The 57,671-nt window shown below is 39.5% G+C and carries 46 protein-coding genes (2 of these 46 running past the window's edge); 24 read left to right on the top strand and 22 right to left on the bottom strand.

Features of this window, described 5'->3' with window-relative positions; all coding sequences use genetic code 11:
• The 6 genes from QL995_RS16660 to QL995_RS16635 form a co-directional block, all read right to left on the bottom strand.
• On the bottom strand, window positions 1-495 hold the 5' portion of the coding sequence (locus QL995_RS16660; protein WP_007582127.1) for a TraB/GumN family protein. The gene continues 384 nt to the left of window position 1, outside the view; only the first 495 of its 879 coding nucleotides appear in the window; its start codon is at window positions 493-495; its stop codon lies off the left edge, out of view.
• 50 nt (window positions 496-545) lie between these two features.
• Entirely contained in the window at window positions 546-1,982 is a 1,437-nt protein-coding gene (locus tag QL995_RS16655; RefSeq protein WP_290294645.1) for a HAMP domain-containing sensor histidine kinase, read from the bottom strand.
• Window positions 1,963-2,637, bottom strand: a complete 675-nt coding sequence (locus QL995_RS16650) for a response regulator transcription factor (protein ID WP_197152126.1) — start codon at window positions 2,635-2,637, stop codon at window positions 1,963-1,965. The genes QL995_RS16655 and QL995_RS16650 overlap by 20 nt, the downstream gene beginning before the upstream one ends.
• A gap of 73 nt (window positions 2,638-2,710) precedes the next feature.
• Window positions 2,711-4,690, bottom strand: coding sequence for an LTA synthase family protein (locus tag QL995_RS16645; protein WP_290294644.1), 1,980 nt, complete (start codon window positions 4,688-4,690; stop codon window positions 2,711-2,713).
• On the bottom strand, window positions 4,681-5,052 hold the full coding sequence (locus QL995_RS16640) for a diacylglycerol kinase (RefSeq protein ID WP_008137717.1): 372 nt from the start codon (window positions 5,050-5,052) through the stop codon (window positions 4,681-4,683). The genes QL995_RS16645 and QL995_RS16640 overlap by 10 nt, the downstream gene beginning before the upstream one ends.
• Window positions 5,049-6,719 carry a phosphoethanolamine--lipid A transferase gene (locus QL995_RS16635; protein WP_290294643.1) on the bottom strand — a complete coding sequence of 557 codons (1,671 nt, stop codon included), beginning with the start codon at window positions 6,717-6,719 and terminating at the stop codon, window positions 5,049-5,051. The genes QL995_RS16640 and QL995_RS16635 overlap by 4 nt, the downstream gene beginning before the upstream one ends.
• 553 nt (window positions 6,720-7,272) lie before the next feature.
• Between QL995_RS16635 and ilvG the strand changes: the two genes are divergently transcribed.
• From ilvG to QL995_RS16595, 8 genes are all read left to right on the top strand, one after another.
• Window positions 7,273-8,922 (top strand): acetolactate synthase 2 catalytic subunit, encoded by a 1,650-nt coding sequence (gene ilvG / locus QL995_RS16630; RefSeq protein ID WP_007582116.1) that lies wholly within the window; start codon window positions 7,273-7,275, stop codon window positions 8,920-8,922.
• On the top strand, window positions 8,919-9,164 hold the full coding sequence (ilvM, locus tag QL995_RS16625) for an acetolactate synthase 2 small subunit (protein WP_010553831.1): 246 nt from the start codon (window positions 8,919-8,921) through the stop codon (window positions 9,162-9,164). The genes ilvG and ilvM overlap by 4 nt, the downstream gene beginning before the upstream one ends.
• Before the next feature lie 103 nt (window positions 9,165-9,267).
• Window positions 9,268-11,124: a dihydroxy-acid dehydratase gene (ilvD, locus tag QL995_RS16620; RefSeq protein ID WP_282114435.1), complete on the top strand. Its 1,857-nt coding sequence runs from the start codon at window positions 9,268-9,270 to the stop codon at window positions 11,122-11,124.
• Between the two features lie 2 nt (window positions 11,125-11,126).
• Window positions 11,127-12,680: a threonine ammonia-lyase, biosynthetic gene (gene ilvA / locus QL995_RS16615; RefSeq protein WP_007582109.1), complete on the top strand. Its 1,554-nt coding sequence runs from the start codon at window positions 11,127-11,129 to the stop codon at window positions 12,678-12,680.
• A 97-nt stretch (window positions 12,681-12,777) separates the two neighbouring features.
• Window positions 12,778-13,812 carry an ABC transporter substrate-binding protein gene (locus QL995_RS16610; protein ID WP_290294642.1) on the top strand — a complete coding sequence of 345 codons (1,035 nt, stop codon included), beginning with the start codon at window positions 12,778-12,780 and terminating at the stop codon, window positions 13,810-13,812.
• Window positions 13,813-13,873: 61 nt separating this feature from the next.
• Window positions 13,874-15,049 (top strand): methyltransferase, encoded by a 1,176-nt coding sequence (locus QL995_RS16605; RefSeq protein WP_290294641.1) that lies wholly within the window; start codon window positions 13,874-13,876, stop codon window positions 15,047-15,049.
• Window positions 15,050-15,079: 30 nt separating this feature from the next.
• Window positions 15,080-15,742: a carbonate dehydratase gene (can, locus tag QL995_RS16600; RefSeq protein WP_007582103.1), complete on the top strand. Its 663-nt coding sequence runs from the start codon at window positions 15,080-15,082 to the stop codon at window positions 15,740-15,742.
• A gap of 4 nt (window positions 15,743-15,746) precedes the next feature.
• Window positions 15,747-16,391: an NAD(P)H-binding protein gene (locus QL995_RS16595; protein ID WP_290294640.1), complete on the top strand. Its 645-nt coding sequence runs from the start codon at window positions 15,747-15,749 to the stop codon at window positions 16,389-16,391.
• A gap of 217 nt (window positions 16,392-16,608) precedes the next feature.
• Here the strand turns inward: QL995_RS16595 and QL995_RS16590 are convergent, their stop codons facing one another.
• Window positions 16,609-16,872 carry an accessory factor UbiK family protein gene (locus tag QL995_RS16590; protein ID WP_121954625.1) on the bottom strand — a complete coding sequence of 88 codons (264 nt, stop codon included), beginning with the start codon at window positions 16,870-16,872 and terminating at the stop codon, window positions 16,609-16,611.
• A 162-nt stretch (window positions 16,873-17,034) separates the two neighbouring features.
• On the opposite strand from QL995_RS16590, the gene rep reads away from it, so the two are divergent.
• Complete coding sequence (gene rep, locus QL995_RS16585; protein ID WP_024605304.1) at window positions 17,035-19,053, top strand: DNA helicase Rep; 2,019 nt, start codon at window positions 17,035-17,037, stop codon at window positions 19,051-19,053.
• Window positions 19,054-19,068: 15 nt separating this feature from the next.
• On the opposite strand, the gene QL995_RS16580 is transcribed toward rep, so the two are convergent.
• The 3 genes from QL995_RS16580 to elbB all read right to left on the bottom strand — a co-directional run bounded on the left by QL995_RS16580 (window position 19,069) and on the right by elbB (window position 23,068).
• Window positions 19,069-21,633, bottom strand: coding sequence for a diguanylate cyclase (locus QL995_RS16580; protein ID WP_007582095.1), 2,565 nt, complete (start codon window positions 21,631-21,633; stop codon window positions 19,069-19,071).
• Window positions 21,634-21,797: 164 nt separating this feature from the next.
• Window positions 21,798-22,193, bottom strand: a complete 396-nt coding sequence (locus tag QL995_RS16575) for a cytochrome c5 family protein (protein WP_007582093.1) — start codon at window positions 22,191-22,193, stop codon at window positions 21,798-21,800.
• 227 nt (window positions 22,194-22,420) lie between these two features.
• Window positions 22,421-23,068 (bottom strand): isoprenoid biosynthesis glyoxalase ElbB, encoded by a 648-nt coding sequence (gene elbB, locus QL995_RS16570; protein ID WP_290294639.1) that lies wholly within the window; start codon window positions 23,066-23,068, stop codon window positions 22,421-22,423.
• A gap of 524 nt (window positions 23,069-23,592) precedes the next feature.
• Between elbB and polA the strand changes: the two genes are divergently transcribed.
• The 3 genes from polA (at window position 23,593) to QL995_RS16555 (ending at window position 27,921) form a co-directional block, all read left to right on the top strand.
• Window positions 23,593-26,328 carry a DNA polymerase I gene (gene polA, locus QL995_RS16565; protein ID WP_290294638.1) on the top strand — a complete coding sequence of 912 codons (2,736 nt, stop codon included), beginning with the start codon at window positions 23,593-23,595 and terminating at the stop codon, window positions 26,326-26,328.
• 490 nt (window positions 26,329-26,818) lie between these two features.
• Window positions 26,819-27,406, top strand: coding sequence for a YceI family protein (locus tag QL995_RS16560; RefSeq protein ID WP_197116284.1), 588 nt, complete (start codon window positions 26,819-26,821; stop codon window positions 27,404-27,406).
• Complete coding sequence (locus tag QL995_RS16555) at window positions 27,403-27,921, top strand: DUF1285 domain-containing protein (protein WP_010553821.1); 519 nt, start codon at window positions 27,403-27,405, stop codon at window positions 27,919-27,921. Before QL995_RS16560 ends, QL995_RS16555 begins: the two co-directional genes overlap by 4 nt.
• A 9-nt stretch (window positions 27,922-27,930) precedes the next feature.
• Here QL995_RS16555 and yihA read toward each other — a convergent pair whose 3' ends face one another.
• Entirely contained in the window at window positions 27,931-28,599 is a 669-nt protein-coding gene (yihA, locus tag QL995_RS16550; RefSeq protein WP_007377272.1) for a ribosome biogenesis GTP-binding protein YihA/YsxC, read from the bottom strand.
• A 281-nt stretch (window positions 28,600-28,880) separates the two neighbouring features.
• Between yihA and QL995_RS16545 the strand changes: the two genes are divergently transcribed.
• The 3 genes from QL995_RS16545 (at window position 28,881) to QL995_RS16535 (ending at window position 31,390) form a co-directional block, all read left to right on the top strand.
• Window positions 28,881-29,513: a c-type cytochrome gene (locus tag QL995_RS16545; RefSeq protein ID WP_290294637.1), complete on the top strand. Its 633-nt coding sequence runs from the start codon at window positions 28,881-28,883 to the stop codon at window positions 29,511-29,513.
• 752 nt (window positions 29,514-30,265) lie between these two features.
• On the top strand, window positions 30,266-30,862 hold the full coding sequence (yihI, locus tag QL995_RS16540; RefSeq protein ID WP_007582074.1) for a Der GTPase-activating protein YihI: 597 nt from the start codon (window positions 30,266-30,268) through the stop codon (window positions 30,860-30,862).
• A 12-nt stretch (window positions 30,863-30,874) separates the two neighbouring features.
• Window positions 30,875-31,390, top strand: a complete 516-nt coding sequence (locus QL995_RS16535) for a DUF2489 domain-containing protein (RefSeq protein ID WP_010553820.1) — start codon at window positions 30,875-30,877, stop codon at window positions 31,388-31,390.
• Window positions 31,391-31,482: 92 nt separating this feature from the next.
• Here the strand turns inward: QL995_RS16535 and hemN are convergent, their stop codons facing one another.
• Together hemN and yjgA are read right to left on the bottom strand one after the other, a co-directional pair.
• Window positions 31,483-32,856: an oxygen-independent coproporphyrinogen III oxidase gene (hemN, locus tag QL995_RS16530; RefSeq protein ID WP_290294635.1), complete on the bottom strand. Its 1,374-nt coding sequence runs from the start codon at window positions 32,854-32,856 to the stop codon at window positions 31,483-31,485.
• Window positions 32,857-32,980: 124 nt separating this feature from the next.
• A complete protein-coding gene (gene yjgA / locus QL995_RS16525) occupies window positions 32,981-33,514 on the bottom strand; it encodes a ribosome biogenesis factor YjgA (protein WP_007582068.1) in 534 nt (177 codons plus the stop codon).
• A gap of 144 nt (window positions 33,515-33,658) precedes the next feature.
• Here yjgA and pmbA point away from each other — a divergent pair, with 144 nt between their 5' ends.
• The 3 genes from pmbA to QL995_RS16510 all read left to right on the top strand — a co-directional run bounded on the left by pmbA (window position 33,659) and on the right by QL995_RS16510 (window position 38,057).
• Window positions 33,659-35,008: a metalloprotease PmbA gene (gene pmbA, locus QL995_RS16520; RefSeq protein ID WP_290294634.1), complete on the top strand. Its 1,350-nt coding sequence runs from the start codon at window positions 33,659-33,661 to the stop codon at window positions 35,006-35,008.
• A gap of 72 nt (window positions 35,009-35,080) precedes the next feature.
• The gene (locus tag QL995_RS16515) at window positions 35,081-35,566 is read left to right on the top strand and encodes a DUF721 domain-containing protein (protein WP_024589904.1); all 486 of its coding nucleotides are present in this window, start codon (window positions 35,081-35,083) and stop codon (window positions 35,564-35,566) included.
• Window positions 35,567-35,981: 415 nt separating this feature from the next.
• Window positions 35,982-38,057 (top strand): M13 family metallopeptidase, encoded by a 2,076-nt coding sequence (locus tag QL995_RS16510; RefSeq protein ID WP_010553817.1) that lies wholly within the window; start codon window positions 35,982-35,984, stop codon window positions 38,055-38,057.
• A 287-nt stretch (window positions 38,058-38,344) separates the two neighbouring features.
• Here QL995_RS16510 and QL995_RS16505 read toward each other — a convergent pair whose 3' ends face one another.
• From QL995_RS16505 to QL995_RS16490, 4 genes are all read right to left on the bottom strand, one after another.
• Window positions 38,345-39,412 carry an aminoglycoside phosphotransferase family protein gene (locus QL995_RS16505; RefSeq protein ID WP_290294633.1) on the bottom strand — a complete coding sequence of 356 codons (1,068 nt, stop codon included), beginning with the start codon at window positions 39,410-39,412 and terminating at the stop codon, window positions 38,345-38,347.
• A gap of 23 nt (window positions 39,413-39,435) precedes the next feature.
• The gene (gene mutT / locus QL995_RS16500; RefSeq protein ID WP_010553815.1) at window positions 39,436-39,834 is read right to left on the bottom strand and encodes an 8-oxo-dGTP diphosphatase MutT; all 399 of its coding nucleotides are present in this window, start codon (window positions 39,832-39,834) and stop codon (window positions 39,436-39,438) included.
• A gap of 68 nt (window positions 39,835-39,902) precedes the next feature.
• Window positions 39,903-42,617, bottom strand: a complete 2,715-nt coding sequence (secA, locus tag QL995_RS16495) for a preprotein translocase subunit SecA (RefSeq protein ID WP_007582061.1) — start codon at window positions 42,615-42,617, stop codon at window positions 39,903-39,905.
• A gap of 371 nt (window positions 42,618-42,988) precedes the next feature.
• On the bottom strand, window positions 42,989-45,016 hold the full coding sequence (locus QL995_RS16490; RefSeq protein ID WP_033012730.1) for a methyl-accepting chemotaxis protein: 2,028 nt from the start codon (window positions 45,014-45,016) through the stop codon (window positions 42,989-42,991).
• Window positions 45,017-45,132: 116 nt separating this feature from the next.
• Between QL995_RS16490 and QL995_RS16485 the strand changes: the two genes are divergently transcribed.
• Window positions 45,133-45,903, top strand: a complete 771-nt coding sequence (locus QL995_RS16485; RefSeq protein ID WP_010553812.1) for an NADP-binding protein — start codon at window positions 45,133-45,135, stop codon at window positions 45,901-45,903.
• Here the strand turns inward: QL995_RS16485 and hutH are convergent.
• From hutH to hutC, 3 genes are all read right to left on the bottom strand, one after another.
• The gene (gene hutH / locus QL995_RS16480) at window positions 45,900-47,435 is read right to left on the bottom strand and encodes a histidine ammonia-lyase (RefSeq protein ID WP_121954127.1); all 1,536 of its coding nucleotides are present in this window, start codon (window positions 47,433-47,435) and stop codon (window positions 45,900-45,902) included. The two genes, QL995_RS16485 and hutH, sit on opposite strands and share 4 nt — an antisense overlap.
• A gap of 2 nt (window positions 47,436-47,437) precedes the next feature.
• A complete protein-coding gene (gene hutU, locus QL995_RS16475) occupies window positions 47,438-49,111 on the bottom strand; it encodes a urocanate hydratase (protein WP_007582046.1) in 1,674 nt (557 codons plus the stop codon).
• Between the two features lie 66 nt (window positions 49,112-49,177).
• Window positions 49,178-49,885 (bottom strand): histidine utilization repressor, encoded by a 708-nt coding sequence (hutC, locus tag QL995_RS16470; RefSeq protein WP_007582045.1) that lies wholly within the window; start codon window positions 49,883-49,885, stop codon window positions 49,178-49,180.
• Between the two features lie 119 nt (window positions 49,886-50,004).
• On the opposite strand from hutC, the gene hutI reads away from it, so the two are divergent.
• On the top strand, window positions 50,005-51,252 hold the full coding sequence (gene hutI, locus QL995_RS16465; protein ID WP_290294632.1) for an imidazolonepropionase: 1,248 nt from the start codon (window positions 50,005-50,007) through the stop codon (window positions 51,250-51,252).
• A gap of 120 nt (window positions 51,253-51,372) precedes the next feature.
• Entirely contained in the window at window positions 51,373-53,037 is a 1,665-nt protein-coding gene (locus QL995_RS16460) for a GGDEF domain-containing phosphodiesterase (RefSeq protein ID WP_010553808.1), read from the top strand.
• Here the strand turns inward: QL995_RS16460 and QL995_RS16455 are convergent.
• Both QL995_RS16455 and rraA read right to left on the bottom strand, forming a co-directional pair.
• The gene (locus tag QL995_RS16455) at window positions 53,034-54,083 is read right to left on the bottom strand and encodes a formimidoylglutamase (protein ID WP_290294631.1); all 1,050 of its coding nucleotides are present in this window, start codon (window positions 54,081-54,083) and stop codon (window positions 53,034-53,036) included. The genes QL995_RS16460 and QL995_RS16455 overlap by 4 nt on opposite strands.
• Window position 54,084: 1 nt before the next feature.
• Complete coding sequence (gene rraA / locus QL995_RS16450; RefSeq protein ID WP_002959955.1) at window positions 54,085-54,582, bottom strand: ribonuclease E activity regulator RraA; 498 nt, start codon at window positions 54,580-54,582, stop codon at window positions 54,085-54,087.
• Window positions 54,583-54,787: 205 nt separating this feature from the next.
• Between rraA and QL995_RS16445 the strand changes: the two genes are divergently transcribed.
• The 3 genes from QL995_RS16445 to QL995_RS16435 form a co-directional block, all read left to right on the top strand.
• Window positions 54,788-55,327, top strand: coding sequence for a phosphatase PAP2 family protein (locus QL995_RS16445; RefSeq protein WP_290294630.1), 540 nt, complete (start codon window positions 54,788-54,790; stop codon window positions 55,325-55,327).
• Entirely contained in the window at window positions 55,324-56,355 is a 1,032-nt protein-coding gene (locus QL995_RS16440) for an MJ1255/VC2487 family glycosyltransferase (RefSeq protein WP_165724881.1), read from the top strand. Before QL995_RS16445 ends, QL995_RS16440 begins: the two co-directional genes overlap by 4 nt.
• A gap of 109 nt (window positions 56,356-56,464) precedes the next feature.
• Window positions 56,465-57,671 carry the 5' portion of a methyl-accepting chemotaxis protein gene (locus QL995_RS16435; protein WP_007582034.1) on the top strand. It continues 674 nt past the right edge of the window, so only the first 1,207 of its 1,881 coding nucleotides appear in the window; the start codon lies at window positions 56,465-56,467; the stop codon falls past the right edge of the window.

Here is a 57,671-nt window from a genome sequence, read left to right as displayed (position 1 = left end):
TTTATGTTCTTTAGCGTAAGCAAGTACTTGCTTGTCTATGCCGGTTTTATCTGAATATCCTGCATTTTGAAATTCAATTTGCATCATAGTCACCATAACAGCCCAAGGCTTTAAGCCATTAAACATAGCAATATCAATCGACTTTTTAGCAAAGTAATTTTTTAGCTTGGTATAATTTTGCTTTGAAAGCTCAGTTTGTAATGTTTTACCGTCACTTAGCATCATAAATGGCATTGAGCGCTGTTGCATTTCAAGTGGTGTAAGTTTGCTTATATCAACTTCAACAATCACTTCTTTGCTTGCACTAATTGCATCGGTTACATTTTTAGGTAAGCCTTTCATGCTGGCATCACCAACGTGTACGGTGCCAAATAAGTAAGAGCTAACGCCATTTTTTTCTATCTTGTATATGGCAGGAGCTGCATAGCTATTAAGGCTAAATGTTATAAGTAATGCCACAATAAAAAAGTGGCTAACACGGGTAAGAGCATTCATGGTTTGTCCTTAAAATCTCGAAGGTTAGTAGTGTGAATACTAACCTAAATTTACTTCAGAGGTAACGTTAATATAAACGTTAACGTATTGTTTTCGGTATTACTAGCCGTGATAGTAAAGCCATTTAAGTTACATAAGCTCTGTACAATTGATAATCCTAAACCATGGCGCTGGTTATTAGTTCTAGATGAATCTAGCTGATAGAGCGGGTCAAAAATAGCAGTGAGCTGTTCACTACTTAGTGGTTTATTTACTTTGTTACTAACAGAGATGTTCATGTTTGTGCTGTTATTTACGGCAGTTAATTTAATTGGTGCCTCAGGGAGTCCATAAAATAGTGCGTTATCGATTAAGTTACATAAAATGGTATTTAAACTAAATTCGTCAGCATTAAGTGTAAACTCGTCAGTTATCTCATTATTTAAACGCGCTTTAATACTTGGGTGCTTAAAGGTCAGCTCATCAACAATTTGATTTACTAGGTTATTTAGAATGATATTTTGTGCATTTAATTGCATTGCACTGCTACTTGAGCGCTGCAACAGTAATAGGTTGCTAACAATTGTTTTCATGCGCTGTGAAATATTAAGTACATCACTGGTATAGGTGTCGCTAATACGTTTATCGTCAGGGTAGCGAATAGCCACTTCTGAAAGGCTTATTAGTTCAGCTATTGGGGTTTTAAGCTCATGTGCAATGTCGCTTGTTAGGCGTTTTTCATTACTATAGAGTTGCTGATTAACGGTAATAAACTTATTTAGCTCGTTACGTATAGGTTCTATTTCTTCTACTTTAAAGTCGCTTTCTATTGTTTGCGCAACACCGGTAATATCGAGTAACTTAATTTGATCGTTTAAATTGTGTAGAGGGTGCAGGCCTTTATTTACAATACGTGTCACTAAATAGCGCACACCAAACACACCAAGTACACAGGTTAAAATAAAGACCACATCAATAATAATCAGTACTTTATTAAGTTCGGAGGTGGGCGCTGCAATTGCAAGAGTCATGGTATTAAAAACAGCAGAATGAGTGGGATTTCTATCATCTTTTTGGGCTACAAAGTGACTTATAAGTGCGCGGCCATCACGCCCGTTAGGAAGCTCGTAATCTATAATTTTAGATTCGTTTATCGGCATTTCTAAAAAAGGTAGGTTAGCATTTTCATAAAGCGCTAATGAGTCCGAGCGTTCAAACACATCACGGCCATGCCATAATTGGTAAAACTCCGTGGCATCTGCAGCTTCATACTCCGACATAAACTCGCCAGCAAAATCAAATTCAACCACATTGTTGTCATCTTCAACTAAGGTTTTTAAGTAGTTAGCTTTATTAGTTAAAGACTGATTGAACTGATCTTCCACCCAAGTATCAACACTTAAATCAACGGTTAAAAATATGGTGAATAAAATAACCGAGATCACGGCGCTAATATTATTAACGAGTTTACGTCTTATTGAGTGACTTTTATTTTGTTGTTGCGACATAACCAAATCCACGTTTGTTTTTTATCGGGAGCTCGCCACTAAACTGTCTTACTTTTTTACGTATAGTTGAGATGTGTGCTTCAAGCGCATTTTTAGAGAGCATATCAAACTGACCTACCACGGCTTCACTTATAAGCTCGAGCCCTAATACTCGCTCTGGGGCGTTAAATAAGCATTCTATTATTTTGTATTCATTACGCGTGAGCTCAATGGCATGTTGCTTGTAGTGAAGAGTTTTAAGTGACAGATCTAATACGCAATCACCTACGGTAAGGGTATTTTGTTGGTTTTGCAGTGAACCGCGACGAAGTAATGCAAGGACACGAGCATGGAGTTCTTCAAACGAAAATGGCTTAGTTAAATAATCGTCAGCGCCTTTCATAAGGCCGCTAATTTTATCTTGAGGCTCACTTCGTGCAGATAAAATTAGCACACGGCTTTGGCTATTACTGCTGCGCAGTGCTTGTAAAATACTCATGCCATCAACGCTCGGTAGCATTAAATCAAGTACGAGGAGGTCGTAGTTTCCACTCAGTGCCATACTCAACCCTTCTGAGCCATCACCTGTTTCATCTACGGTAAAACCAAGGTTGCTAAGGCCAACTTGCAAGCTGCGTCTTAGTGCTTCAGAGTCTTCAATAACGAGGATTTTCATGTTTACTCGGTTTATAAAAATAGCCTTGTTACTTTAACAAGGCTTTATTATCAAGTCACTGCAAGAATAATAACTAATGGTACCAACCATTTGTATAAGCTAAATTACCAAAGTTCGCGTGAGCTAGGGCTTTTTTAACTAGTTGATCATCGTTTTCACATGGCACAAGCTGGTTATTGCTATACGTATAGGTGGTTGCTGGTTTTTGTGGTTGTAACACCACCACTTTATTATCGTGCATGTAGGCAAAGTTTTTGTCGTATTGCATCATTGCGCGTTGTTTGTTGTCGCTAATTGGCTTTGATAAATCATGACCTATCATAGGGTGCTTACCACTTGCGCCAATTAAAGACAGTAGAGTCACAGGAATATCGAGCTGACTGGCTAGTTGGCTATCTCGTTTATGGGTAATACCTTTACCAAAAATAACGGCCGGGATTTTAAAGTGATCAACCGGTACTAAACTCGAACCCGATACGCGTGAGTCGTGATCGGCAATAACTATAAATACAGTATCATCCCAGTAGCTCGATTTTTTAGCTTTTTCGATAAACGTGCCCAGCGCGTAATCGGCATACTTGGCAGCATTATTACGGGTTTGTTTTTGTTTGTCGTACAGCGTTATTTTATCGTCAGGAAAGTCATACGGACTATGATTAGAGCTTGAGAATATAAGGCTAAAAAAGGGTTTGTTTTGATTTTTAAGCTTAGTAAGTTCTATGTCGGCTTGGTCGTACAAGTCTTCGTCTGATGCGCCCCACGAGCCATTAAAATCTATTTTTTTAAAGTTATTTGTATCTACGATACTTTTAAAACCATTGCCTAAATAGAAGCTTCGCATGTTATCAAAATGGCTTTCGCCACCATAAATAAACTGCGTGTTGTAATTTTGCTTTGCTAAAAAATCAGCAATGGTAAAAAAGTCACGCTGTGATTTATCAAGCTTAACAACCGCACGCGAAGGCGTTGGTGTAAACCCTGTAATTACTGCCTCAATTCCACGCACTGAACGTGTACCCGTTGCGTATAAATTATCAAACCCCCAGCCTTGTTTATAAAGGGCGTCTATATTAGGTGTAAGCGGTAAACCGCCAAGCGTGCCTACATAACGAGCACCTAAACTTTCTTGTAAAATAATGACTAGGTTTTTTGGTTTACCTGTATTACTTGCGCCATGAAACGTTTTTGTAGGGGCGGTTACATCACTAAATGTGCCTTGCGTATTTTGCATGTTACTACGCACAATACTAAGTAATTCATCGGTGGGCATTTTACCGTAATAGTCTTGGCTCGATTGCTCATTAGAAAGTTGCTTAACTGCAAATGCGACGCTATAAAGTGAGTTAAGGGTTAAGTCGTTAAGTAAGTGATCGGTAGAAAACGAGACCATAGCGGGGTTAAGTGGTCTGTGCCCTAATGAATTTCGCGCGCCCAAAATAGTTAAGCATACTAAAACAAGCGCTAAAGTTGATTGGTTTAAGCCTGTTAGTGATGACTTGCTTTGCCATTGATGGCTAAATACTTTACTTGCAAATTTACAACTTAAAATAAGCGCTATAACAGCAATAAATACTTCTAACTTATAGCCTGAAAAAATCATTTTTGAGACTTCTTTAGGGTAAATTAAATATTCTATAAATAAGCGGTTAGGGCGCAAGTCGTACTCGTTTATAAACGTAGGCGTAATCACTTCAAAAAAAACGAGTAAAGCAGACATTCCCACTAAGTAAAATTTAATTAGGCCGCGTATTTTATTTTGCCAACCTATACTTTGCATCACTAAAGTCAGTAGTAATGCGGGCATAATAATGTAGCTTAGAGTGGCTATATCAACTCTTAAACCACCTATAAATATAGATAACCACGCATGCGATCCAAATACACGCTCCCCTTGCCATACACTTAAACCAAAGCGAGCAAGTGTTAACAAGCTAAGTGCCAAAACAGCAAATACAACAAAAATCCATACAGGGCCAAGTGCATTTTGTACCTTAGGTATTACTTTAAATATTAGCCTCGTTATTTTAGCTATAAAAGTTAGCTTTATGCCCATAACACAGCCCACCAAATAAGTGCGGCAATTAGCATAGCTATAAACACGCTTGCAGAGGCAATATCTTTAGCGAGCCCTGAAAGCTCATGGTATTCACTGCCAATTCTATCAACTACAACCTCAACTGCCGTATTTACCAGCTCAGCAAATAATACAAAAAGCAGGCTAGCGACAAGCAGTAATTTATCCCTTAGTGCAATTTCTTGTAGCCACACAAACACACCGAGTAACGAAAACAGTGCTAGCTCTTGTTGAAACGCCGCTTCAAATCGACTCATCCATTTTAAGCCGTTAAAAGAATGGCTTAAGGTAAAAATAAGGCGCATTAAGCCTTGGCGTTTTATAACGGTTTTATTACTCATATTTTTATTTCGCTTGGTGTTGTTTGGCAGCTAGCAAGTAAATCGAGCGATGCCTGATACGTTTTGCTTTTAATGCCAATTAAATTTAAAAGGGTGTGAAAAATATTGTTGTGTGAGCGTGCAGCAGTGGTGTCTAAATTAGCTAAACAGGTATTGGTAATGCGCTGATTATGCTCATCAGCCCACATATAAAGAGGAACGTGCGTTTGTGTGCTAGGTGCAAAGTTATACGGAAAACCATGCAGATAAGCACCGCCTTCGCCAAGTGATTCACCATGGTCAGAGACATATAAAAACTGCTTATCTATGTTGTTTGGCAGCGCTTTTAATTGCTCAATTACCTGGGCGTTGACAAAGTCGCTGTACGCAATTGTGTTGTCGTAGGTATTAACTAATTCATCGAGTGAGCAGTTTTGAATGTCGCTTCTGTCGCACGTGGGCGTAAATTGCTTAAATTTTTCTGGGTAGCGTTTAAAGTAGGTTGGTCCGTGTGAGCCCATCATGTGGAGGACGATAACGGTATTAGCTTGGTTTAAATTAGCGAGTTTGCGCTTAAGTGGATCAATAAGCACTTCATCAAAACAATATTTTCCATCGCAAAGCGCTGATGGGGTGGTTGGGATATCAATGTTAACAACACGGGTGCATACGTTTTTACAGCCGCTGTTGTTATCAACCCACAGTACGTCGCTGCCAGCTTGTTGTGCTAAATCAATCAGGTTTTGTTGGCTGTCGGCTGCTAATCGATCAAAGTTGTTTTGTGTTTGCAGTGAAAACATACACGGGACAGACACAGCTGTAGCGGTGCCACAAGACGCCACATTATTAAAATACGTCACATTGTACTTTTGTGTGTAAGAATTTGTGTTGCGCTTATAACCTTGATAAGCAAAGTTTTCTGCTCGTGCGGTTTCGCCAACAACCATAACTGTTACGCTGGTGGTGTTAGGCGCAATAAGAGTGGGTGTTGCATCTATATTCTTAAATTCCATATTGGTATACAGCAGCTGATCGCGCATATATTTATAACCGCTAGAGAGATATTGAAACGGAATAATTTCTTTTTTCAAAATGCGGTTGTTACGGCCAGTGGCTGCGTAATCGGCGTAAAAGTTAGCGACCACTAAAGCAATTAGCGTTAAGCAGGCAATAATAAGTTTTATGCGGCTAATCGCTTCTTGATGAGGGCGAGTAAAGTGTATTTTTACTTTGCTTAATATAAAAACAGGTAGCGCACAAAACAACAGTAAAAAGGCTATGAGCTGCGGGTTTAAATAGCTCAGCGCTTCGCTTGAATCTGTTTCGAACGTGTTTTGAATCATTGAATAGTCAAACACAACACCGTAATTTAATGAGCCGTAAAGCACGGCGCTAGAAATTATCAGTAAAAGATAGTTAACTGGTTTTAATAACCATCTAACCGACACTATCGAAAAGAAAATAATTAAAAGACATAACAAAAGTAGCGGGACTGAAAGTAAAAATAGCCATGAAAAAGATGCAAGAGAGGTTATGGCGCTAAACGAACCTTGAATAAAAGGAATGTTTATAACTAAACAGTAATAACAGGCAATCATCACTACAAAGGCATTTGCACTACAGTGAATGTAAAACCGTTTACTACGATTTGGCTTTTTTTGTGCTGGTGTTTGACTAATTACGTTCATATTTAGGCTCGTTTAAAATAACAACGCCATGCTATGCAACAACACTTAAGAGTCGCTTAAGAGAACCTACGCATTACCTGAAGGTGATAAATAATTTTATTTATAAAAATATTCTTAAAAATTAATCAAACCTTAAATAAGGGATATAAGAATAGTGAATTTCTGAGAATAAAATTAGAGCATAAAAAAACCACTACTAGCTTGTATAATGAATTTTAAAACCTGATAAATTGCCTTTTAGTCTTTTTGTTAGATTAACTTTGGTGTTGACTTAAAGGGCCTAGCGCGGTACTAATATAAAAAGAGAGCGAAGGAATAACCTTCGCGATAATTGAACAAAATTTGGTATTAATTACATGCTTACAAACGCACTTAACCTAGTCCTGATTATTATCGTGGTGATTATTCCCGCGAGGGCTTCGTAGTGCTTTAAAAACTTAAGCATTAAAAAAGCCCTCCGCACTTAACCGTTCGGAGGGCTTTTTAGTTTTAAGGGCAAAGTTTTTAGCGTAAAAATGTAATTGGGTTGTCACTGAGGAATGAGGGTTTATTAATGACAGGCGCAGAACTAACAATCGACTTATTGGCCAAACACGGCGTAAATGAAGTATTTGGCTACCCAGGCGGAGCTATTATGCCAATTTACGATGCGCTGTATGGCGCGCCAGTCAAACACTACCTTACTCGTCATGAGCAAGGTGCAGGGTTTGCAGCTGTTGGTTATGCTCGCAGCACGCGTAAATTAGGTGTGTGTTTTGCAACATCGGGCCCAGGTGCAACTAACTTAATAACTGCCCTTGCTGATGCGATGATGGACTCAGTGCCATTATTGGCGATCACAGGCCAAGTGCCTACTGCAGCTATTGGTTCAGATGCGTTTCAAGAAATAGATGTACTAGGTATGTCGCTTTCGTGTACTAAGCACAGCTACATGGTAGAACGAGCGGAAGACTTAGCAGAGATATTACAAGAAGCAATTCATTTAGCGCAAAGCGGCCGACCAGGTCCTGTACTTGTCGATATCCCAAAAGATATTCAAATGGCGCAAGTACCTTTTAAGCCTTGGCTAGCCGCTGATGAATACTTACCAGAGTTAGATTTAAAGCAAGTTGCTATTGCTAATCAATTGTTGAGTGAGGCTAAACAGCCTGTAGCGTACGTAGGCGGTGGTGTACAAGCCGCTGACGCGCAAGACGAGTTAATGCAGTTTTTAAATAAAACCCAGATGCCTGCTGTATCAACACTAAAAGCATTAGGCAGTGTGTTACCTGACTACGAGCATTACTTAGGCATGCTAGGTATGCATGGTGGTCAAGCCGCTAATATTGCCGTGCAAGAATGTGATGTACTTGTGTGTATAGGTGCGCGCTTTGATGACCGCGTAACGGGTAACTTAGCTAAATTTGCAGCTAAAGCTAAAGTAATTCATTTAGATATTGATGCCGCTGAAGTCGGTAAGCGAAAACCTGCTAAAGCTTCATTAATTGCTGATTTAAAAACGTCGTTACCTGCACTTGAGTGCTTTGTAACACCTAAAGCGTGGTGTGACACAAATAAAGAAATGAATATCAAGCACGCGTGGCGTTACGACTACCCAGGTGAGAAGGTTTACGCACCGTACTTATTAAACCAACTGAGCCAACGCATGCCAAAAACTGGCGTTGTGTGTTGCGATGTAGGTCAGCATCAAATGTGGGTAGCACAACACATGAAGTTTACTCACCCGAGTAATCATTTAAGTAGTGGTGGCGCAGGCACAATGGGCTTTGGTTTACCGGCTGCTATTGGCGCACAAGTAGCACGCCCTGATGACTTTGTTATCACTGTATCGGGCGATGGCTCAATAATGATGAATATTCAAGAGTTGGCCACGATTCGCCGTAATAATTTACCTGTAAAAATATTAATTTTAGATAACCAGCGCTTGGGTATGGTTCGCCAATGGCAGGAACTGTTTTTTGAAGGACGTTACTCTGAAACTAACCTTTCGGATAACCCAGACTTTGTGCAACTAGCTGCTGTATTTGGTATTCCAGGGCAAACAATTACCCACGCTAACCAAGTTGATGATGCTATTACAGCATTAGTTAACAGCAAAGGCCCGTACATAGTACATGCTTGTATTGATGATAAAGAAAATGTTTGGCCACTTGTACCACCTGGGGCTGCTAACGACGAAATGATGACGGAGAAAGCAAAATGAAACACAGCCTAACTATTGCATTAAAAAGCCAAAGTATAGCGGTAGAACGCTTTTTACGAGTGGTGCGTCATCGTGGTTTTAACCTAACGCATTTTCAGCTCAATATGGATGATGGCTTATACAACGTAGCCATGACGGTAGATAGTGATAAACCTATTCACCTATTAACCAGCCAGCTAAACAAGCTGGTGGATGTAAAAGAAGTCACTTTACAAAATTTACAGCACCAACAAGCTGTGTAATTACGAATTAAAAAATAATTTACGAGTAACTGAGTCACTCGGTTATTCACCAATTTTAGAATGAGGAATGCCCGCTTATATTGCGGCAAAAACTGAGGTAACTATGGCTAAATTAAGAAGTGCAACAACAACTGAAGGACGTAAACGTGCAGGCGCAAGAGCATTATGGCGCGCAACAGGTATGACAGACTCTGATTTTGGTAAACCGATTATTGCCGTAGTTAACTCGTTTACACAATTTGTACCAGGGCATGTACACCTTAATCAGCTTAGTGAGCTTATGGGTGAGACAATAACCCAAGCCGGTGGCGTTCCAAAAGAATTTAATACCATTGCTATTGATGATGGCATTGCGATGGGACACGGCGGTATGCTTTATTCGCTGCCTTCACGCGATTTAATTGCTGACTCGGTTGAATACATGGTAAATGGTCATTGCGCCGATGCGATGATCTGTATTTCAAACTGCGACAAAATCACTCCAGGGATGATGCTTGCAGCGCTACGTTTAAATATCCCGGTGATATTTGTATCGGGCGGTCCAATGGAGGCGGGTAAAACTAAACTTGCTAACATCGACATTAAACTTGATTTAGTTGATGCCATGGTTAAAGGCGCAGATGAATCGGTAAGTGATGCAGATTCAGAGCAAGTAGAGCGCTCTGCGTGTCCTACATGTGGTTCGTGTTCAGGCATGTTTACTGCAAACTCAATGAACTGTTTGTTAGAGGCAATAGGCTTAGCACTTCCGGGTAACGGTACCACGCTTGCCACTCATAAAGACCGTAAACAACTGTATGTTGAAGCAGGGGCTCGTATTGTTGATTTATGTCGTGAGTATTATCAAAAAGATAATCAAGATGTATTGCCACGCGCTATTGCTAACAAAACAGCCTTTATGAATGCAATGGTTGTTGATATTGCAATGGGCGGCTCGTCAAATACCGTATTACATTTACTCGCTGCTGCGCAAGAGGCCGGCGTTGATTTTGATATGTCGCATATTGATGCTTTATCTCGTAAAACACCGTTTTTATGTAAAGTTGCACCAGCAACACCAGAGTACCATATTGAAGATGTCCACCGTGCTGGTGGCATGATGGCAGTAGTACGCGAGCTTGGTAAAGCGGGCTTAGTTGATATGTCGGTTAATCATGTAGCTGGGTCAACAATGGCTGAGCTTGTTAAAAAATGGGATGCAACCGACCCAACTAACGAAGCTGCGCGCAAATTTTACCGTGCGGGTCCTGCGGGCATTCGTACTACTAAAGCAATGAGCCAAGAGTGTCGTTGGGATGAAGGTGATAATGACCGCGTGAATGGGTGTATTCGAAGCGTTGAACATGCTTTTCGCCAAGACGGTGGCTTAGCTGTGCTTTCGGGTAATCTAGCCGTTGATGGTTGTGTTGTAAAAAGTGCTGGCGTAGTTGACGAAATGCTACATTTTGAAGGCACCGCCATTGTATACGAATCACAAGATGATTCAGTAGAAGGGATTTTAAATAACGAAGTAAAAGCCGGCGATGTAGTGGTTATTCGTTATGAAGGCCCTAGAGGCGGCCCAGGTATGCAAGAAATGCTATACCCAACAAGCTACTTAAAATCGAAAGGCTTAGCTGAAAAGTGTGCTCTTATTACAGATGGTCGCTTTTCGGGTGGTACTTCGGGTTTATCAATTGGCCATGTATCGCCAGAGGCGGCGAGTGGTGGTGCAATCGCTTATGTTGAAAATGGCGACAAAATCATTATTGATATCGCAACACGTGAAATCACATTAGCGCTAAGCGATGAAGAACTTGAGGCACGTAAACAAAAGCAATTAGCACGCGGAAAAATGGCGTACAAGCCAGTTGATCGTGAGCGTTATGTATCGTCTGCTTTAAAGGCTTATGCATTACTTGCAACAAGTGCCGATAAAGGCGCAGTGCGCGACTTAGCTAAATTGGAGGCGCTTAGTTAATTATGGTCTCTCAAGAGCTCGATTATTTTCGCGCTATTATTCAAGCAAACATGGAGCCTTTGGCTAAAGTTACTGAGGTTAGCGAAATGGCTGAACTCAGTAAAAAGCTAGGTAACCATGTTTGGTTAAAGCGTGAAGACCAACAGCCCGTGTATTCATTTAAGTTACGCGGTGCGTATAACAAATTAAATAAATTACCTAAAGGCTCAGTGGTTATTACTGCTTCTGCGGGTAATCATGCTCAAGGGGTTGCATTAAGTGCATCTCACCTTGGGCATCAAGCAACTATTGTAATGCCAGTAACAACGCCTGAAATAAAAGTCAGCGCAGTGCGCGCACTTGGCGGTGAAGTTGTATTACATGGCCATCATTTTGATGCAGCAAAAGCCTATGCGCTTGAGCTTACAGAGCAACGCAATGGTATATTTGTCCCACCATTTGACGATCCGGATGTCATTGTTGGTCAAGGCACTGTAGCACGCGAGTTAATGCAGCAATTAAACGAGCTTGATGCTGTGTTTATTCCTGTTGGCGGCGGCGGTTTACTTGCTGGTATGGCGGTTTACATTAAATCGTTGCGTCCAGATATAAAAGTAATTGGCGTAGAAGCCGACGAAAGTGCGTGTTTACAAGCAGCACTTGAAGCCGGTAAGCCAGTAGAGCTTGATCGCGTTGGTAGTTTTGCCGATGGCGTAGCGGTTAAAATTATTGGCACTGAAACATTTCGTTTAGCGCAAAAGTTTTGCGATGAAGTTGTAACCGTTACTAGCGATGAAATATGTGCAGCCATGCAGGATATTTTTGTATCTACGCGTGCAATTGCAGAGCCATCAGGTGCACTTGCAACGGCTGGGCTTAAAAAGTGGAGTCAGCAGTCGGGGTTAAAAGGACTACATTTAGCGGCTGTGCTTTCGGGTGCTAATTTAAACTTTGATCGCCTGCGTTATGTTGCAGAGCGCACTGCGCTGGGTGAAAAAAACGAAGCGCTATTAGCCGTTACTATTAAAGAAGAAAAAGGCAGTTTTAAACAGTTTTGTGCTTCTTTAGGTGGCCGTGCTATTACTGAATTTAACTACCGTTATGCAGGGCCAGGTGAAGCACAAATATTTGTGGGCATTGCTCTGCGCCAAGGCGAGCAAGAGCTTAATGAGTTAAAGCAAGACTTAACAAATAACGATTATCAATTTTGCGATTTGTCGGATAACGAACTCGCTAAATTACATGTGCGTTATATGGTTGGCGGAAAAGCACCAGAGCAATTACATGAACGTTTATTGCGTTTTGAATTTCCTGAGTATCCGGGTGCGCTTGCACGCTTTTTAGATACTTTAGGCAGCAATTGGAACATTACCTTATTTCATTATCGTAATCACGGTGGTTCGATGGGGAATGTACTGGCAGGTTTTGCTATTGAGCCGAGTCAGTATGAAATGTTTAACGAGCATTTGAATCGCTTAGGTTACAGTGTACAAGATGAAACACAAAATCCGTGTTTTACCCAATTTTTAACATCAAAACCGCAAGCAGAAAAAGCCGAAAAACTCGCCTCAGTATAACCCTTCTTTAAAGGCAGGCACCTAACTAGGGTGCTTGCTTTATTACACGTTTTACATATAGTTACAGGTAATCGTCATACTTTTTGAGGACACCTATTTGCTATTTAAAGGATTAATCATTGGATTGTGCTTTTTTTGCAGCCATATCGCGGCGCAAGAATCAGTCACATTACAGCTAAAATGGACACATCAGTTTCAGTTTGCTGGCTACTATATGGCTAAGCAAAAAGGCTTTTATAATGAAGCGGGCCTTGATGTAACTATTAAACAAGCTAATCCAATGAAACCTGATACCTTTGGTCCTGTGGCCAGTGGCGAAGTACAATTTGGTGTAGGGCATTCTGGTATTTTACAGCAACGTATTAATGGTCAACCTTTTGTTGCAATGGCAGCCTTATTGCAGTTTTCACCTTATTGCTGGATGGTAAAAGACACGTCTGATATTTTTCACCCTCGTGACTTTGTTAATAAACGTATCACTGCTGTGAGCAAAAATGACGGCACCGAGCTACTTATTATGCTTAAACGCAGTGGCGTTGATGTAGATAAACTCAAAGTTTACAATGGCGAAAATTTTAACCAGGCTTGGATTGAAAATAAGCTAGATGCTATGCAAGTTTATGTTACTACAGAGCCTTATTATATGACTCAACAAGGCGTAGCTCATCGGCTTGTTTGCCCACAGCGTTATGGTATGGATGTATATAGCGACATTTTATTTACCAGCGAAAACATGCTTAAGCAAAATCCACAAACGGTCGAAAAATTCTACCAAGCGAGCCTAAAAGGTTGGCGCTATGCAATGATGAATATGGATGAAGCCATTGCAGTCACCCAGCAAAACTATGCACCGAGTAAGAGCTTTCATCAGCTCGCCTTTGAGGCTGAAGTACTAAAAAGTTATATAACCCCACCCACTACCAGTTTAGGGCATATGTCGATAGCAAAGTGGCGTTTAATTGCTGACTTATATGGCATACAGCAAAACGAATTTGACGAAGTGAAATCTCACTTTATTTATAAATACCAAGAGCCAGAAAAGATGCAATTATCATGGATGCTTATAGCAGCTATTTTGGTGAGTATTATTTCAATACCTTTGTATTTACGGCTGATTTTTAGCCAAAAATAACTGCTTAATGAGAGCTCACTGAGCTGATATAATTAATTGTCTTTTTATTTTTTAAGCTGTTATGACTTTAGCCGAGCAATTTTTTGCACTTGATTCACTTTTAATGCGCCATCGTCAGTATTGGCAGTGCACCGCATTTGATTTTGACACTATTCCTTGGCCAGAGCTGCAAGGCATACTTAACGAACTAACTGATGATCAGGTAACCGTTCTTGATAATGATCAAAATCAGCTATACCAATTTTTTAGCCAACACATAAACCAACTTGATGAACTTGCAAAGTTATGCGAGTTACCTAGCTCTGCACACTCTCGAGCTGATTATCCGTTTTGGATAAGTAACGGCATTAAAGGTCGTAAGTTTGATCAGTTACAAGATTTTGTATCTGCACTACCTAATACTAAGCAACCAGTTTTAGAGTGGTGTGCGGGTAAAGGACACTTAGGGCGAATGCTTGCTTTTAATGGCGCAAGTGATGTGCATAGTATTGAACTGCAACAAAGCTTATGCGAGCAAGGACAAAAAAGTGCACAGCAACAAGGCTTGGCAATGCACTTTAGCCAAGCAGATGTATTAAAAGAGGATATCACTCAATTTTTTAATGCTGATATGCATGCGGTAGCGCTACACGCATGTGGTGGTTTGCACCAAGCATTTATGCGCCAAGCAAGTTTAGCGAAAGTACAGCAAATTAGCTTTTCACCTTGTTGCTATCATTTATTTACGGCTAATGAGTACCGTGTAATGAGTGAGGTTGCAAACCAAAGTGAGCTTAACCTAACGCATCGCGATTTAAAGCTCGCATTACAAGAAACCGTTACAGCGCCTTCTCGTCTGGAAAAAGTACGTAAAACAGAACTAGAATGGCGGCTTGGTTTTGACGCACTTAGAAAATCGATTACTGGCGAGCAATATTATGTAAGCGTACCTTCGGTTAACAAAGCTATATTCTCAGATTCGTTTAAATCATTTTGTGTATGGGCTGCAGATAAAAAGGCAATAAACCTACCTCAAGGTACTGATTATAATAAATATTTAGATATTGGTGTTGCTCGAAAAAAAATAACTGACCGAGTTGAACTGGTTCGACATGTGTTCAGAAGAGCAATTGAAGTTTGGCTTGTGCTCGATCGTGCTTTATATTTGCAACAGCAAGGCTATCAAGTAAGCGTTAAAACGTTTTGTGAAAAGCAGTTAACGCCTCGTAATATTTTGATTCTTGCTAATATCCATTAAATTTCCGTCCTCGACTTAATAAGAGATGCAATGAGAAAGTTAAAAAATTTATTCGATAACAATAAACGTTGGGCTGCACGTACAAGCGAAGCTGATCCTGAGTTTTTTAAAATTTTATCTATGCAACAAAATCCAGAATATTTATGGATTGGTTGTTCAGACTCTCGTGTACCTGCTAATCAAATAGTTGATTTATTACCAGGCGAATTATTTGTGCATCGTAACGTTGCAAACGTGGTTGTACACACTGACCATAACTGTTTGTCGGTTATGCAGTACGCTGTAGAGGTTTTAAAAGTAAAACATATCATGGTAGTAGGTCACTATGGCTGTGGTGGCGTACAAGCCGTTTTAAACAATGCAAAATTTGGCTTTATTGATAATTGGCTACGCCATGTAGGGGATGTAAAAGAAAAGCATCTTGAACAACTTGATGCAATGCCAGAAAGCGAACGTTTAAGCCGCCTTATTGAGCTAAATGTAATTGAGCAAGTGCGTAATGTATGCCGTACTAACATTGTGCAAGATGCGTGGGAGCGCGGCCAAGAGCTAAGCGTTCATGGTTGGGTTTATGGTTTAGAAAACGGCCATCTTCATGATTTAGAATCTGTAGTAACGTGCGCGAGTGAAGAAACGCAAAGCTACAAAAAAGCAGTGCAGCACGTACTTAATAAAGTGGGCGAAAATAAATAAATTTATGACTAAAACGGCGATATTAATAGGTGCTACAGGTTTGGTCGGTAATGAGTTGCTACATAAGCTACTTAAGAGCGATCGTTATACTAAAGTGGTTACGTTAAGTCGTCGGGCTTTGCCTATTACACACGCAAAGCTAGTTAATCACGTTATTGATTTTGAAAAATTAACTCAATACGTTGAGCTTTTTAAAGGTGACGTATTGTTTTCGTGTTTGGGCACAACCCGTAAACGGGCGGGCTCTATACAAGCTCAGCGTAAAGTAGATTTTGATTATCAGTTTATAGCGGCGCAGTTAGCGGCATGTAATGGTGTTACGCATTACTGCTTAGTGTCATCAAGCGGGGCGAACACGCACAGTAATAGTGCTTATTTGAAAATGAAGGGTGAGCTTGAGCAACATATTAAAGCACTCCCTTTTGATAAAATAAGTATTTTACAACCATCTTTATTATTAGGTGATCGTGAGCAATTTAGAGTGGCAGAAAAGATAGGCAGTATTATTTTTCCTGTTATTACACGGCTCCCGTTTTTAAAGCGTTACAAACCAATAACTGGCGAGCAAGTTGCGCAAAAAATGCTGAGTGTGAGTTTAGCGCAGCAGGCTAAGTTATTTTATTATGTGCTAGATGAGCTATTTGAATAAACTTAGTAAAACGCAAAAGGCAGCCTAAGCTGCCTTTTTTGTACATTAAATTAATGCCAATTTTATTAAAAAAATGATCATTCTAGCGTATTAAATAACTCACTAACTACGTTAAAAATTATTTATATAGAACAACTATGTACCATAATTTTAGCCTTGTTATTGAGCTATTTTCTTATTGCTATAATAGAACACTAATTTAATGCAATTGGTATAATTATTCAGCGTCAGTTTTAGCGCTAAGTTGTTGCTCAAGCAATGCAACTTTAGCTTCAAGTTCGGTTAGTTTTTCGCGAGTACGAATAAGTACTTGGCTTTGCACATCAAATTCTTCACGGCTCACAAAATCCATCTCAGCAAGCTTGTTTTGTAAAACTTGCTTTGTTTTACCTTCGAGTGTCTCTGCTAGGTTTTTTACACCTTGTGGCATATTGCTAGTAATTTGCTTAGCAATTTCTTCAAGTTTTGCTGGGTTGATCATATTTGTCCCTTCGATGCGGCCTAAAATAATAATAACTAATATTACCTTATACCCACGGTATTTAACACATGATCATCTTTACCTTAATTAATTAAGGCAATTGCTATGCTCGCAGTAATGGTTACGTTAAAATTGCGCGTCTTTTAAATTTCTTTGGTCGTTATGAAACTCAATCCTAAACAAGATGAAGCCGTAAAATATATTAGTGGTCCATGCTTAGTACTCGCAGGCGCAGGCTCTGGTAAAACCCGTGTTATTACGAATAAAATCGCTTATTTAGTGAAAAAATGTGAGTACAAAGCGCGAAATATAGCCGCTGTTACTTTTACCAATAAAGCAGCCAAAGAAATGCGTGAACGAGTACTGCAAACACTTGGTAAACAAGACGCCAAAGGTTTGTGGGTATCGACGTTTCATACACTCGGTTTAGAAATAATAAAAAAAGAGTTAAGCACATTAGGGTTTAAACCCGGCTTTTCGTTATTTGATGATCAAGATACCAATCAGCTTCTTAGTGAACTCACCGAAGATGAGCTAAAAAAAGACAAGGACTTACTCAAACTACTTAAAATGGAAATTGGTAGTTGGAAAAACGAATTAGTACTGCCAGAGCAAGCAATACGCGAAGCGCGTGATGCGCAAAAGGCATTGTTTGCACAGCTGTATGCTCGCTACCAAAATCAGCTACGTGCTTATAACGCACTGGATTTTGATGATTTAATTATGATCCCTACTTTGTTACTTACTAATAACGCCACATCTCGTGAGCGCTGGCAGCAACGCTTTAAATACTTGCTGGTGGATGAGTATCAAGATACCAATACAAGCCAATATCAACTTGTTAAATTGCTAGTAGGCGAGCGTGCCCGTTTTACTGTTGTAGGTGATGACGATCAATCAATTTACTCATGGCGTGGTGCTCGCCCGCAAAACTTAGTGTTATTAGGTAAAGACTACCCAGGGCTTAGACTTATAAAACTTGAGCAAAACTATCGAAGTGCAGGGCGAATACTAAAAGCGGCTAACATTTTAATTGCGAATAACCCACATGACATAGAGAAAAAGTTATTTAGTGAACTAGGTTATGGTGAGCCGATTAAAGTAATAGGGTGCCGCGATGAAGAGCATGAATCTGAGCGTGTGGTTGCTGAAATAATTTCACATAAGTTTATGAAGCGTACCAGCTATAAAGATTACGCGATTTTATATCGTGGTAATCATCAAGCACGTGGCTTTGAAAAATCTTTAATGAGTAACCGTATCCCTTATAAAATTAGTGGCGGTATGTCGTTTTTCGCTCGCTCAGAAATTAAAGATATTATGGCGTATTTACGTTTGCTAGTTAATCAAGATGATGACAATGCATTTTTACGTATCGTAAATACACCGCGACGCGAAATAGGCACGGTTACACTTGAAAAGCTTGGTACGCTTGCTAACGAAAAACACGCGAGCTTATTTGCTACCTGTTTTGATAACGATTTAGGCTACAGACTAAAAGGGCGTGGTTTTAATGCGCTTGCTGGATTTGCACGCTGGGTTGTTGAGCTATCTGATAACGCAGTACGCGGTGATACGCTCGAAGCTGTTAAAGACTTAGTGCGTAATATTAATTACGAGGCATATTTGTACGAGTCGTCACCGAGTGCAAAAGCGGCTGAAATGCGTATGAAAAACGTATCTGAGTTGTATCGTTGGATAACAGATATGTTGACCGGTGATGCCGACAACGAACCAATGACATTAGCCGAGGTTGTTAGCAAGCTAACCCTTCGCGATATGCTTGAGCGTAACGAAGAAGAAGATGAAACCGATGCAGTGCACTTATCAACACTACATGCATCAAAGGGCTTAGAGTACCCGTACGTATTTATGGTGGGTATGGAAGAGGGTTTACTTCCGCATCAGGTAAGTATTGATGAAGATAACGTAGATGAAGAACGCCGCTTAGCTTATGTTGGTATTACTCGTGCACAGCAGGAGTTAACACTTACTTATGCAAAAATACGTCGTCAATTTGGTGAAACCTCACAAACTGAGTTAAGCCGATTTGTACAAGAGTTACCGCAGGACGATCTCGCGTTTGAAAATAAAAAGGCGCCAAATACGCAAGCAGAGCGAATGGAAAAAGGCCAAGCAAGAGTCGCTAACCTTCGTGCAATGTTTAAAAAGCCTGAGTAATACCTCAGGCTAATTTTATAAAGACTGGGTTGCTTGTATTTCAGGTAACTCAGAACACACTAGAGCGTGTTGTTTTCCCACAAAAAATGCCAAACCGTGCTTGTCTAGTAAAGCTCTAAAATTAAGTATTGATGGGCCTTTAGCAATGACTTTCATTGCTTTGAGCTTCGTAATTGCAAGCACGCCCTGTAGCTGAAAATCGTAACTTTCTTGTTGTAAAACACGTTTACTAAAGGTCGAGCTAAGTAGCAGATAGTCAAAATTAATATCGGTTAGTAAATTAAGTTCGCATCGATCTTTAGCGAAATTGTTTAAACCAATTGAATAACCAAGTTGTGATAGCTTTTTGAGGTTTTCTATTTGTGTTGCGCTTGCGTGACGAATTTCTTGCTCATCAAATAGCAAACAGAGCTGGCTATGTCCTTGTTGTTTATTTAGCGTATCTGTAAATAAAACAAATTCGTGCTCCTCGAGTAGTAAACCAGAGCAAGGAACCAGCGCCATAGTTACATTTGCTGTAATTGCTTGTGCATAAGCGCGTTGTAATAACTGTAACTCTATCTCGAGGTGCTGTTCTTTATCTGATGCAAACTTTTTCAAAATATCAAAGCTAGTAAAGCCAAGTATTGGGTGTTCACCAAATGCTTCAAATAAAGATTCAGACTGATGTTGTTCATCAAGAGTAATTATTTCTGAGCTTCTAAAACTCATAGGTAATATATCAAGGTGATGTTGTGCTTTTAGTGCCTGTGCAGGTATTGATTGCGTTAATAGCGGATGAAATAGCTCGTAGCGATTTTTTCCGGAGTTTTTAGCGTGATACATTGCAGCATCGGCATCACGAATAATTTCATCCGTATGCGTATAGCTTTTCTTTGAGTAGGTTATTCCTATACTAGCACCACTTTGAAGTGATTCGCCTTTAAGGAAAAAAGGCTTTTTCATTAAATCGATAATACGATTAGCAACATCTTCTGCTTGTTGAGGCTCAGTTAAGTGCGTTAATAAAATAACAAACTCATCGCCACCTAAGCGTGCTAGTAAATCATGTTCGCGTATACACTGGGCAAATAACTCACTAACGTTAATTAAAAACTGATCGCCAGCATGGTGACCAAGCTGGTCGTTAATGTCTTTAAACTTATCTAAATCAATAAATAAAACAGCAAAATTATGTTCAGGAAAGCGCTGATAATGTTGTAGTGTTTTTTCAAGCTGAGTTAAAAAGAGGCTGCGATTAGGTAAGCTAGTAAGAGAGTCGTGATGTGCGTCGTGATAAAGCTGCTGCTCTATTTTTTTACGCTCATCTATTTGCATTTGTAAGTGCAGATTTGTTTGACGCAGTTCTTTGGTTTTTTCGTTTACTCTAAATTCGAGTTCTTGATGGCTTTTTGCAATCGCTTGATTGGTGAGCTTTGTTTGTAAAACCGCTGCAATTTGATGAGATACAAAGGTAATTAACTCGCAATCATCCCGGCTGAAAATATGTTTGTTATCGTAAGCTTGGCAAACAATAAGGCCGATAACACCTTGAGCTGTTTTAAGTGGAGCGCCTAACCAACTAGTGGCCATTTGCTCTTTTTGTACAGGCTTAGCTCTTTGTACTACACCGCTTTCTATTAATTCTTTTGCTCTACACGGGTGTATAAGTTGCGTTTCTTCAGTGCTTATTACCAGTTCACTATAACCTTTAGCAAAGCGTCTTGGTTGTGTGTTTTCTTTAAATTCATCTACACAATAAGGGAAGCTTATCCAGCCAGACTCTTTATCGTAAAGTGCAATATATAAGTTCTCTGCGTAGGTAATTGTTTTTATTATTTCATGTATCTTAAAGTAAGCATCATCAAGGTTTTTAGCTTGCGTTGCTATTTCAGATATTTTAAACAGAATTTGTTGGCGTTGAAGTGCGCGTTTGCGTTGTTCTATTTCAAGGTTTAACGCGTCGTTACTTTGAGTGAGTGCACGGGTACGAATTTTAACTTCTGACTCAAGGAGCTCTCGTTTTTTTACACGCTCTATTGCAGTTGCTAAATAAAGCGACATAAACTCAAGTAATTGTATTTGTTGTGAGCTATAGCCTTGTTTTGTATCGTAACTTTGCGCTGCTAAAACACCGATAATATTATGTTCTTGGTAAACCGGAACACCTACCCAATGCTCTGCTGGAGTGCCTAATGCTTTAAATAAGCCTTCTGCTGCGGCATTTTGCATTTGCTGCTTGGTAAAACATGTGGTTTTACCCTGTTTAAATACATAACCAGTGGCGCCTTCATCAAAGCTATTTGATTGGTTAAGGGCGACGGCAATACCATCTTTTTCATCTGAAAAGTAAGAAAGTTCTAACGATTGACTGTATTGATTTAATAGCACCACATAAAAACTTTTACTCGGCACATATTTTTGTAAAATGTCGTGGATAGCGGGATAAAGTAGGGTTAGCTCGGCAACAGTACTTGCTTGCTCTGATAATTGTATCAGCGCATTTTGTAAGTGATGTGATTGTTTGTATTTATTGAGTAATGTTTTTAGACGTTTATTTTGATACGCCAATTTACTCGATACTGAGAGTTTATCTTCCAATGATCTAACCGGCTATTTTTATTGTATAGTTATTAGCCTTATACTTTCACTTTTAGCGCTTATCGTCAAGTTGATATTCGTACTATCATACTGGCTAGAAACACTATTTTAGGTATTAAAAAAGGCTTACCGAAGTAAACCTTTTTTGTGTATTTCAGCTGTATTTACTTAGATGTCATGAAGTCGATGGCAGCGCTTATCTCATCATCAGAACAATCCATACAGGTGCCTTTTGGAGGCATCGCATTAAAGCCATTTAGTGCATGCTCAAGTAAAGTATCTTTACCTTTAGCTATACGTGGAGCCCAATCGTCAGGCGATTTAGGCGCGCCTAGTGCACCAGTACCGTGACATGCAAAACATGCACCTTGATACACTTGCTCACCAGAACGTGGGCCTGTAGGCGCCGCTGCTACAGCAGCTTTATCGCCTTCAAGGTATACAGCACCAACCGGCGCGAGACGTGCTTTAATTGCATCTTCAGTCATAGAGTTATCATATGGCTGTGCGTATGCAGTGGTTGCTAGCATTAATAATGCTGCAGCTGTTAATTTTTTCATTTTGCCTTGCTCACTTCGATTTGAACGTGATCAATCACGATTAAAGATGACGGAAATTAAACCGATTATAACTCTCTGAGCCAATTTATAAAATGCTAAGAGGCGTTTTTATTAATAAAACTGACTACTTTTTGCGTTAACGCAATAAAATTTAATTATTTACTGTTTTTTGTTAAGCAATTTAATAATTGCAAACAGTCATACAATTAACTTTTTAGATCCTAAGATCAATTTATTGATAATACGCTACTAACTAGTTTTTCGATCCCTGCATCGGCTTCAATAATCGATTGCGCAAGCATATAAGCAGGGGTTGTAACTAGCTTATTTGGCTGATCAATAACAACATCATCTACTGCACAATTTATATGTTTAGCGCCCAATGTGCTTAGCGCTTGTGCTGTCTCTGCATCGTTACCAATCGTAAGTACAGCGTTATCGTAAATAAATGGGATCAAAGCGGGTGCAATACACATATAACCAGCAGGCTTATTTTCTTTTGCAAATGATTTACAAGCATTAAGTACGTCTTCATTAATATTTGCTTTTGCGCCTTTAATTGCAAAGTCACATAAGTTTTTTGCAGCGCCAAAACCGCCAGGTACAATTAATGCGTCAAACTGTGTTACGTCTAGTTCAAGCAGCGATTTAATGTCACCCCGTGCAATACGAGCCGCTTCTGTTAATACATTACGCTTATCAGTCATTACTTCGCCCGTTAAATGGTTAATGGTATGAAGTTGTTCAATATCCGGTGCAAAACACTGATACGTTGCGCCATTTTTGGCTATATGTAATAAAGTTAAAATTGCTTCATTAATTTCACTACCATCGTACACACCAGACCCTGCTAATATTACCGCTACGTTTTTCATGCTTTTGTGCCCCTAAAGTCTTTTTTATAAGTCGATCGGATGAAGTCTAACATGCTCAAAATTTCTCGCGAAAATAAATTTTTAGTACAAAAATCATTCCCAATGCAAGTTGTATTGCGGTTTATGCCATTTGCGATCACTTTGCCTTTAAAAAAATTATAAAGGATCGCTATGATCTTCGATCCATTGTGCTAGAATACTCCTCCGGTTATTTAAATGGACGCGAATAATCAAAGTGAATAACAACACAAGCAGTCGTTAGAAAACCTTTTTCCACATTGGTTTAAAATAATAAAAAAAGAACCTCGTATTATCTTTTTTAAATTAAAACATACAGTTAAAGTATTTTCTAGGCATTTTATAATGCTTTGGAAGAATAGCTCGTGGCTGTTATCTACACACTTATCCACAGCTTGCTATAGTTTTAATAACACGATAAGCAGTAATTCACTGTCGTTTTATTTACTACCTTATGGCATGCTTATAATTACCTTAATTTTTTGCATTTAGGATCCAAATTCACCATGGCTCAGATCCCCGAAAACCCACTTATTTTAGTTGATGGCTCGTCATATTTATTTCGTGCTTATCATTCTCCGCCGCATTTAACTAATTCTAAAGGTGAAGCTACGGGCGCTATTTATGGCGTGATCAACATGCTTAAAAGCTTGATCAGACAATACGATCCCTCACATATGGTGGTTATATTTGATGCTAAAGGTAAAACTTTCCGTAACGATATGTATAGCGAATATAAAGCAAATCGTCCGCCAATGCCGGATGACTTACGCACACAAATAGCACCGATACACAATATTATTAAAGCGATGGGCTTCCCGTTAATTAGTATTGAAGGTGTTGAAGCTGATGATGTTATTGGAACATTTGCACGTATAGCATCAGAGCAAAAACGACATGTTTTAGTCTCTACCGGTGACAAAGATATGGCACAGCTTGTAAATGAGCACGTTACGCTTATAAACACGATGACCGACAGTATTTCAGATCCTGTTACTGTGGTTGAAAAGTTTGGCGTAGGCCCTGAGCTAATTATCGATTACTTAGCATTAATGGGTGATAAGGTTGATAACATTCCAGGTGTTGAGGGCTGTGGGCCTAAAACTGCTGTTAAGTGGTTAGAAAAATATGGCTCTCTGCAAGGTGTTATGGATCACGCAAGTGAGATCAAAGGTAAAATAGGTGAAAAGTTAGCTATTGCACTCGATCACCTGCCTCTAAGCTACGAACTTGCAACAATTAAGTGTGATGTGGAAGTTGAATCTGATCTTGATACATTTAAACTACAAGATCCTAATAAAGACGAATTAATCGCATTATATGGTGAGTGCGAATTTCGTCGTTGGTTAGCAGAGTTACTTGATAACCCTAAAGATGCAGAAACACACTTAGCTGTGCCTACCGAAGCAAATGAATTACCAAAAGTAGAAGATGCTCATTACGAAACTATTTTAACGCAAGCTCAGTTTGATACGTTAATAGATCAATTAAATAGTGCCGAGTTATTTGCATTTGATACAGAAACTACCAGTCTTGATTACATGAAAGCGCAATTAGTGGGTATGAGCTTTGCCGTGAAAGCGGGTGAAGCTGCATATTTACCGGTAGCGCATGATTACCCAGGTGCGCCTGAGCAATTAAGCCTTGAATTTGTAATGCAAAAGCTTGGTCCAATTTTGGCTGATCCGAACAGAGCTAAAGTAGGGCAAAATCTTAAATACGATAAAAGCGTATTGGCTAATGCAGGTTTTGCGCTAAATGGTATTAAGTTTGACACCATGCTTGAGTCGTATGTATTTAATAGTGTAGGGACGCGTCACGATATGGACTCGCTAGCACTTAAATACCTAGGTCATAAAAATATTAGCTTTGAAGATATTGCTGGCAAAGGTAAAAAGCAACTTACCTTTAACCAAATTGAACTTGAAAAAGCAGCGCCTTACGCCGCAGAAGATGCCGATATTACTTTGCGTTTACACGAAGTGCTTTGGCCAAAAATAGCAGCTGATGAAAAGCTAAAATCGGTATTTGAAGATATAGAAATGCCACTTATTAGTGTGATTTCTGATATTGAACGCACCGGTGTTGCGATAGATAGCAATATGCTTGCAGCGCACAGCCAACGTTTAGGCGAGCGTTTAATTGAGCTTGAAAAAGAAGCGTTTGAAATAGCAGGCGAACCATTTAATTTAAGCTCTCCTAAGCAGCTACAAGTACTGTTGTTTGAAAAGCTTGGGCTGCCTATTATTAAAAAAACGCCTAAAGGTGCACCTTCTACCGCAGAAGAAGTACTGCAAGAACTTGCTCATGATTATCCGCTACCTAAAGTAATTATAGAGCATCGTGGTTTATCAAAGCTTAAATCAACGTATACCGATAAATTACCATTAATGGTGAATGAGAAAACCCAGCGTGTACATACGTCTTATCATCAGGCAATTACAGCTACGGGGCGCTTGAGTTCAACTGATCCTAATTTACAAAATATTCCTATTCGTTCAGAAGAAGGACGTCGTATTCGTGAAGCGTTTATAGCCGCAGATGGTTATAAAATTGTCGCTGCCGATTATAGTCAAATTGAGCTACGTATTATGGCGCATCTTTCACAAGACAAAGGTCTATTAAATGCATTTGCTAACGGCTTAGATGTACATAGTGCAACTGCCGCTGAAGTATTTGGTGTAGAGCTTGATGATGTAACTACCGATATGCGCCGTAAGGCGAAAGCAGTAAACTTTGGCTTAATTTACGGTATGTCGGCATTTGGTTTAGCACGTCAACTAGATGTGCCACGCCACGAAGCGCAGCATTACATAGATAAATACTTTGAGCGTTTTCCAGGTGTATTAGAGTACATGGAAACAACACGCGAAAAAGCAGCTGAAAATGGCTACGTTGAAACAATATTTGGTCGTCGCCTACATTTACCAGAAATAAACGCACGTAATGGGGCGCGTAGAAAAGGAGCCGAACGTGCTGCTATAAACGCACCAATGCAAGGTACTGCCGCCGATATTATTAAAAAGGCAATGCTGAGCGTTAACCGCTGGGTACACGAACAAGCGCCAAATACAATTAAGCTGCTTATGCAAGTGCACGATGAATTAGTATTTGAAATCAAAACAGACTGCGCACCACAGTACACAAAACACATCTGTGAACTGATGTCGCAAGCTGCTGCGCTAGATGTACCACTTATAGTTGAAGCTGATGAAGGTGACAACTGGGAACAAGCCCATTAATGTAATTTGAGCATTTTAATTAAAGCGCCTTTTGGCGCTTTTTTTATGTTTAATAAAAATGGCGAATAACAGCGATTCAATCAGGCATATGCAAGCTTTAGTTAAAATAAGGTTAATTTAAGCAACTATTTGTATTAAATAGTTATATGTTCGTCAATTCGAGCTGTTTTACAGGAATATGATTGTATTTTAATGCGTGCTTTTGTTAAAGTCCCGCCTGTCCTATCCTGTAGGACATCCTGTTGATGATGCATCTGAAAGGGTGCAACAAATTGATAGCTTCTCCCCAGTTTGCTATACCGGCCTACCAACTTGTTTGGTGGGCCGTTTTTTGTTTTACGCCTGAAAATCCCATCTAATTAATTCTTTATTGCGCTATACCAATTGTATTATTCATTCGTCATTTCGAGGTGGTTTGGGTACATCGCAGGTGATACCATCGAAGTGATATTATTTTTATTCTTTTTATTTTATTACTAAGGAGTGCGTTATGTTTAAAGCATTAGCTATTGCAGGTTTTTCTTTATCAAGTTTAGTTATTTCTAATGTTGCTCAGGCCAATTGGCAGCTAGTGAATGATAAAAGCCAATTAAGCTTTGTTTCAATTAAAAAAGATTCGATTGCTGAAGCTCACCATTTTACTAACCTTGAAGGTATGCTTTCTGATAAAGGCGAGTTTAGCGTTAATGTTGATTTAACATCAGCCGAAACTCTAATTCCTATTCGTAATGAGCGTTTAACGACATTTTTATTCGAAGCGGCTAAATTCCCCAATGCTGTTTTAACTGCAAATTTAACTAAAGAACTGAGCAATATTAAAAAGCCTGGTCAATATGTATTGAAGGGTATTAAAGCTGAGCTTGATTTTCACGGTAATAAAAAGGCATTGGCAATTGATGTACTCGTTAACAGCACGCAAAGTGGTGATTTAACGGTATCATCATTAACACCTATTATTATTAATAGTGATGATTTTGGTGTAACTGAAGGCGTTAAAAAGCTGCAAGAGCTAGCGGGCTTACCTTCAATTGCAACAGCAGTGCCTGTTACATTTGCAATTACACTTAAAAAACAGTGATTTCTTTAAGTGAGCTTAGCAAGCAATTAAGCGAGCCAAGCAAACCTTTTGATAGTTGGCAGCCTAATCATTGTGGTGAACTGCCAATTGTCATTAATCATGAGGGGAAATGGTTTTACGATGGCAGCGAAATAACACGCCCAGCCATGGTGAAGCTGTTTGCTTCTGTTCTATGTAAAGAAGGTGAGCAATTTTATTTAAAAACACCTGTCGAAAAAATAACAATAACGGTTGATGATGCGCCGTTTATTATTGTTGATTGGCGTTTTGAAAATACAGTGCAAGGGCAGGTGTTGTGTTGTATTGATAATTTAGCTAGGCAGTGGTTGGTGAGCGCTCAGCAGCCTTTAGTTATAAAAGACTATAAAGGGTCAAAAGTGCCTTATCTAAAGCTACCTTATGGCTGTAGTGCGCGTGTTGCGCGAAGCGTATATTATCAGTGGGCTGAAAAAGCCGAGTCTGATAAACTCGGCTATTTTATTAAATCTGCAGGAAAGCAGTTTTATTTATCGTAACGCCAGCGTTTAAGCCTCTGGGTTAGTTTCGTCTGTGATTGTTTCATCGGTAGGTGGTACAGCAATAACAGGACCTAAAAACCATTCATCTAGTTTTTTAGCTACTTCTGGTAAACCCGTGCCTTTTAATGATGAAAATGCATGAACTGTAATATCCCCATCAAGCGTGCTTAATTCACGACGAACTTGCAGTACTTGTGATTTACGAGGGCCTTGCTTTAATTTATCGGCTTTAGTTAATAGTGCCAATACTGGAATTTCACTACCAATAGCCCAATTAATTAAATCGCGGTCTAAATCTTTTAATGGATGACGAATATCCATTAAAATAACAATACCTTTTAGGCTTTGACGCTTTTGTAGGTATTCGCCTAGCGATTTTTGCCATTTCTTTTTCATTTCGATTGGTACTTTAGCAAAACCATAGCCTGGTAAATCGATAAGGCGCATATCGTCAACATCAGCTAAATCGAATGTATTGATTAGCTGAGTACGTCCAGGTGTTTTACTTGTACGTGCTAGCTTCTGATCGGTTAATGCATTTAATGCACTCGACTTACCTGCGTTGGAACGACCGGCAAACGCAACTTCAATTCCCGTATCAGCAGGTAATTTAGTAATGTCGGGAGCGCTTGTTACGAAAGACGCAGTATTATATTTGATACGAGATTTGAGCACAGGCTCTCCTAAAACTTAAATAAATAACGTTGAGTAAACCAAATTCACTCAGGGCGCGTATTTTATACTATAAAGGATGTATTAAAAAGCGTATTTAACCACCTAAAAACAGCACCTATGGTACATTTAAAACATGTTAAAGCTTAATCTAAGTCAAAACCCTGTAAATTATAAGCTTAATATGTGTAGAAAACGTGCCAGAGAATTTATTATCGTGTAGAATATATGTATTACAACATCACGATTGTAGATGATACAGGGTCGGAAACAGAGAATTCACCATGAAAAAAATAGCACTATCTTTAACAATATTGCTTGGTGCGTTGTCAGCAAGCAACGCAACAGCATTTGATGGCGATGTAAACGCAGGTAAAGAAAAATCAGCAACGTGTGCGGCTTGTCACGGCCCAGACGGTAATGCGCCGGTTAATATTTACCCTAAAATTGCAGGTCAACATCCAGATTATATCCTCAAGCAACTTCAGGATTTAAAATTAGGTATGACGTCAGGCGGCAAAGAAGGGCGTATGGATCCAGTAATGAGCGCTATGGCTATGCCACTTAGCGAGCAAGACATGAAAGATCTAGCTGCTTATTTTTCTTCAATGAACATGACTGAAGGTGCTACACCTAAAGATGTTGTTGAAGTTGGCGAGATGCTTTTTAAAGCAGGCGATGCTGATCGCGGGATCCCGTCATGCGCTGCATGTCATGGCCCACGTGGTAATGGCTCGTCACTTGCTAAGTTTCCAAAAATTTCTTTTCAGCATCCAGGATATATCAAGGCTCAACTTGAAAAATTCCGTGATGGTACTCGTCATAATGACTTAAATGGCATGATGGGCGATATTGCAAAAAAATTAACAGATAAAGACATCGAAGTACTTTCTCAGTATTTAGGTGGCTTACACTAAAGTCGTATTTATTTAGCAGTTAATAATAAATAAACTACAATGTGTTAAAAAAAGCAGCCTAGGCTGCTTTTTTTGTGTCAAAAATTAACGACATCGTCCGTTTTAATGTAAGACATTGACCATATCTGGTTGTAAGAAAAGTCTTCTTTTTATTTTTGATTATAGATTAACTTATTGTAATTTATGTTTATTTTTATATCTCAATGTAATAAAGATAATAAAAGTTATATAAACCAGTTGTAACAAAATCATTAACGAGTAAATTAACCACTGTCGCAAAACAACAATAACAAAACGGAAATAACTATCAAGGAAAGTAACGCGGCATGACTACATAGCATAAGATTAGTGCTACTAAAGGAAATAATAAAAAAGTGTCAGGATGACCGAAAATAATAAAAAACTCATGGAAGTTTAATAATAAAAACAAAATGGAATGTAACAAGGAACGTAAAAATAATAACAATACGGACTGATAATAATAAAAATAATAAAGACTAAAAAAAGTCGAAGGGAGAAGTGTCCAGATAATGGCGCTCAGATTAGCAGGCGGTAGAGATGTTTTCTCTACCGCCTTTTTATTTGTCCTGTTACAATACCCACCGTTTAAAATTAGCGATTAATTAGCTAAGGCGCTTTTAAATGAGAGACCCAACCTCTAAGCGCAAACTGAATTCTTCTGGCTAGGCCAGCACTGCGATGCCCATTAATTTGCGCTTCGCTCAAAACCTCTTAAGTGAGATGATCAAGATATGAGTAGAACTAAAAAGTCACGCAAAAGCCCAGCAAACGGACCTGTTCGTTTAAGCCAAGATAAGCTTAAAGAAATGCGCGCATTAAAAGAGCAGCGAGTTAAAAAAACCAAAGGTGCTAAGCCAGGTTCTCGTAACGCGCCAGATTTACTAGATAGCGAAAGCCATAATGCTGGTCACGCGCCTAAAGATAAGCGTGTAGGCAGTAAAAAGCCTGTACCATTAATTGCAACTGCGCCTGAGCCTAAAGTTGAAATGAAACGCAACTTAAAGCCAACTATTGAGCTGAAAAAGGTAATCGAGCCTGAATTTACACCTGAACAAGAGCTAGAAGCACTTGAGAATGACGAGCGTTTACTTAAATTAGTAGAGCGTCATGAAGAAGGTGAAATGCTAACTGGTAAAGATGCTAAGTACTTTAATAGCCGTATTGCTCGCCATCAGGCGTTATGTGAAATTCTTGGTATTGAAGACGAGGATGAAGACGAATTTGAAGATGACCTTGAAGATGATATTGAAAGCAAAGGCAATTCTGATTTCGATCAATACTTATCTGACGATTTAGCCAACGAATGGTTAGATGAAGACGACAAATAGTAAGGATAAATAATGAGTACCGCGGTAATTTTAGCCTTACTTTTAGGCGCTGCTATAATAGTTGGTCTGGCATTTTATGCGGGTCAGTTGCTGTATAAGTTAAATGCGCAAAAAAAGTTAATTGCTAAAACGCAGGCTGAACAAAAGCAAAAGCTTGAGAAGTCGCGTTTAAAGCGAAATGCCAAACTAGCCGATAGTATTCATTTAATTGCGCGTGCAATGAATGAAGAGCAGTGTGAGTTTTCTGAAGGCTGTTTACGTATTTGGGTACTTATGTCTCAATATGGCTTTGAGAGCGAGCGTGATTTAACGACACAATATCCTGGCATTTATAAAATGTACCAGGTAGTTAAAGAAATGCCGACACACGATGCACGTAAAAAATATGCTAAAAAAGAGATTTTTAAGCTAGATAAGGCTCGTTGGCAAGCTGAAGAAACACTTAAAGATGAAGTTAAAGCCGATTGCGCTAAAATTATCATCGAGTTTAAAGCCGCTCCTGGCAGCGATAAAGTGGTTTTTAACTAACTTTAATTTATCGAGTACTCAGAAAAAGCAGACCTTGGTCTGCTTTTTTATGCGTAAAAATTTTCATACTAATTGCATTAAATTAGTATCAGTTAAATCACTCGTGAAAAACGCGTCGCATTTATTTGTTTTTGTAAATGAGCGTCAAAGCACATGCAAATAATACGAATGAATAAATTGCCGCGTGGCGTTACGCTAATTTTATTATCATTTATAGTGACTAGTTCATCTTTTATAAGCGGCGTAAGCGCAATTAACGCATCCTCAAAGTAGTCATTAAATATAAGCGCATGCTTTTCGCTAAAGTCTTGTATATCTAATTCAAACTGGCAAATGAGCTGCTTAATTGCATCAGCACGAATTACATCATCATGTGTTAAGTGCATACCTTTATTAAGAGCACAGCCGATTTGTGTTTCGATGCTGTGGTAATAATGTTTTAATTCTTTTTGATTTTGTAAAATGGCAGTGCCAATTTGCGAAATTGATGATACGCCTAAGCCTAATAAATCACAATTTCCATGTGTTGTATAACCTTGAAAATTACGATGTAACTTGCCTTCATTTTGTGCAACAGCTAGTTCGTTGTCGGTTTTTGCAAAGTGGTCCATACCAATAAATTGATAGCCTGCTTGCGTCATCTGCTCCAGCGTGTTTTTAAACATAGTGAGTTTATTATGTGCACTGGGTAAATCTGCATCTTTAATCTTACGCTGTGCGGCAAAGCGCTCTGGTAAATGCGCGTAGTTAAACACCGATACTCGGTCAGGGCTTAACTCAATAAGTTGCTCTATAGTTTGCTTAAAGCTCTCTGGCGTTTGCAGAGGAAGCCCGTAAATCATATCTGCATTAATAGATTGAAATCCCAGCTCGCGAGCTTGTGTAATTAATTGCTTAACCGTATCTGCATTTTGCGGGCGATTAACAGCAAGTTGCACGTCGTCGTTAAAGTCTTGAATCCCAAATGAGACACGGTTAAAGCCAAGCATTCTTAAATCAACAAGCATATTATCGGCAAGTGAGCGTGGGTCTATTTCAATGCCGCGCTCTGTTGTGCTTGTAAAATTAAAGTGCTGCTCTAAAAGCTTAATTAGACGAGTCATTTGTTTTGCGGTTAAAAAGGTGGGAGTACCGCCACCTAAATGTAATTGCTCAACCGTGTAGTTTTTAAATAAATGAGCTTGGGCAGTAATTTCTTTTGCTAAAAAGTCGAGATACGTATCGGCCTTAGATTGATGGCGGGTAATTATTTTATTACAGCCACAGTAGTAGCAAAGCTGGCTACAAAACGGGATATGAATATATAGAGAGAGTGAACGACTCGTTGACGATTCTACAGCGCTTAGTAGGTCTTGTTGTTGATACCCATCACGCAGTGATAGAGCGGTGGGGTACGAGGTATAACGCGGGCCAGACACATTATATTTGTTTATTAGGGTTTGATCCCAGTGTGGAAGTTTAATCATCACGCGCACCTAAGTATTTATTTAGGGGGTGATTATAAAAAAGTACGCAGTGAGGCGGTTTGATCTATAACAAAAAAGGTGCCGAAGCACCTTTTTTAATAAAATATCAATTAATGCGGTCTAATTAATACGTAACAGTATGGGCATCTTTGAGATATTGAAATAACTCTTTATAACCTTTACCCGGCTTTTCAGCTTTCGCTTCTTTTGCCGCATTACGAACCAATTGACGCATTTGCTGACGATCAAGAGACGGAAACTGTTCAATAGTCTCATTGATAAGGTCATCACCTTGTTCAATTAGGTCTGAACGTAATTGCTCAATTTTTTTGACCAATACTTCAGCTTGGTTATTTTTATTAAGCATTACATCGATAATCGCTCTAATAGCGTCAATGTTTTCTACAGTACGCAACGTTTTAGCGATGTAGTTTAAGTGACGGCGGTACGCGTCACTTTTATTACTTATTTTATCAGCAACAACCATTGCCGCTTTTAAATCGTCATTTAATGGCAGGCGTTCGCGCTGTTTTTTACCCATTTTGGCAATTTCAGTACCTAACTGATGAAACTCTTGCGCTTCGCGCTTAAGCTCCGTTCTTGATACATATTCAATTTCTTCTTCAATTTCAGCAGGCTTGCCTTTTTTCTTTGCCATGGGGTGCTCTTAAATAAAAATAACTTTTGCCATTATACATGAATATGATACTTAGGAATATTAGCTGATGTGATGCATTGAGTGTGTTAGCATTTAAATATAAGAAATGCGTGCATTATGCCTCTAAGGCTCAGGACTTAATTTATGAAAAGCCAACAAAACGATCCAATTTATTCTCAAATATCGCAAGTTAAAGATGCGGTAGCAGAAGTACTCGAACATGCCAAAAAATTAGGCGCAACAGCTGCAGAAGCGGCTATGTCTAGCACGTCTGGTTTATCGGTTAGTACACGAATGGGTGAAGTAGAAACCATTGAGTTTAACCAAGACGGCGGCTTAGGCATTAGTGTATACGTTGGTAATAATAAAGGTTCGGCGTCAACCGCTGATTTAAATCCAAAAACATTGCGCATGGTAGTCGAAAAAGCGATTGATATAGCCAAATTTACATCGGATGACCCATTTAACGGCGTTGCTGATAAAGAATTGCTTGAATTTAATCCTAAAGATTTAGATTTATACCATCCTTGGGATGTAAGCCCTGAAGAAGGTATTGAGCTTTGTCATGCTGCTGAGCAAGCTGCATTAAACGCAGATGAGCGCATTGTTAACTCTGATGGTGCGAGTTTTTCATCTCACCAAGGATTACGTGTTTATGGTAACAGCCATGGTTTGATAACTGGCTTTCCACGCACTCGTCATAGCATTAGTACTATGGTAATTGGTCAAGATGGTGAGCAGATGCAACGCGACTCTGCTTATACTGTTGCACGCGACCAAGCGGGTTTAAATGACGCAGCGGCAGTTGGGCTTGAAGCAGCAGCTGAAACATTGGCTAAATTAAATAGCCAAAAGTTAGGCACAATGAAAGTGCCTGTTATTTTTAGAGCCGATATTGCAAATTCATTGTTTGGTCACTTAGTGTCGGCAATTGGTGGTGGTGCGCTTTATCGTAAATCAAGTTTTTTACTTGATAGCTTAGGCACACAAATATTTAGTAATTGTGTGAATATTGCCGAGCGCCCACATATTTTAAAAGGGTTGGCATCGTCACCGTTTGATAGCGAAGGCGTTAAAACATTCGATAGGGAAATTATTCAAGGCGGCGAGCTACAAACTTATTTATTAGCAAGTTATGCCGCGCGTAAAATGAATATGACCCCAACAGGGCATGCTGGCGGTATACATAACTGGCTTGTTGAGCAAACTCATAACGATTTAACTGCACTATTAAAAACGATGGGCACCGGCTTATTAGTTACAGAGCTAATGGGGCAGGGCGTAAATACCGTAACGGGTGATTACTCTCGTGGTGCTGCTGGTTTTTGGGTTGAAAATGGTGAAATCCAATATCCTGTAAGCGAAATTACCATTGCTGGTAATTTAAAAGATATGTTTAAAGGCATATCTGCTATTGGTGGTGACATCGAACGCCGTGGTGGTATTCAAACTGGCTCAGTATTAATAGAGCAAATGCAAATAGCCGGCGCGTAGTATTAATACGCAGTGTATACTTAGACCTAGAGTATTATCTCTGGGTCTAAGTGAGCTTTTACGAGGTGTAAAATGGCTAAAGATAGATATGCACCAAAACCGCTAACCGATATTATGGCGGGGTTAAATAATCGTTTATCGGCTTATGCAGGCAAAAGCCAAGCACTTGATACACAGCAAACCCTATTAAAAGATTTTTTAGGCCCTAAGTTGGGTGATAAATGCCGAGTCAGCAATTACCGAGACGGTACGCTAATGATAGAAGCCGTATCTGCACCTATCGCGCTTAGGCTTAATTATTTAAAAATGGATATGCTTTCACATTTTAGAGCTGCCGGAATGGCAGAGCTCGGGCAAATAAAAATAACTGCAAATCCTCAAGCAACTCAGAGATTAAGTACAGCGAATAAGTCGGGCAGTCCTGCAGTTACCAACTCACGTAAAATGAGTGAGCAAACAGCTGATTACTTAAACGCGATAGCATCTTCTGCACCCCCTTCTTTAAAAGAAAAACTAGAGCGTTTAGCGCTTCACGGAAAAAATAAAAGTAAGTCTTAACTACCCACCATCTTGTTATTGGTGGGGCTAATTTGGCAGCTCACCGCATTCAAAATACTTTGTTACATATTCCATTTTATTGTTGGCTTAATGAGGTTTATGATACTGCGTGGGCTTTATATTGATCGAAAGCTCTTTGATACTCATTCCATTAAGTAAAAGCGTGTAGGCAGTGCTATTTTTACTCCTGCTATATTCAAGAATTTAATGGAGTTGGTATGTGATACCAACCTGCATAAGTCTTTGATCAATTTAACGAATTAAATTGCACTATAACGTCGTTAAAAATTTTTTATTTAGAGCAACTAGATACAAAAAGTTTTGCCTGGTTCTAGCGTAATTTTCTTAACGTTAAATAGACCCCATATATAAGCAGATTGGTATGATTCAATTCTAACTAACAAACGGAATAATTATGAATAAAGTAACAATGGCTGCTGCAAGTATCGCACTTGCGCTTGGCTTAGTAGGTTGTGGTGAAAAACAACAAGAAACTAAAGTAACCGACACTCCAGTAGTAACAGCACCCGCTGAAAAACCACTAGAGCTTGGTATTGAATTAGCTAATATGGATAGTTCAGTACGCGCACAAGACGATTTTTACTACCATGTAAATGGTCAGTGGTTAGCTAAAACTGAAATACCAGGTGATAAATCTAACTACGGTTCTTTTTCGCAGTTATATGATGAGTCGCAAAAAGCGATGAAAATAGCCCTTGAAAGTGCAGCCGCAAACAAAGCCGCTAAAAAAGGCAGTGATGAGTACAAAATTGGTGCATTTTATAAAAGCTATATGAATAAAGATGCGCGTAATGAGTTAGGTATTACGCCATTACAACCGTCATTAGATACAATTGATAGCGTTAAATCTAAAGCTGATTTAGTGGGTTTAATGGCTAAAATTCAAAAACAAGGCGGTACTTTACCGTTTGGTTGGTTTGTAAATAACGATGCTAAAAACTCAAGCGAGTATGCATTGTATTTATCTCAGTCGGGTCTTGGTTTACCAGATCGTGACTATTACTTAAAAGATGACGAAAAATTCACTAAAATTCGCGCTTCTTACGAGCAATACATCACTGATGTTTTAGCAAAGTCAGGCGTTAAAAATGCAGCAGAAGCAGCTAAGAGCGTACTTGCATTTGAAAAAACACTAGCTGATGCTCAGTGGAGCCGTGTGCAAAGCCGTGATGCAACTAAATCTTATAATAAGATGACAGTAGCAGATGCAAGCAAGTTGATGGGTGACCTTGATTTAGCTGCATTCTTTAAAGATGCAGGCGTGAGTGCAAGTGACATTATTGTACGTCAACCAAGCTACTTAGAAGCACTTGCTACTATTTACAAAGACACTGATTTAGCGACGTGGAAAAACTACTTAAAATTTCATTTTGTAAGTGGTTATGCAGAACTACTTAGTGAAGATTTAGTTAACCTTAACTTTGACTTTTACAGCACAACACTTCGTGGCGTAGAAGAACAAGCACCTCTTTGGAAGCAAGCGGTTGATGCATCTAACAGTGTACTTGGTGAAATTTTAGGTAAGGTATACGTTAAAGATAACTTCCCGCCAGAAGCCAAAGCACGCATGGAAGAGCTAGTTGATAACGTAATTAAAGGTTATGGCGTTGCTATTGAAAATCTTGAGTGGATGAGCCCTGAAACAAAACTTGCAGCGAAAGAAAAACTAGACAAATTTACGCCTAAAATTGGTTACCCAGACACGTGGAAAGATTACTCTGAGCTGGATATTAACTCAGATGAGCTAGTAGGCAATTACATTCGTTATAGCGAATGGGCATACGCAGACATGATTGCTAAATTGGGTAAACCAGTTGATCGCTCTGAGTGGCACATGACTCCGCAAACAGTAAATGCGTATTACAATCCAGTAAACAACGAAATTGTATTTCCAGCAGCTATTTTACAACCGCCATTCTTTAATTTAGAAGCGGATGATGCTGTAAACTACGGCGCAATTGGTGCAGTAATTGGGCATGAGCTTGGTCATGGTTTTGACGACCAAGGTGCTAAATACGACGGTGATGGCAACTTACGTAACTGGTGGAGTGAGACTGACCTTAAGCAATTTGAAGAGCGTACAGCGGCTTTAGTTGCACAGTATAACGAATATAAACCGTTTGAAGATGCAAGTGTTAATGGCGAGCTAACGCTTGGCGAAAACATTGGTGACTTAGGTGGCTTAACGGTTGCGCATAAAGCGTATATGCTGTCTTTAGGTGATAAAAAATCACCAGTGATTGATGGTTACACAGGCGATCAACGCTTCTTTATGGGTTGGTCACAAATTTGGCGTCGTAACTATCGCGATGAAGAGTTACGTAATCGTTTATTAACAGACCCTCATTCACCAAGTCACTACCGTGTAATCGGTATCTTGTCGAATATGCCTGAGTTTTACGAAGCGTTTGACGTAAAAGAAGGTGATAAAATGTATATCAAACCAGAAGATCGCGTAAAAATTTGGTAATTTACTAAATAGACCGATTTAAAGTTAATAAAAAACCAGTAAGTTTTTAGCTTACTGGTTTTTTGTATCTTGAATTTGTAAATAACCTAAACTATGGGTAATAAAACTATCTCAAGCAGCTATTTTCAGCGCTAACTGCGTTGAATTTACTTGCAATAGGCCAGCTATTGACGCGTAAATTCGCCTTGTTTTCACTAAAAATCTCTGGCTAGAGAAAATAAATTTAAATATCACCATGATTCAATACGTTAATAAATCTCTTAACCAGAGTTCAGGTTAAATAAGCTTTAGCTCATTAAGCATTGGTGCATCCATTTTTCGTTACTGAGTATGTTTTTATAAAGCGCGAGTTGGTTTTGTGCTCGCTCTAAATTATGCTCTGCATGAGCCACTTTAAAGTACACATCGTTATTTAAGTAATCAGTTAAAAAGCGCACACTTAACATGAGCGGCATTATTTTAGCGCCTAACAGCAGGCTTTCTTGTTCTTTTGTACTCATGCTGCTTTTTAATGGCGTTACATAGCCTTTAACAATGGCTGAAAATATATCTTTTCGAATAATAACGTTGTGTAAATTTGTTGAATCCTCGGCTTCGGGGGAGCAGAAAGTGCGTACCATGTCGCCAAAATCATAAAGCCTAAATCCCGCCATGCAGGTATCTAAATCAATCACTGCTTTTGCTTTGTGAGTTGCACTACAAAACAGCATATTATTTATTTTTGTATCGTTATGACACACTCTAAGTGGTATCTGCTTAGCTATACTACTAAGCTCGGTAATTAAATGCTGCTGCGATAAGCAATATTCTATTTCGTCAGCGCAGTGCTTTACTCTATTTACAGAGTTATTTGTGATTGCGGTATTTAATTGCTCAAAGCGCATCGCTAAGTTATGAAAATCAGGGATTACAATATGTAGTTGTTGTGTATCAAAATCTTGTAATGCATGAGCGAATACGCCAAAGGCGTAAGCCGCTTGCTCGCTCTGTTGCGCATTTTTAACAACGTCTTCGCTGTAACTGTCACTAATATAGTTAAGGACGCGATAATGCGTGCTATCAATTTCTATTAAGTGTTCGTTGTTTTGTATGGCTATATGCTTAACTGTTTCAAGGGGGTAGTTGCTTTGTAGTTGTTTGGTATTTAAATGCTGCTCAATTAGTTTTGCATTATTTACTAACTGAGCAGGGTATTTAAATACCTCAGTATTAAGTTTTTGCACAATAAACTGTTTATCAATACACGTAAGTAGCCATGTACTATTTATATGGCCGCTACCAATCACACTAACTTGAGTTAACTCAGGATTTAATGCTAATTGTCCGCTTAACTTATTTTGTATTGAGATGTTCATTGTGCTCACTTGTACCTAGTTTGTTATGCGTATCGGGCTACTATTTTCTCGATAATTTCAGCATTAGCTTCAGGAAAATCATAATTTTCTAATTCACTAATTGCTACCCATTCACTAGGTTGCCCTTCAGCGCCATGTGCTTCACCGCTAAAGTTACTTACTACGTGTACATCTAATTTAACGCATTTATCGCCGTAGTCATGCTCAATCACCATAAGTTGGCTAGAGCTGTGAATCGTTAATCCAACTTCTTCAGTAAGCTCGCGTTTAAGTGCAACAAAAACACTTTCACCTGCTTCTACTTTGCCACCAGGAAATTCCCATAAACCGCCTTGATGTTGTTCATCTGCGCGTTTACAAATGAATATAGCGTTATTTTTCTTAATAACACCAACAGCTACATGTACAATTTCTATAGTCATTACTTTAAAACTCCATAAAAAAAAGCGACGCTAGCGCCGCTTTTTAATAAGCTAATAACAATATTGGGCTATTTTAATTTACCGCAACATTGTTTGAATTTTTGACCTGATTTACAAGGACAAGGGTCATTACGACCTACTTTTGGTTCTGTACGAGCCATTACAGTAGCTGTTTCTGGTGCTGGCGCTTCGCCACCTACTTGCTCAGCTTCTTCATGTTGGTATTCGCGAGGAGCATTTTCACTTTTACGGTGTTGCTCTTCTACTTTTTCAACATCTTCTTCTGCGCGTACTTGTACTTTACTTAGGATGCTTACAACATCTACTTTCAAGTTTTCAAGCATTTCAGAAAACAGCTCAAACGACTCACGCTTATACTCTTGCTTAGGATTCTTTTGCGCGTAACCACGTAAATGAATACCTTGACGTAAGTGATCCATAGCAGCAAGGTGATCTTTCCAATGCTGATCAAGACTTTGTAGCATAATCGCTTTTTCGAATTGACGTAAAACAGAGTCGCCAACTTGCTCTTCTTTTTGCTTGTACGACTGCTCAACCGCCTGCTCAATACGCTCACGAAGTTTTTCTTCGTATAGTTTATTGTCATCTGCTAACCACTGAGTGATTGGCAACTCAAGTAAGAAGTCTTGTTTTAAACGCTCTTCAAGGCCAGGAATATCCCACATTTCAGCAAGGCTTTGCGGTGCAATGTACTGATCAATTACACTAGCAAGAACATCACCACGAATTGCTGTGATAGTTTCTGAAATATCGCCTTCTTCAAGTAGCTCATTACGTTGAGAGTAAACAACGCGACGTTGATCGTTTGCTACATCATCGTACTCAAGCAATTGCTTACGAACATCAAAGTTACGTGCCTCTACTTTACGCTGTGCATTTTCAATCGCACGGTTTACCCATGGATGTTCAATTGCTTCACCGCGTTGCATACCTAGTTTACGCATCATGTTAGTCATGCGTTCACCAGCGAAGATACGCATTAGTGCATCGTCCATCGATAGGTAGAAGCGACTAGAACCGGCGTCACCTTGACGACCAGAACGACCACGTAATTGGTTATCTATACGACGAGATTCGTGACGTTCAGTACCAATGATATGTAAACCGCCAGCATCAATTACCGCATCATGACGAATTTTCCAAGCTGCTTTAATTTCAGCAATTTGCTCAGCAGTTGGGTTCTCAAGCTTTTCAACTTCACTGTTCCAGTTACCACCTAACACGATATCGGTACCACGACCGGCCATGTTGGTTGCAATTGTTACTGTACCTGGTAGGCCAGCATCTGACACGATATCTGCTTCTTGCGCGTGAAATTTGGCATTAAGTACGTTGTGCTTAATTTTTTCTTTGCGTAAAAACTGCGATAAATACTCAGAGCTTTCAATTGAAATAGTACCTACAAGTACCGGTTGTCCGCGGTCTTGACAGTCTTTAATGTCAATTAAAATTGCTTCGTATTTTTCTTCTTGCGTTAGGTAAACTAAGTCGGCGCGATCATCACGAACCATTGGCTTATTAGTTGGCATAACAACAGTATCTAGGCCGTAGATAGATTGAAACTCAAAAGCTTCAGTATCGGCAGTACCTGTCATACCAGCTAGTGTTTCGTATAAACGGAAGTAGTTTTGGAACGTAATAGATGCAAGTGTTTGGTTTTCGTTCTGAATATTTACACCTTCTTTAGCTTCAACAGCTTGGTGTAAACCTTCTGACCAACGACGACCTTCCATTGAACGACCAGTATGCTCATCGATAATGATTACTTCGTTTTCTTTTACTACGTAATCAACATCTTTTTGGTATAGCTTGTGAGCACGAAGGGCCGCATAAACGTGACTTAGTAGCGTAATGCTTGCTGCTGAGTAAAGCGAATCGCCTTCTTCAATTAAGCCGCGTTCGGTAAGTAGCTCTTCTACTTTAATTTGACCACGTTCTGTTAAATGAACTTGCTTAGACTTTTCATCAATAGTGTAATCGCCGTCGCCTTCAACACCTTCTTCGTCTTCTTTTTCTTGAAGTTCAAGTAAAGGAACGATGGTATTTATTTCAGTGTATAGCTCAGAGCTGTCCTCAGCTGGGCCTGAAATAATAAGCGGAGTACGCGCTTCATCAATTAAGATTGAATCCACTTCATCGACTACGGCATAAAATAATGGACGCTGAACACGTTCATCAATGCTAAAAGCCATATTATCGCGAAGGTAGTCAAAACCAAATTCGTTATTTGTACCGTACGTAATGTCAGCAGTATAAGCTAGCTTCTTCTGCTGTGGCATCATACCCGGTACGTTACAGCCTACAGTAAGGCCTAAAAATTCAAATAACGCACGGTTGGTTTCAGCATCACGTTTAGCAAGGTAGTCATTCACAGTAATTACGTGAACACCTTTGCCTGTTAAGCCGTTTAAATAAGCTGGTAGGGTAGCTGTTAGTGTTTTACCTTCACCGGTACGCATTTCTGCAATGCGACCTTGATGTAAAACCATACCACCTAATAACTGCACGTCGAAATGACGCATGCCATTTACACGCTTTGACGCTTCACGTACCACAGCAAAAGCTTCAGGTAGGATATCGTCAAGGCCTTGTCCGTTATCGTAACGTTCTCTAAACTCAGCTGTTTTAGCTCTTAAATCTTCATCAGAAAGCGCTTCAAGTTGCGTTTCTAGCGCATTGATTAGCGCGACCGTCTTTCTTAAGTTTTTAATAGTGCGGTCATTGCGACTACCAAAAAGCTTGGTAAATAAATTAGATATCATGATAAAACCGTTACAATGTATTCTTTGTCAGCCGAGTATCGGCTAACCCATTTTTAACAATTGGTAATTAATATGTGCTTTTAAATAACACTTAGAACATATTAATTAGCAATATTGTATTAAACTGCTCAAAAAGCACTGTTTATTACGTGCGCTACTATACCAGACTCTGCCAAACAACAAACTATCTCAATAAAAAGATCTGTGTATAAAATCGAAAAATTTGATCTGGTTCGTAAAAATAACTTTGTATTACTCAATTACAGTAAAAATAGTAGCGAACTGTAAAGATATGGTGCTAAATAAATTAAAAACAAGGGTTATAGCTGCGCTTAAGTTTGACGCTTAAACACAGCTATTAAATGAGTGTTTTATAATTTAAATTGGTTAACCGTTTTGTTAAGTGCCGCAGCTAGATCACTTAAGTCACGAGCTTCGTCAGCGAGGGTATGTGCATGGTCAGCGGTACTGTTCACTAAGTTATTAATTGCCGAAAGGCTCGTATTAATATCTTCAGCAACGACTGTTTGCTCCTCAGTTGACGTGGCTATTTGATGACTTTGGTCTTGTACTTTAGTGACCGACTGCGCAATATTGTGAAGTGAGCTAAGTACTTCTTTAGTTTGCAGTACTGAGCCCTCGGTTTGATCTTGTCCTTGTTGCATCATCACTGAGGCCTGTTGAGCTATTTGCTGCAAGCGCGAAATCATATTACGAATATCGTCAGTTGATTCTTGTGTGCGACTTGCTAGTGAGCGTACTTCATCAGCAACAACGGCAAAGCCTCGACCGTGTTCACCGGCACGAGCTGCCTCTATAGCTGCATTAAGTGCAAGTAAGTTGGTTTGATCGGCAATTGAATTGATTACATCGACTAATGCGCCAATATTATTACTTTCTTGCTCAAGGCCTGCAACCACTTTAGATGCTTCGCCAATATGCAACGCCAGTTCAGTCATTACTTTTTGCGCCTGTGTAGAACGGCTAGCACCTTCAGCTGTAATTGCCTGAACTTCTTCAGCTGCGTTATTTGTATGTTGTGCATTACGTGATATTTCAAGCACAGTAGTCGCCATTTCAGTTACCGCAGCGCTGACGCTATCAACTTGCTGCTTCTCTTGCTGAATTTCAGAATTAGTTTGCTCAGAAACATGTCTTAGCTGAGCTGCTGCATTACTTAGCTGTTCTGCTTGCGCTGCGGTTTCTAGCATCATGGCGCGTAACTTATCAATAAAAGTGTTCATATGATTGGCCAGCTGTCCCACTTCATCTTGGCTATTAATATCAATTTTTTGAGTAAGGTCGCCTTCACCCGATGCTATATCACGCATAATATGCGTAAGTGTTGTGATGGGTTTTGAAATCATATGGGTAGCCCATAAAATCATGGCTAATATAATAATTAAGATAATAACTACTGCAGTTGTTGTTGCGGTTACTGCGGCATTTACGGGCTCTTCAATCATGCTAGTAGGAATAAGTAGACCTACATACCAATCTATATAAGGCTGATCTAGCTGTAAGCGATGGTAAACCACATAAAACTGCTCACCTTTAAAAGTAACCATTTGGCTGCCTTTAAGGTTATTTCGCATTTGTGTATTTAATTCTTTAAAGCCTGCTGTATCTGTAAATTGTTGCTCAAGCGCATCGAGTCCTTCTTTACCGTTTGCACCTTCATCTGTAATTGAAAGTTTGTGTCCAGTGGCTTTTGAAAAGTGAACTACTTTTTGATTTCCATCGAGTAAAAATCCATAACCTTGGCCGTTAAAGCGAATATTTTCGACCATGTCGTTAATTTTGTTTAGTTGTAAATCAACACCGCCCATACCAATGAGTTTACGCTGTGCGTTATAAACAGGTTGTTGTACTACTGCAGATGCTACGCCTGTGGTTAAATCAACAGAGATTGGACCTACATAAAGTTTGTTAACTTGCATGGCTTCTTGCCACCAACCACGCTTGTAGGCGTAATAAGGCTGGCCGTTGTAGTGACTTGTACGTTCATTTTCTTTAAAGTATTCACCGGTGGTTGCTGAGGCAAAAAAGGCCGATAAGATGTTTTCGTCGTTTGAGCTTAAACGCACAAAGTCTTGGTTTACTTCGTTGTAACCTGACGCGCTTTCGAGTGCTTGATCGCGAGTATCCCAATTTTCAAAAAAATTGATCAAATGTGGGTTATTAACAAAGGTTGATACCATTTTACCGTACATCGCAAAGTAACTTTGCATTGAAAGTTGCTCGGTCTGTAGATAACTTTGTGCTTCGTTTTCTATGTTTTCTCTAGAGAGATTAGCAATGTGTTTAACAAAAAATGTTGAGGCGATAATTAGTAAAACGGTAATTGTTCCACCAATCAATAATAATATTTTCTTCCGTAATGATAAATTATTTAGCATGAGTGCGCATATTTTTATTATTTATGAAATTATATCTAATCATATCTTACTTAAAATCTCTATAAAGTTAGATAGAAAGAACTAATTATGCGTTTAAAATAAAGGCTTATACAAAAATGACAAATAAAAGTAATAAATTAGTAGTATTAGGTGCAGGTTGGTTAGGGCATGCTTTATGCGTAAGTGCGCAAAAAACTGATTGGCAAGTACAAGGAACGCATAGAACAGATATACACGAGTTTGATTTTGAGCGTCAGTTTACACTTGAAGATGGGCAATTAAGACATCAAGTTGATTTACAAAATGCTTATTGGGTATGTGCTATTCCACCACGTAGCAGGCACAGTGAAAGTAATTATCCTGAAACACTCACCGCAGCGCTTAAGCTCTCAAAGGAGTTAAACGCAAAGGGCTTTTTATTATGCTCGTCAACCGGGGTATACGATCAAGAGCCTGGTGTATATAGCGAAAGTTGCGATATTTCATGCACAAACGAGCGCCAAATAAAGCTCTATGAGGCAGAAGAGCAAGTACTTGAGCAAGACGGGAAAGTGCTGCGTTTAGCTGGATTACTAGGGCCTAATAGAGAACCGGGTCGTTTTGTGGCAGGCAAAGAGCTCAATACATCAAGTGAGCAAGTAGTAAATATGGTGCATCAACAAGATGTAATTAATGCTATTTTTGCGGTGATAGAACACTGGCAAGTAGGGCAAAATATTTATAATGTTGTTAATCCTGCGCACCCAACAAAAGCTGAATACTATGCAGTGAAGTGTGCAGAACATGGTGGCGAGTTACCACGCTTTACCAGTGATGATAAAGCTGAGCGCAAAGTTATTGGCTCAGCTATTGAAGCGCTAGGCTTTACTTACCAATATGGTATTTAATATGCTGAAGGCAGGGGACTGCTCTCTATGAAGTCGCATAGCTTACCTTCACTTAGTAATGTATTAGCAGCTTCGATATCGGGAGCAAAGTAGCGGTCTTTATCATAATAACTTACATGCTCGCGTAACAACGCTTTAGCGCTTTGCACTTTATGTGATGGTTCAAGCGGCTTTCTAAATTCTAGCCCTTGAACCGATGCTAACCATTCTATTGCCAAAACACCTTGGGTATTATTGGCCATTTCATCTAAGCGCCTTGCTGCAAAGGTTGCCATAGAAACATGATCTTCTTGATTTGCAGATGTAGGCAAGCTATCGACCGAAGCCGGATGTGCTAATGATTTGTTTTCTGACGCAAGCGCTGCTGCGGTAACTTGGGCAATCATAAATCCTGAATTTACACCGCCGTTTTCAACTAAAAATGGCGGTAATTTGGATAGGTTTGAATCGATAAGTAATGCAATTCGCCTTTCTGCTAATGCACCAATTTCGGCAATTGCGATAGCTAAGTTATCGGCGGCCATTGCAACTGGCTCTGCATGAAAGTTACCTCCCGATATTATGTCGCCTACATCGGCAAAAACTAGCGGATTATCGGTTACACCGTTTGACTCGCATAACAATACTTCTGCGGCTTGGCGTATCTGAGTTAGGCAAGCACCTAGCACTTGAGGTTGGCAGCGAAGGCAGTATGGATCTTGTACTTTTTCACAATTTACGTGGGAATCACTAATTTGAGAGTGCGTATCGAGTAGCTCTCTAAATACTTGAGCGGTGTCTATTTGTCCGCGCTGACCACGAATATCATGAATACGTGCATCAAATGGCGCGCGACTACCCATTGCAGCTTCTATGCTTATCGAGCCGATAACGCAGCTCTGTGCATATAAGTTCTCGCTTCTAAATAGGCCTTGTAGTGCAAACGCAGTCGACGCTTGTGTACCATTTAATAATGCTAAGCCTTCTTTAGCTGCAAGGGTAAGAGGTTCAAGCCCCGCTATTTTTAACCCTTGTGCTGCACTAATTATTTTTCCTTTATGTCGCATTTGACCTTCAGCTAATAAAGGTAGGCACATATGCGCAAGAGGGGCTAAATCCCCCGATGCCCCCACAGAGCCCTTTTTAGGCACGCACGGATATACTTCGCTACTAAGCAGCTGCATAAAAAATTGGATTACTTGCAGGCGAATACCCGAGTAGCCGCGCGAAAGCGAGTTTACTTTTAAGGTGATCATTAACCTTACTGTGCTGTCATCCATGTATTCGCCAATGCCCGCAGCGTGTGAAAGCACAATGGAGCGCTGTAATAATTCAAGTTCGTCGTCGGCTATTTTGGTATTAGCTAATAACCCAAACCCGGTGTTAATCCCGTATACAGTGCGGTGCTCATTAATAACGTTTTGAACGGTTTGCGCGCTTGCTGCTATTTGCGATTCAGCATGCTTTGCAAGGCTTAACTTTACCGGTGAATTATTAATTTTTCTCAGTGTGTTTAAATTAAGTGAGCCTGGTGTGAGAGTAAGTTCGAACATGATCATTCCTCGTTTAGCATAGGTAGGTCTAAATTTTGTTCTTTGGCGCAGTTCTTTGCTATGTCGTATCCAGCATCAGCATGGCGCATTACACCCGTTGCAGGGTCGTTCCAAAGTACGCGAGCAATACGCTCTTTAGCTTCATTTGTACCATCGGCAACAATAACCACACCAGAGTGCTGACTAAACCCCATACCTACACCGCCACCATGATGAAGAGACACCCAAGTAGCGCCACTTGCCGTATTAAGCAGTGCATTGAGTAATGGCCAGTCCGATACTGCATCTGAGCCATCTTTCATACTTTCTGTTTCGCGGTTAGGGCTGGCAACTGAGCCCGAGTCGAGGTGGTCACGACCAATAACGATAGGGGCTTTAAGTTCGCCATTTTTAACCATTTCGTTAAAGGCCAATGCAAGGCGTGCTCTATCTTTTAAACCTACCCAACAAATACGTGCAGGTAGCCCTTGAAATTGAATACGTTCACGGGCCATATCAAGCCAGTTATGCAAATGTGCATCATCAGGAATAAGCTCTTTTACTTTTGCATCGGTTTTATAAATATCTTCTGGATCGCCTGATAGTGCTACCCATCTAAATGGTCCAATACCTTCACAAAATAAAGGGCGAATATAGGCGGGTACAAATCCAGGAAAATCAAACGCGTTGGTAACACCTTCATCAAACGCCATTTGACGAATATTATTTCCGTAATCAGTAGTGGCGGCACCCGCTTTTTGCAGCGCCAGCATGGCTCTAACTTGGACTGCCATTGATTGTTTAGCCGCTTTTACTACCGCTTTTGGATCTTGCTCACGCATTTTTGCTGCGTGCTCCATTGTCCAGTTTTGTGGTAAGTAACCATTTAATGGATCGTGAGCTGATGTTTGATCTGTGACTACATCAGGTGTAATACCTGTTTTAACCAGTGTACTAAATACATCGGCAGCGTTACCAAGTAAGCCAACTGATAGGGCTTCACCTTTTATGCACGCGTCGGTTATTAATTGCAGTGCGTGTTCAAGGTTCGTTGCTTTTACATCAACGTAGCCTGTTTTTATACGAAAATCGATACGGCTTTCATCACATTCAACAACTAGCGCACTAAACCCTGCCATTGTAGCGGCAAGTGGTTGCGCACCGCCCATACCACCAAGGCCACCCGTTAATACCCACTTGCCTTTAGCACTGCCTGAAAAATGTTGCTTTGCCATGGCTATAAAGGTTTCGTAAGTGCCTTGTACAATGCCTTGCGAGCCAATATAAATCCAAGAACCCGCTGTCATTTGTCCGTACATCATCAAGCCTTTTTTATCGAGCTCGTTAAAGTGCTCCCAATTTGCCCAGTGTGGAACAAGGTTTGAGTTGGCAATAAGTACACGAGGTGCATTACTGTGGGTTTTAAATACACCAACGGGTTTTCCTGATTGTACAAGCAGAGTTTCGTCGCTTTCGAGTCTATCGAGGGTTTCTATAATTTTGTCATAACTTGGCCAATCACGAGCTGCTCGGCCAATACCACCATATACAACAAGTGCATGAGGATGTTCTGCAACTTCAGGGTCTAAATTATTCATTAGCATGCGCTTAGCAGCTTCAGTTTGCCAGCTTTTAGCACTTATTTTATCGCCATGAGGTGCACGTATTACGCGACTTGTGTCGAGTCGGTTGTTCATGTTTTGCTCCTGTTGTATATACAAGGTGATTTGTTATAAAAAAAGCGCAGTAAGCGCTATTGTTTGTTATTTTTTAAATGTTAAGTGACCACCTAAGCGATATTTACTGCCTGGTGATACAAGGCGCGCAAAGCTTACAATGCCGTTAATAGACCATGTGCGTCGAATAACTTGTAAGCACGGCTCTTCGTTGTATAAGTTTAACCATTGGCACATTTCGCTGTTTGGCATAATAGCCTCTACGGTATGCCTCGCTTGGGTAAGTGGTGCAACACTAGATAGATATTCATGAGGTGTAAGCGTGCTAAAGTCTTGTTGTAAGTAACCAGCCGCAAGTGCAGGGTTTACAAAACGCTCTTCTAGCTGCAAGGGGCTGTCGTTTTCGTTATGAACGAGTACACTTCGATATACAACACTGTCAATCTCAACACCAAGCGCAATGGCAATAGGTGCGACTGCATTTATTGATTCAAGTATGAGTACACTACAGGTGTAGTTGCCGTTACGCTCTTTTACTTCATCAGCAATGTTTTTTATTTCGAGTAACGATGACTGCGATTTAAATGTGGCTACAAATGTACCAAGCCCTTGGCTGCGGGTTAAAATACCTGCCTCGGTTAATTCGCTTAGTGCTCGGCGGGCTGTCATTCTGCTGACACTAAATTGACTACTTAGTTCGTTTTCAGAGGGAACACGTTGGTTTTCTTGCCACGTACCGCTGCGAATTTTATCAACAATGAATTGTTTTATTTGCGCAAATTTAGGTGTCGTCATTAAATTTATGGTTACATTAAAAATAAACTATATAAATAAGATGACACAATTACCTTGTATATACAAGGTGGGTTGTTAGACTATATTTTCATCACTCTGGGCGTAAAAAGGGCTGTAAAATGCAAAGCACAACAAAAAACTATGAGTTAGAAGAAATCGACTTACTTTTAACTGATGCCAATATTGCCACTATGGATAGCAATATAAATGCCCCTTATGGCGCAATCGAAAATGCTGCTATAGCTATTAAAAATGGTGAAATTGCGTGGATTGGAGAGCAATCAACGTTGCCCAGTTTTGATGTGTTTGCAACGCCGATATTGAGTATAAAAGGGCAGTGGTTAACGCCGGGCTTAATAGATTGTCATACACATTTAGTGTTTGCAGGTTCAAGATCGCAAGAGTTTGAGCAGCGCTTGCAGGGTGTAAGTTATGAGCAAATTGCGGCACAAGGCGGTGGCATAGCAAGTACGGTTAAAGCGACGAGAGCAGCCGATCGAGAGCAATTATTTGTTGATGCAAAAGATCGCTTAAATACGTTGTTAAAAGAAGGTGTAACCACCGTTGAAATAAAGTCGGGCTATGGGCTAGATATTGAAAACGAGATAAAAATATTAGAAGTAGCTCGTTTATTAGGTGAGCATCATCCTATTGATATTAAAACTACTTTTTTAGGGGCGCATGCTCTACCGCCTGAATACAAAGGCCGTGCTGATGAATATATTGATTTGGTATGTACTGACATGCTTGATCAGGTAGTGGCTAATAATCTTGCTGATGCAGTCGATGTATTTTGTGAAAATGTAGGCTTTAGTCATTCGCAAACCAAACGTGTTTTCCAGGCGGCTAAAAAGCATAACCTCCCAGTAAAATGCCATGCTGAGCAGTTATCTAATCAACATGGTGCTGAGCTGGTGGCGCAGTTCAATGGCCTTTCGGCAGATCATATTGAGCATCTCGATGAAGAGGGTGTAAAAGCCATGGCAAACGCTGGGACGGTCGCGGTGTTATTGCCCGGTGCATTTTATTTTTTAAGAGAAACTAAATTCCCACCTATTGAGTTACTTAATCAATATAAAGTACCTATAGCTATTGCGAGTGATTTTAATCCTGGCACTTCACCGCTGTGCTCAGTGCACTTGATGATGAACATGGCATGCACATTGTTTAGATTAACACCCGAGCAAGCATTGGCAGGTGTTACTCGCAATGCTGCTAAAGCACTAGGGTTAGACGACCGTGGTATTTTAAAGGTTGGTGCAAGAGCTGATATTGCGCATTGGCAAATAAGTCATCCATCACAATTAAGTTACCAATTTGGCGTAAATAAACTGTTAAATTTATGGATTTTGGGTAGAATTAACTAGTTTGTATTATTTTTGCCCACATATAATCTGGTTTAAACTTTTTTAGCGAATACGGATGCCGTTAATTTGAACATACTAACCGACAGTAACTTCCCAATATTTTTTAGTGGTGCACTATTGATGGCGATGATTGCCACTTTATTTGCCGTTAAAAATGCCAGTATTAAATTTAGCTATTTATGCACAGCAGCTGTTGGTTTGGCTATTTTGAGTACGGGCGCAGCTTGGCTTGCCATTTTACTTGCCTTTGGATTTTGTTTTCATTTATGGCAAGCCTTCGAGCGAAATAATTGGAGCATGATTATTACCAGCTCAATGGCTGGTCTTTTATTTGTTGTTCTATTTTCAGCTCATTTATTATTGGAAGTTCCGTTATTTTGGGTTGTGTTAGCAATATTATTATTAGCTATTGTTGGCTTTTTAAATGACGAAAGCGCTGAAATAGAAGTCGTGATAGAGCCAGAACCTACAGGTGATACATTTATAGAAGAGTCTCCGCTTTCGGTTTTTGCAGATAGAAAACAGTTACGCCAAGGTTACTATGCATGGTGCGACAATAAGCAAGTAAGTGCAGCGTTAATCGTTATTCGTCTTGAAGGATTTGAGCAAGTTAACCAGCATATAGGACGCGACTTTGGCGATATACTGTTAGCGCAATCGGCTAATCGAATAAAAGAGCTACTTTCAAGTGACGAAATAGTGACTTTAACTGGGCAAGAAAAGCTAGCCCACTTAGGGGGCCTTAACTTTGCATTTATTTGTAGTTTCGCGAATCAAAAACATTTACATGAGTTGGTTATTGAACAAATACTGGGTGCAACGCTTAAGCCATTTAATGTTGCTAACTGCACTGTAGAGGTAAAAGCGAGGGCGAGTTATGTTGATTGTAATGAGCAAGACAATAACTTTGATAATTTAATATCGTACGCATACCTAGCACTCGATAGCCACCCAAATCGCAAGGTTGTGCCTTATCATCAACAAATGATGATTGAACTGCGAGAGCAACAAGCGCGACTAAAAGAATTGGCAAATATTGATTTTTCGAGCGAATTAGAACTCTATTTTCAACCTATAATTTGTAACGAAAACGGTCAAATTGAGTTTTTAGAATTACTACTGCGTTGGCAGCACCCTAAGCAAGGAATTTTATCTGCTAATCGTTTTATTGACGACATAAGAATAGCAGGGCTTGGTTACCCGCTTGCTAAATTTGTAATGGAGAGAGCCGCTGAGCTTGCAATGGCGCTTAGAGTAGAAGGTATTTCCATACCGCTTAGCATTAACGTATTTGGCCCTGAAATGCTAAATGAAGAGTTTGTTGAATTTGTTGATGTTGTTATAAACGAACATCACTTAGAGGCGGGAGACTTAATTGTTGAATGCCCTTTACATATTTTTGCTGGTTTAGATGACAAAGGCCGAGGCATGATCGCAAGGCTTAATAACATAGGCTTAAAAGTATGTGTGGATGGACTTGGTGATAACCCGGTACTACTTTCTAAGTTACCAAGTTTAGCGGTTGAGTATATTAAGGTTTCACCTTCACTTACCGCTGACTTTAGTAATCAAAACAATATACGCAGTTTAGTTGGTGGAATGGTTGATATGCATAGCCAACAAAAAACAAAAGTGATTTTTGAAGGAGTTGAAACACTTGAGCAACTTAAGTTTGTAAAAAGCTTAAAAGGTTATGCTGCCCAAGGTTATTACTTTGGTCACCCGCTAAGTAGTATCGGTTTAATGAGCTGGCTAAAAGAGTGGCGATCGGTTCAACAACGTTAAGTGTTTTCTTTGGCTTGTAGGTAGCTATTTACAAGTGCACTAATCACTTGCCCTACATGGGCAGCACCGGCATCTAACTCGTTAGGGTGCTGGCTAGGCGCTGCTTCACATAAGTGTAAGTACTTAGAGTGCCGGTGGCTTGCAGCTAAATGCACAAAGTGCTCAGTGTCACTCACGCTAAATCCGCAATATGTATACGCACTAACTGGCATATAAGTAATACTATCTAAATCAACTTCAACACCCAGCGGTAAATCATTAAAATTACTTAGTGCACTTTCAATTGCCTGCGTTAGTGTGATTTTTCGCTTAACTTGTATAGATTGATAGCTATCAAATTTAAAGTTAGCTTCACTCATTGCATCTATAATTGCTTGATTGTTTTTTAATTCATGTAAGCCAATAACATGGTAATTACTTAGATGTTGCTCGTTATACGCGTAGCGAAAACCATTACCACTATGGCGACCTTCACATTCTCTAAAATCGGCATGAGGGTCAAAATTGATAGCATTAACAGGCGTGTTTTTTGACTTACTTAGCGCGCGAATAATACCTAAGCAATTATTGTGACCTCCGCCAATTACTATTGGCTCAAGCCCTGCTTTAAAAATAAGGCTTAATACTGACTCTACGCGTTCATCAAGTTGTTGGCATAAATCTCGCAATTGAGTTAACTGCTGGGCTTGCTGATTATTAAGTTGGTTGCTTTGCGCCATTAAATCATCAGTATTTACTTCACCCAATAAAAGTACTTTTTGAGTGGCAATAAATTGATTATGAGGTTGGTTTAAAAAGCGTTTTAAAAAAGCAGGCCATGCTTCGTTTGCACCGCCATTTCCTAAATTTGCTTTTGGGCCAATATCTTCGCAAATACCAAGAAGTACGTAGCGAATGCCAAATTGAGCTGCGTCAATAAGTGCTTGTTGCAGGTTTACTTGAGTGTCTAGCAAGGCCATTGATTGCCATGCTTTTTTTTCATTTACGCGGCTAGAGCAAAGTGCTCTAACCGCGCTTTCATCATATACTTTTAAATGGGAGGTCACGTTATACTTCTACAACTTCCAATTCTAATTCTTCTGCAGATAAAACAATGCCAGTACTATCAGCATAAATAAAGTCATCATCAAAAAATGATACACCGGCAAAGTTAACGCCTATAGCATCCTCGCCAGCACCTTCACTGTCAGCTGCAACAGGAATGGAAGCAATTGCTTGAATGCCTAAATCAAGTTCTTCAAGCTCATCAACGTGGCGTACTGCGCCGTAAACAACAATACCATTCCAGTTGTTTTCAAGTGCAAGTTCGGCCAATTCAATATCAATAAGTGCACGGCGAGTTGAGCCACCACCGTCAATAAGAAGCACTAAGTCTGTACCGTCTTGAGAAAGTAATTCGCGGATCAGTTCATTATTTTCAAAACATTTAACCGTTTTAATGCGGCCACCAAAGCTGTGTCGACCACCAAAGTTGATGAACATTGGCTCTAGCACGTCAACCACATCAGCAAAGTGGTCACATAAATCAGAAGTGCTGTAATCCATTATTTTATCCTCAAAAGGTACATTAATTTATAGCTCAGTATACCCTCCTTATAAGCAATAACAACGACTTAATCGCAGTAAATTTAGACAAAACAAGCGCTAAATCATTAATCGCAATAATAGTGTCTTAAAAGCGTCACTCAATTGTTATTTACAACACATAAGCTAAATCGGTGTTCATATATTATGCAATGAGGGGGAAGTGATGGATAACAATAATATGTTTAAAAGGGCAGCTCTGCTAGATGAGCAATTATTTTTAACTCTGTTTAATTGCAACTCACCGAAGTGGTTTAAAACAATTGCGTTTGGCTTATCTAAAAGCGGTGATGGTGGGCTTTACATACTTGTGTGTTTAGCGGTGTGGTGGCTTAGTAATAATGAGCAGCAACAATTATTACCTGTAACGATATTAGTTGGTTTTGCTATAGAAAGGCCCATTTATTTATTGGCCAAAAATAGATTTGCCCGTATCCGTCCATGCGACTGCTTAGTAACAAATGCTTACATAGTACCCAATGATAAATTTAGTTTGCCCTCGGGTCACAGCGCTGCAGCGTTCTTAGTTGCGATTATACTAAGTCACTTTTTCCCTGAATATATATGGCTACTACTTAGTTGGGCTGCTGGTGTGGCTATTTCTCGTGTTGTATTAGGCGTACATTTTCCTGCTGATATTATTATAGGTGCGATTATTGGCAGTGTTTGTGGCTTATTCGCATTAGCGCTTGTGGTACCTGTATGAAAATATTGTATGGAGTGCAGGGTACCGGTAATGGTCATATAACGCGAGCTAGGGTTATGGCAAGTTGCTTTAATAAACTTGGTATTGATGTTGATTATGTGTTTTCAGGGCGAGCAAATAAAGATTACTTTGATATGCACGAATTCTCAAATTATAAAGCGTATCGGGGCTTATCGTTTGATACTGAAAATGGGCAAGTCAAAAATTTAAAAACACTTAAAAACATGCGAGTTTGTAAGCTGGTGAGTGATATAAAATCGCTTGATATAAAACAGTACGATTTTGTACTTAATGACTTTGAGCCAGTCACAGCATGGGCTGCAAAACGGGCCGATATACCCGTTATCGGTATTAGTCACCAAGCCGCATTTTTGTCAGAAAACGTACCTATATTTGGTCGTGGTGTACTTAGAAAATCACTCATCAAGCATTATGCACCAGCATCTACCTACTTAGGTGTACACTGGAAGCCATTTGCAAATAATATAATCCCGCCTTTTATTGCTCATCATAATCATGAGAATCCTGTCGCGGTACTAAATAAGGTATTGGTATATTTACCGTTTGAAAACTTAGATAGCATTGTTGATTACTTAAAAGACTTTCCCGAAAAAGAATTTTATTGTTATCACCCAAATGCCTGCAATCAGTCTTTTGGACATATACATTTGCGACCACCCTCACGCTCTGGTTTTTTAAATGATTTAGCAAACACGAGTGGCGTTATTGGTAATGCGGGGTTTGAGCTTGCCAGTGAAGCGCTTAAGTTAGGTAAGAAGTTACTATTAAAGCCTTTAGATGGGCAGTTTGAGCAAACCGCAAATGCACAAACTTTGTTTGCCATGGGCATGGCGCATGTTATGAACTATTTAAACCCGCAAGCCCTTGATGACTGGAATAGCGCCCCGCAAAATAAGCAAATAAATTACCCTAGCGATCCCGCGCCTTTAATTGATTGGTTGGTTAAACAACAGTGGAATAACACACAATCGTTACACAAAGGTTTGTGGGATAGTGTCGCTTTATAGCCATCATAATTAAGTAGCTTAGAATAACCAATAATAAAAAGTTAAATTAATGAGCCGCTTCTGAGCTATCAGCTATAATACAAATGCATATTTAAAAAAGGCGTTAGCGATGAATTTTTTACAAAACTTAACAATCAAACGACGTTTACAGTTAAACGCAGTCGTTGTTGGTTTAGCAATGGTGGTCCTTTTATGCGTAATAATTTATGAAGCGAGAACAACGTTAAGCTTAAATAAAACAATTCAGCTTGCTGAAGAGCTTAATATCCATGAATTAGAACTGCGTAAACATGAAAAAAACTTTCTTTTTTATAAACAAGAAGAAGCATTAGACTTATTTGAACAAGATTATAACCAGCTTAAAAGTAAAATTGCTAAGTTGAATGTAATTATGCAAGAGCAGGGTATCGAAACCCAAAAAATAAGTAATCTCGATAATTTGGTAAGTGCTTATAACAATGACTTTATGAGTGTTGTTGTGCTACAAAAACGCATAGGATTACACCCAAAAGATGGGCTGTATGGCGAACTAAGAAGTGCAGTACACGAGGTCGAAAGCTTGCTCAAAGAGCAAGATAATTACAAACTCTTATCTTCTATATTACAATTAAGACGGGCTGAAAAAGATTTTATGCTACGTTTTGATCTTAAGTATTTAACTCGATTTGATGAAGGGGTTGATACTTTAAAGCAGCAAATCGCTCAGGCTCAATTTGATACAGGGTACACAGCTCAATTAAATGGCTTTTTAAATTCCTACCAAACGCAATTTCAAGCATTGGTCCAGGCACAGGTTGAATTGGGCTTAGATTTAAATTCAGGTGCACTTGGAAAAATGCGTAAAAGTGTTGAACAAAGTGATGCAATCGTTGCGCAGATACTATTAAGCACTAAGCAGCAGGTAGATAAAAGCGTTGAACAGGCACAATTTTTAGCCATTCTTATTTTTGTGATTGCTGGCATTATTGTTTTAATGTTGGTTTATTTCACGAGCCGCTCGATTATTGTGCCTATAGAGCGGGTTTATCACACCATTAACGATATTCGTCGTAATAATGATTTAAGCGTGATGATAGAGCAAACAGGTAAAGACGAAATTACCACCATGACGGTCGACTTTAATAGTTTAATAGGCGATTTTAAAAACTTAATTAACGAAGTTAATGGTGCTTTAAATACGCTTAACATAGCAACAGAGCATTTATCAGAAAGTACCGCAGCAACAAGCTCCGGTATGCAAGAGCAATTACATGAAGCCGACATGGTTGCAACTGCAGCCACCGAAATGCAGGCGACGATTCAGGATATTTCACATA

The sequence above is a fragment of the Pseudoalteromonas sp. APC 3358 genome (assembly GCF_030408075.1).
Lineage (GTDB): Bacteria > Pseudomonadota > Gammaproteobacteria > Enterobacterales > Alteromonadaceae > Pseudoalteromonas > Pseudoalteromonas arctica.
This window is presented reverse-complemented; position numbering and strand designations above follow the sequence as displayed.

Excerpts from the sequence above, each read along its gene's own strand:
- QL995_RS16655 (WP_290294645.1), bottom strand. The coding sequence starts at position 1,982 with ATGTCGCAACAACAAAATAAAAGTCACTCAATAAGACGTAAACTCGTT.
- QL995_RS16650 (WP_197152126.1), bottom strand. The coding sequence starts at position 2,637 with ATGAAAATCCTCGTTATTGAAGACTCTGAAGCACTAAGACGCAGCTTG.
- QL995_RS16645 (WP_290294644.1), bottom strand. The coding sequence starts at position 4,690 with ATGGGCATAAAGCTAACTTTTATAGCTAAAATAACGAGGCTAATATTT.
- QL995_RS16640 (WP_008137717.1), bottom strand. The coding sequence starts at position 5,052 with ATGAGTAATAAAACCGTTATAAAACGCCAAGGCTTAATGCGCCTTATT.
- QL995_RS16635 (WP_290294643.1), bottom strand. The coding sequence starts at position 6,719 with ATGAACGTAATTAGTCAAACACCAGCACAAAAAAAGCCAAATCGTAGT.
- ilvG (WP_007582116.1), top strand. The coding sequence starts at position 7,273 with ATGACAGGCGCAGAACTAACAATCGACTTATTGGCCAAACACGGCGTA.
- ilvM (WP_010553831.1), top strand. The coding sequence starts at position 8,919 with ATGAAACACAGCCTAACTATTGCATTAAAAAGCCAAAGTATAGCGGTA.
- ilvD (WP_282114435.1), top strand. The coding sequence starts at position 9,268 with ATGGCTAAATTAAGAAGTGCAACAACAACTGAAGGACGTAAACGTGCA.
- ilvA (WP_007582109.1), top strand. The coding sequence starts at position 11,127 with ATGGTCTCTCAAGAGCTCGATTATTTTCGCGCTATTATTCAAGCAAAC.
- QL995_RS16605 (WP_290294641.1), top strand. The coding sequence starts at position 13,874 with ATGACTTTAGCCGAGCAATTTTTTGCACTTGATTCACTTTTAATGCGC.
- can (WP_007582103.1), top strand. The coding sequence starts at position 15,080 with ATGAGAAAGTTAAAAAATTTATTCGATAACAATAAACGTTGGGCTGCA.
- QL995_RS16595 (WP_290294640.1), top strand. The coding sequence starts at position 15,747 with ATGACTAAAACGGCGATATTAATAGGTGCTACAGGTTTGGTCGGTAAT.
- QL995_RS16590 (WP_121954625.1), bottom strand. The coding sequence starts at position 16,872 with ATGATCAACCCAGCAAAACTTGAAGAAATTGCTAAGCAAATTACTAGC.
- rep (WP_024605304.1), top strand. The coding sequence starts at position 17,035 with ATGAAACTCAATCCTAAACAAGATGAAGCCGTAAAATATATTAGTGGT.
- QL995_RS16575 (WP_007582093.1), bottom strand. The coding sequence starts at position 22,193 with ATGAAAAAATTAACAGCTGCAGCATTATTAATGCTAGCAACCACTGCA.
- elbB (WP_290294639.1), bottom strand. The coding sequence starts at position 23,068 with ATGAAAAACGTAGCGGTAATATTAGCAGGGTCTGGTGTGTACGATGGT.
- polA (WP_290294638.1), top strand. The coding sequence starts at position 23,593 with ATGGCTCAGATCCCCGAAAACCCACTTATTTTAGTTGATGGCTCGTCA.
- QL995_RS16560 (WP_197116284.1), top strand. The coding sequence starts at position 26,819 with ATGTTTAAAGCATTAGCTATTGCAGGTTTTTCTTTATCAAGTTTAGTT.
- QL995_RS16545 (WP_290294637.1), top strand. The coding sequence starts at position 28,881 with ATGAAAAAAATAGCACTATCTTTAACAATATTGCTTGGTGCGTTGTCA.
- yihI (WP_007582074.1), top strand. The coding sequence starts at position 30,266 with ATGAGTAGAACTAAAAAGTCACGCAAAAGCCCAGCAAACGGACCTGTT.
- QL995_RS16535 (WP_010553820.1), top strand. The coding sequence starts at position 30,875 with ATGAGTACCGCGGTAATTTTAGCCTTACTTTTAGGCGCTGCTATAATA.
- hemN (WP_290294635.1), bottom strand. The coding sequence starts at position 32,856 with ATGATTAAACTTCCACACTGGGATCAAACCCTAATAAACAAATATAAT.
- yjgA (WP_007582068.1), bottom strand. The coding sequence starts at position 33,514 with ATGGCAAAGAAAAAAGGCAAGCCTGCTGAAATTGAAGAAGAAATTGAA.
- pmbA (WP_290294634.1), top strand. The coding sequence starts at position 33,659 with ATGAAAAGCCAACAAAACGATCCAATTTATTCTCAAATATCGCAAGTT.
- QL995_RS16515 (WP_024589904.1), top strand. The coding sequence starts at position 35,081 with ATGGCTAAAGATAGATATGCACCAAAACCGCTAACCGATATTATGGCG.
- QL995_RS16510 (WP_010553817.1), top strand. The coding sequence starts at position 35,982 with ATGAATAAAGTAACAATGGCTGCTGCAAGTATCGCACTTGCGCTTGGC.
- QL995_RS16505 (WP_290294633.1), bottom strand. The coding sequence starts at position 39,412 with ATGAACATCTCAATACAAAATAAGTTAAGCGGACAATTAGCATTAAAT.
- mutT (WP_010553815.1), bottom strand. The coding sequence starts at position 39,834 with ATGACTATAGAAATTGTACATGTAGCTGTTGGTGTTATTAAGAAAAAT.
- secA (WP_007582061.1), bottom strand. The coding sequence starts at position 42,617 with ATGATATCTAATTTATTTACCAAGCTTTTTGGTAGTCGCAATGACCGC.
- QL995_RS16490 (WP_033012730.1), bottom strand. The coding sequence starts at position 45,016 with ATGCTAAATAATTTATCATTACGGAAGAAAATATTATTATTGATTGGT.
- QL995_RS16485 (WP_010553812.1), top strand. The coding sequence starts at position 45,133 with ATGACAAATAAAAGTAATAAATTAGTAGTATTAGGTGCAGGTTGGTTA.
- hutH (WP_121954127.1), bottom strand. The coding sequence starts at position 47,435 with ATGTTCGAACTTACTCTCACACCAGGCTCACTTAATTTAAACACACTG.
- hutU (WP_007582046.1), bottom strand. The coding sequence starts at position 49,111 with ATGAACAACCGACTCGACACAAGTCGCGTAATACGTGCACCTCATGGC.
- hutC (WP_007582045.1), bottom strand. The coding sequence starts at position 49,885 with ATGACGACACCTAAATTTGCGCAAATAAAACAATTCATTGTTGATAAA.
- hutI (WP_290294632.1), top strand. The coding sequence starts at position 50,005 with ATGCAAAGCACAACAAAAAACTATGAGTTAGAAGAAATCGACTTACTT.
- QL995_RS16460 (WP_010553808.1), top strand. The coding sequence starts at position 51,373 with ATGGCGATGATTGCCACTTTATTTGCCGTTAAAAATGCCAGTATTAAA.
- rraA (WP_002959955.1), bottom strand. The coding sequence starts at position 54,582 with ATGGATTACAGCACTTCTGATTTATGTGACCACTTTGCTGATGTGGTT.
- QL995_RS16445 (WP_290294630.1), top strand. The coding sequence starts at position 54,788 with ATGGATAACAATAATATGTTTAAAAGGGCAGCTCTGCTAGATGAGCAA.
- QL995_RS16440 (WP_165724881.1), top strand. The coding sequence starts at position 55,324 with ATGAAAATATTGTATGGAGTGCAGGGTACCGGTAATGGTCATATAACG.